Below are 57,671 nucleotides of genomic sequence, written 5' to 3'. Positions count from 1 at the left end.
AGAGCCACTGAACAGGTATCATCGTTACAGCGTACAAGAACAACCATCGTCATCTCCTCCTCTGGAAAACGTGAAAATGTTGCCTATACGGGTTTGAGACAGATTTATTCTATCAGGCAGATGACAGGATCGCGGAAGGACTGCAGTATAACGTAGCCTAAAATATCCATGCAACAGTTTTTTTTAGTTAATAAACATTATTCAATTAAGATCGCACCCTAAAAAAATTAGGAAAACACTGGCGAAGATTCTTGCTCCTCAACCAAGCGTCGGTCCTGGCCGAGATAAATCCCTCCTGAGCCACGTACCGGATCAAGCCCAATGGTGACCCAGCGGTTAGCTCTTTCAAAGCCGATGATACGGTTATCTCTTATCAAATCATCGAGGTGATAATTCATAACCATGTCGTAAGTACCGTCCAAATACCGCACAAGGATCATCATCTCACAATCCCCTTTCTGCAAATTTTCCTGGCTGCTAACAGATATGCACAAACAATGCGAATACGTCTAAGCATTTAAATAACCGAACTTTAAGAGAGCGCATAAAACTCGACACAATCCCCTGTTTATGCAAAATGTAAGAAAAGACGACAAAAATCAAGATTAAAATTATTAAAATATTTCTGCGGGAAGATCATTAATACCGGCGAGAAACAAAAAAGGCCCGCCTGTTCAGCGAGCCTTCTTTGTTTCAATCAATGATCGTTGTCATGCCAAAGCAGCCCGAAGGTCGTCTTCAGCATTGGTGATCGGACCGACATTGAAGTTCTCTACCAGGAAATTGAGTACATTGGGCGTTATGAAAGCCGGCAATGTCGGACCAAGCTTGATGTTCTTGATCCCCAGATGAAACAGGGTCAGCAGAATGACAACTGCCTTCTGCTCATACCAGGAAAGGATGAAAGAAAGCGGCAATTCGTTAACCCCGCAGTTGAAGGCGCCGGCCAAGGCGACAGCAATCTGGATTGCTGAGTAGGCATCATTGCACTGCCCGATGTCGAGCAGGCGAGGGATACCGCCAATGTCGCCAAAATCAAGTTTATTAAACCGATACTTGCCACAGGCAAGAGTCAAAATGACACAGTCGTTGGGCACTTTCTCAGCAAATTCGGTATAATAATTCCGGCCAGGCTTGGCGCCATCACAGCCGCCGATCAAGAAGAATCGCTTGATTGCGCCTGCTTTAACGGCATCGATCACCTTGTCGGCAACCCCAAGCACTGCGTTATGTCCAAATCCGACGAGAATCTCCTGGCCGGGATTTTCCGGGAAACCTGGGAACTCTTGCGCCTTGGCAATTACAGCAGAGAAGTCCCATCCTTCGACATGCTTAACATCAGGCCACTGTACCAGACCCCAGGTAAAGAGTCGGTCTTTGTAAGAATCAGCCGGGCGCTGAATGCAATTAGTATTGAAAATGATGGCCCCAGGGAAATTGACAAATTCCTTGGCCTGATCCTGCCAGGCACCGCCGAAATTGCCGACCAAATTGGAGTATTTCTTGAGCCCAGGATAGGCATGTGCCGGGATCATCTCACCATGGGTATAGATGTTCACCCCTTTCCCCTCGGTCTGTTTCAGCAGCTCCTCAAGCATCTTAAGGTCGTGACCGGAGACGAGAATCGCCTTGCCTGCGCGGGTTCCGAGGTTAACCGGAGTCGGTACCGGGTGGCCATAGGTCTCGACATGCCCTTGGTTCAGGATTTCCATGGTACGCAGGTTATGCTTGCCACATTCCATGGCAAGCCCCACGAAATCCATCAGCCCCAGGCCAGTATCGGTAGTAGCAGCCAGTGCCTTGTGAAAAAAGGCGAGCACCTCTTCATCGGTTCTGCCGAGAATCAGCGCATGGTCCATATAGGCAGCCATCCCCTTCAGACCAAAACTGAGAATTTCAATTACTGAGCGGATGTCTTCGTTGACATGCAGGGAATTAAGACCATGTTCTTCACCTTGGCGAATAAGTCCGGCAAGGTCCGCTGCCGGCGCAAAAACAGCCTGAGCTGCTGTGATCTGTGCCGGAGCAAGCCCTTTCGCGCTGCAGGCACTCTCATAAAGCGTCTTGGCCTGCCCACGCAACTCAATGCCTTTGCGAATAGCTTTCTCTATATGAGCCGGGTCAAAATCAACGTTGGTAACGGTGGTAAAAAGCCCCTCAACAACAAAGCGGTCAATTGCCTCGTCTTTAGCGCCCAATTCACGGGCCTTGGTTGCATATAGCGAGACCCCTTTTAGAGTATACAGTAGTAAATCCTGCAACGCCGCAACATCAGGCTTCTTGCCGCACACCCCCGAAATTGAACACCCTACCCCGTTCGCAGCCTGCTCGCACTGGTTACAAAACATACTCATTGTTAATACCTCCCTCTCTTAAATTCGGTTTCGGTTGGTTACTATAAACTCTACCATCTTTTGCCACTGGCGCATTTTGCTGGTGAGGTCAAGTTACAATAACCAGCTTCTGCTAACCTTGACCTCGGTCAAGAAACGCGATTTTCGGAGATGGCGGTTTGTGATACAGTGCAATTGAGGGGTGTTGCTATGAAGTATCGTGTGCAACTGGTAGCAATCACAGCATTGGTAGTTTTATTCTCTTCCGGGGTCGCGTCTGCAGTAGAGGATGAGCCGCTAAGCCGCACTATTCCGGCACTGTCCGGTTTCAGCAGAAAACTGGAACCAGACAAGCTTCTTACTTCTGGCGGCCTTGCTGTTAAATCCGGACCAGCGCTCACAGTAGAACCTGAGGTAGGGGTCAGCCATACGGCACACCAACGCGAATTGGGCAGCGGCTATGAGGATATCACCCACAAGCTGCATGCCCAGGCCGGAGGCAAGCTCAGACTTTCCGACATGTTTTATCTGGGATTTGCGACGAAGCTGCCGATTTACAATTACGGAACAACCGAGGGACGCACCCCCGGAGGAGCTGCAACGCCAGCCACTCCCGGACGCCACGAAATCCTGCGCCTGTCACCGAACAACCTCACCTGGACCGGTGAATTGGGTCTGCGTCTCGGACGCCAAATAGACCTGAATCTTTACTATGATCAGAACGTTCTCAAAGGGCCACTCCAACCGGGGACAAAGTCCGACGAAGAAGTGATTGGCACCAGGTTTATTTTACGTTTCAAATAAAAAAAGGAGGTAACGCAAGCGTTACCTCCTTTCAGACACTTTTCTGCTCAGATATTATTTGTGGCACTCTTTACAGGAAGTAGGCCCCTTCTTCATGTCAGCGTGACAACCCTTGCAGTTCTTATGCGCCCAATCCTTACCAAATCCGGCGATTTTACCAGGAGCTTGCTCATGGCACTTCTTGCAGTCACCAGCTGCAGCCTGATGGGCTTTGTGATTAAACTTTACCCCCTTCTTCATCTCGATCACATCTGCGGCAAAAGCGGTTCCGGCAAAGGCAACAAGGGCAAACATGGCAATAATAATTCTTTTCATCTGGGTTTCTCCTTTAATGGCGTTGTTTGTACACCTTGAATCATCTTGTCTTGTTCACTAGCCATGCCAAACCATAACCAAAGCAACAACAACCTGATATCGTTACACTTACGATACAACTCTTGTATTTACAATGACCCTTTTCCACCGCAATTGAGGTAACGATTTCTTCTTTTGAGATAGAGTAAATTTTCCGAGATCGATAGTTATGCGCCTTGAAATCAATTGATAACAGCATCACGGTAATCCGCTTGTGCAGGCTTATTACCTGTTTAACTTGCAAACCTCTTCTGTTATGATGCCCAACCATGTCGCAATACTTTTTTCCGGAGGAAGAGTATGAGCAAGAACTGGAAGATCGAAACCCAGGCCATCCAGGGGGGATATGACCCGAAACCTGGCGATCCGCGGGTTGTAACCATCTGTCAAAGCACTACATTCAAGTACGACAGCGCTGATTATGTGGCGAAGCTGTTCGACCTGGAAGTCGCGGGCCATTTTTACACCCGTCTGGGCAACCCGACCACCGACGCCTTTGAAAAGAAGATCGCCATGATGGAGGGAGGGGTTGCAGCCCTTGGCACCTCGTCAGGACAGGCTGCCACAACACTCTCCATCTTCAATATCTGCCAGGCAGGCCAACACTTTATCACGGCAAGCACCCTTTACGGCGGCACCTACAATCTCTTTGCCGCAACACTCCCCAAGATGGGAATCGAGGTGACCTTTGTCGATCCGGAAGCGCCGGCAGATGAAATCCTTAAGGCGTTCCGCCACAATACCCGCGCCGTTTTCGCCGAGACCATCGGCAATCCAGGGCTCAATGTCCTCGACTTTGAAAAATTCAGTGCAATTGCTAAAGAGAAAAAAGTCCCTCTGATCATTGACAGCACCTTTGCCACACCTTATCTCTGCCGCCCGTTCGATTTCGGCGCCAACATCATTGTCCATTCCACCACAAAGTACATTGACGGCCATGCAACAAGCGTAGGCGGCGTTATTGTAGATGGTGGCAACTTCAATTGGGACAACGGAAACTTTCCGGAACTGACAGAGCCGGATACCAGCTATCACGGACTCCAGTATGTAAAAACCTTCGGCCCTGCTGCCTACATCATCAAGGCGCGGGTGCAGCTGATGCGTGACTTGGGGGTTTCGCCTGGACCAATGAATTCTTTCATGTTTAACCAGGGATTGCAGACTTTGCCGTTACGGATGCAACGCCACAGCGACAACGCCCTGGCAGTGGCAAAACACCTGGAGGCACATCCCGCAGTTAGCTGGGTCAGCTATCCGGGCTTGCCGAGCCACCCAAGCTTTGAGCGGGCCAAGAAATACCTGCCGAAAGGGTGCAGTGGCGTACTCACCTTCGGCATCAAGGGTGGCGCCCCTGCCGGCAAAATCTTCATGGAGAGCTGTCAACTTATCGCCCTGGTGGTTCACGTCGGCGATGCCCGGAGTTGTGTTCTGCACCCAGCAAGCACCACCCACCGCCAGCTCAGCGAGGAGCAGCAGATATCGTCAGGCGTTACTCCTGACCTGATCCGGCTTTCCGTTGGCATCGAGCATATTGACGATATTATTGAAGACATTGATCAGGCATTGGCCAAGAGCCAGCAACCATAGCTTCCCACTAGGCCAACCGCTCCAGTTCCTGTTCACACTCCTCAGCCCGCCCTTACCGGCGGGCTTTTTGTTGCATGCTCCCCAACTTCCCGCTCGACAAAATCAGTTTTTTCCAATATTATTCCGCCGGAAACCGTATACAGAATACACAGGCACTGCTTTGTTAATATCCCCATGGAAAGGAGTTAGATGCAATGGCAACAAAACCGTTTGTCTACCAGGACCCTTACCCGCTCGGCAAAGATGAGACCAAGTACCGCAAGATTGAGGGATCAGAGCAGTATGTAACCGTGGAGCAGTTCGCCGGAAAAGATGTTGTCCGGGTGTGCCCCGAGGCATTGACGATCCTCGCCAATGAGGCTATGCGTGATGTTTCGTTCCTGCTACGCCCCACACATAACGAGTCGGTGGCCAAGATCCTCCGCGATCCGGAATCATCACAGAACGACAAAGGGGTTGCACTCGCCTTTCTGCGCAACGCCGAGATTTCTGCCAACTTCGAACTCCCGATCTGCCAGGATACCGGTACAGCTACGATCGTCGCAAAAAAGGGACAGCAGGTCTGGACCGGCGGCAAGGATGAAGAATACCTCTCCAAGGGGGTCTACAAGACCTACACCGAGGAGAACCTCCGCTACTCCCAGACCGTAGCGCTTGATATGTACGAGGAGATCAACACCGGCACCAACCTGCCGGCTCAGATCGACATCCAGGCAGTTGACGGCGACTACTACAAGTTCCTGTTCATGGCCAAAGGGGGCGGCTCGGCCAACAAGACCTCCCTGTTCCAGGAAACCAAGGCACTGCTCAATCCTGACACCCTGGTCAAGTTCCTGGTCGGCAAGATGAAGTACCTCGGCACTGCAGCCTGTCCGCCGTATCATATCGCCGTTGTTGTCGGCGGCACCTCTGCCGACGCCTGCATGAAGGCGGTTAAACTGGCCTCTGCCAAATACCTCGATGAACTCCCAACCAAAGGCAACGAGCACGGCCAGGCGTTCCGCGATCTGGAACTGGAGGAAAAACTCCTGCAGGAGGCCTACAAGCTGGGCATCGGCGCTCAGTTCGGCGGAAAATACTTTGCCCACGACATCCGCGTCATCCGTCTCCCCCGCCACGGCGCCTCCTGCCCAGTGGGAATGGCTGTTTCCTGCTCAGCAGACCGCAACATCAAGGCAAAAATAACCAAAGAGGGCCTGTTCGTCGAAGAGATGGACCGTAATCCCGGCCGTTTCATCCCTGAGCAGTATCGTGGCAAGCATAGCCACGGCGTCAAGATTGACCTCAACCAGCCGATGAAGGATATCCTGGCCGAACTGACCAAGCATCCGGTATCCACCCCGCTGTTGCTGAACGGCACCATCGTAGTCGGCCGGGACATTGCCCACGCCAAGTTCAAAGAGATCCTTGACTCCGGCAAACCGCTCCCAGAATACCTCAAGAACCACCCGATCTACTATGCCGGTCCGGCCAAAACTCCGCCGGGCAAAGCATCCGGCTCGTTCGGCCCGACTACTGCCGGAAGGATGGACTCCTATGTCGATCTGCTCCAGGCCAATGGCGGCTCCATGATCATGATCGCCAAAGGAAACCGGAGCCAGCAGGTTACCGATGCCTGTAAGAAGCATGGTGGCTTCTACCTCGGCTCTATCGGTGGCCCGGCTGCAGTTTTAGCTGAAGAGAACATCAAAAAAGTGGAGTGCATCGACTTCCCTGAACTGGGAATGGAAGCAGTCTGGAAGATTGAAGTGGAAGACTTCCCGGCATTTATTCTGGTTGATGACAAAGGAAACGACTTCTTTAAACAGCTGGGCCTCTGATGGTAACGCCCCTCGGTAAATTGCTACCGGGGGGAAATAATCAGATGGGAGGAATGATATGATAAAAGCAGTTATTGCCTCACTTTTACTTCTTGTGACAGCTGCACCTGCCTTGGCGGTTGACCCAGCTAAAGCAGGTACCAATCTTGGCAATGTTCGGGGTGGCGATTTCAGTAAGGCCCGATCCATAATCGATAAGAACTGTACCACCTGTCACAAGAGCTCCAAAATTGACGAGGCGTTGTCAGCAGGAAAAGATATGTCGGCAATCCAGAGAGAGATGGAGACCCGCGGCGCAAAGCTGAGCGCCAAGGAGCGTGAAGTACTAGGGATTTACTGGAAACAGAGCCCGCTCAAAAAGAAATAACCTTAAATCTCAACGCGACAGGGATTGAGTGCCTGCTTAAAGCTCTCAATCCCTGTCAGATTCCGGTCATTTCCTGAACCTTCAGATCCAGATCATCAACGTTCACCCTCTCGACTTTTCCGTCTATTTCCTCAGCACGAACCAGACCATCTTCGATCCATTTCAGAATCAGCCCCTTTTCCAAACCGAACTTCTCGATAGCCTCGTTGAGGGAATACCAGGTTTTTTCAAATGACATGGCCATCTCCTTCCGCTGCATTGGCTTTTTTATAAGTATACCACCCCACCAGCTTTCCGCATGATTTACCAGAAATGACGCGTATTACTCTTGTTCGCTCGACCTTCTGGCTGGCCTGAAGCTTTTATTTGTTCTCACAATTGGCCGTTCTCGTACAGATTCTTTTACTTGTGCAGGTAAGGCAGGCGGTGGCAGTGTTGCCGCAGCTGCAGGCGCAGAGGCTTGCTGGGACGGAACTGCAACTGGTGAGGCCTGCGGAGGTTGCGGTTGGTCACTCTTTTGCTCAGGGATTCCAAGATCGACCGGTTTCGCCTTGGCACGATACCGGTCTGGAATCTCATAGATGCTGTTGGTAAAATGGGTGGTTCCTTTGGAGTCGGTCCAGCGATAAATCTCACCATATGCCGTAGCGGCTATCAACAAGAGAAAGATTGTAAGTTTTTTCATGAGCATCCCCGCTTACGCTGATTATCTGATCAAATACGGTCGGAATAGAAAAGGCCCCGCCAAACGGAGCCTTTTATTGAAAATCTGCCTGAGAGGCGTTAGATGCGGGTTACATTTGATGCCTGAAGACCTTTTGGCCCTTTAACGATTTCGAACTGCACCGTATCGCCTTCAGCAAGGGACTTGAAGCCATTGCTCTGGATTGCGGAAAAATGAACAAAAACGTCATCGCCATTATCCTGCTCAAGAAAACCGAACCCCTTGCTGTCATTGAACCATTTCACTCTGCCTGTCGTCATTCTTGTTTCTCCTTCTGCTTCTTATGTTTTTAATGCACCGGCAGCTGCCGATGTCCTGCCATCCGGCCTAGAAACTTTAAAATTGACTAACCTTAACATACATCCATGTGAAATCAAGATTTTTTTGTATACGCCTGTTTTTTCTTGATTCAGGCAGAAAATATCCCTATCTTTTGCGGCATAAAGTCTTTTTTTGAAAGAATAAGGTTCTCGTTGATGAGTGAAAATATCAGGGAACAGGTTCGTAAGTCCCAGCTGGATTCTGAGACAACAAACGCTGCCTGGATTAACGGCTACACCTTACTTGGGGGCAAGGTCTTCTGTGCGGACAACTGCAGCAACTGCTGTTCGCTGGCAGTGAACTGCACTTGGCCTGAGACTCTGGGGATTAGCGATGCAATCACCGATGATAGCTTGCAACGGCTAAAGGACCATCTTAAGCAACTGCGGGCAATACTGGCAATGGCAACAGACTTCAAATCGTACTTGAAAATGCACCGGCAGGAGGTTGGCCCCTGCCCCTTTCTCGTGCGAGGCTCTTGCAGCATCTACCAGGCCCGTCCTTTTTCTTGCCGGGCACTCCTTGCAACCAAGGAAAGTTTCTGGTGTGGCGCCGATTTTACTGCGATGTCAAGCGAGGAGAAACGGGCTTTTGTCAATAGCCTCGACACGGAAGTCGTCTTATTCCCCATGCATTACGTAGCTGCCACCCAGGAATACGGCCGTGACCTTGAGAGCCGAATTTCGGCAACCATGGCCCAACATTTCGGTTTCTCTCTATATGGCAACCTGCCACTCATGGTGTTGCTTAATAGTGAATATGACTTGGAAAATACCGTGCGTAAAGGGCATGAAGTCACAGTGGCCCTTCTTGAGCAGGAGGGGCTGCACCACCCCTATCTTGTGACTCTCTCCGGACACTGAAAGAAAGGAGCCCAGGAATGCCTGTCTACGAGTTCTACTGCAGTGCCTGCCACACCATTTTCAATTTTCTCGCAAAGACGGCAGATGCGGAAAGAAAACCGGCCTGCCCCAAATGCCGCAAGCCCGAATTGGAGCGCAAGGTATCACACTTCGCCATATCCAGTGGGAGGAAGGATGAGTCGTCCGGTGGAGAAATCCCCGAAATTGATGAAGCCAAGCTCGAAAAGGCTCTTATGGGAATGGCAAGCGAATTTGATGGGGCGGATGAAAATGACCCGCGGCAAATGGCAAAAATGATGCGCAGACTTTCGGAAGCAACCGGGATGAATCTGGGAGGTGGTTTCGAAGAAGCTATCCGCCGGCTGGAATCAGGAGAAGACCCCGAAGTGGTCGAGGCAGAGATGGGTGATGTGCTTGATGACAGCAACATTGAAAACCTGTTTGCCAAAGATGGGCTCAAAGGGCTGAAGCGCAGATATACCCCTCCCGCTCACGATGAGACTTTGTACCGTTTCGACCTATCAGAGCCCTGATATATTTCGGTGCGGAGCGGTTGCATTGGCTTGTTGATGGTCTATACTTCTCGAAATCAACCCGACTTTGAGAGACCTATGAGTGACATGCAAAAAAATCCCGAGGAACTATTTCCCCAAGCAGGGGCGATAGCGCCACTGCTAGTCAAGGAATCACTGCTAACCAAGGACCAACTCTCTTACGCCATCCGCGTTCGCTCCAAGCTTGCCTCAAAAAAGACTATCATCGACATAATTCAAGAGCTTGGCTATGTTACCGGTGACCAAGTCCGCGATACCTTGCGCAAGAACCGTGTGGCGATCCGCATGGGAGACCTGCTGGTCGAACTCGGCTACATGCGAGAGTCAGACCTGCAAGCAGCCTTGAACCTGCAGAAAGAAGGAGCTTCCGGGATGAAACTGGGAGACCTCCTGGTGGCTCACGGCTTCATTGACGAGCGGAAGCTCCTTGAAGTACTCGCTTACCAACTCGGCTTTCCGCAGGTTGAGCTGGAATTCAGAAAACTGGACAAGAAGCTGTTTACCAAGGCCTCGTTTCAAACTTGTCGTGACCTCCTTTTTGTTCCGGTAGAGAAAACCGGGGATGTTTTTACCATTGCCTTTGCAGACCCACTGGATAAGAAGTCACGGGAAATTGCCGAGTCCATTTTCGGCAAGAACATCAGCCCGGCCATAACCTCTAAACTGGAGATACTGGAAGCTCTCACCAATGCGGAAAAAAATGCACTCCATACGGAAAAAGGTGTTGCCGATGAGAACACGGTTATCGGGATAATCAACACCCTTTTTGATGATGCCATAACCGAAAATGCCAGTGATATCCATATAGAGCCGATGAAAGACCGGATTCGGATCCGCCTCCGAAGGGACGGGGTGATGATGCAACACCGGGATCTCCCCCTTGAGCTGGCGCCTCAGATCTCGAGCCGGATTAAGGTCATGGCACAGGCCGACATTGCGGAAAAACGACGGCATCAGGATGGCAGGATCCTGTTCGAAAGCCGCAAGCACGGCTTCAATCTTGACATGCGAGTCTCCTTCTACATAACGATTTTCGGTGAAAAGATCGTCCTGAGGCTGTTGAACAAGAAAGGCTCTATTCTCGAAATAAACGACATCGGTATGGCGCCTCGCATGCTGGAGCACTTCATCTATGATGCCCTGGACACGCCTACAGGAGTCATGATTGTAACCGGCCCCACCGGATCAGGGAAGACATCGACACTGTACAGCTGTGTCAAGTATCTCAACAACATCAACACCAGCATCATCACAGCCGAAGATCCGGTAGAGTTTGTCATCGACGGTATTTCGCAATGCTCTATCAACCCCAAGATCGGCGTAACTTTTGAAGAGACGCTCCGGCATATTGTCCGGCAAGACCCTGACATAATAGTCCTCGGAGAAATCAGGGACACATTCTCAGCGGAAACGGCAATCCAGGCCGCCTTGACCGGTCACAAGGTCCTCACAACCTTTCATACCGAGGACAGCATTGGCGGGCTTATCCGGCTTATGAATATGGAGATTGAGGCGTTCCTGATATCGTCAACAGTAGTCTGTGTCGTGGCGCAAAGGCTGCTTCGATTAGTATGCAACCACTGTGCAGAACCATATGTGCCGACGCCGCTTGAGATAAGCCGACTCGGCTATATGGCGCCCGAGCTGGCTGGAGCTGAATTCCGAGAAGGAAAAGGCTGCAAGGAATGCCGCTTTACCGGTTTCAAGGGGCGAACCGCCATCTTCGAGCTGCTGGTTTTGAACGAACCGGTAAAAGAGGCAATACTGGGTGATAAAAGTTCTGCGGAAATCCGTAGGCTCAGCATGGAAACCTCCGGACTGGTCACGCTCTTTGAAGACGGTCTGGTAAAGGCTGCCAGGGGGCTGATCTCGATCCACGAAGTGCTGAGGGATCTGCCGAGAATCAGCAAACCGAGACCGTTGCATGAACTGAAGAGAATTTTGGGGATATGAGGTTTTTGTAGTTATGACGAGCAAAAAGTCAATTGTCGAAACAATCAGCGAGCACTTAAGCCGCAACACCCTTGATGTCCCGGTGTTTCATGCCGTGGCGCTCAAGCTCCAGCAAGTCCTCGCTAAACCGGATTACACCCTGGAAGAGATATCCCAACTCATTGTTGCCGACCCTGGGGTAGCGAGCCAGGTGCTTAGAGTCGCCAACTCGGTGTTCTATTCAGGCCTGAGCAAGGCGACAACTATTCGAGATGCCGCAATACGACTCGGAGCAAAAGAAGTCTCCAACATTGCGATGCTTGCCACCCAGCAGGATTTTTACCGATCTTCCAACGAACAGTTCAACCCCATCATGCAAACCCTGTGGAAGCATGCCTTGTGCTGTGCCATCGGCACCAAATGGCTTGCCACCAAAACAGGGTACGGCGCCCTTGCTCAAGAGGGTTTCCTGGCAGGACTGCTCCACGATATCGGCAAATTGTTCCTGCTCAAGGTGCTCGATGAGTTGTGCAAATCTGGAGAACTGGGGATTTCTGTTTCACCGGCCCTGGTCAGCGAAGTCCTGAACAGCATGCATGAAGAGCAGGGCTACATCCTGATGAAAAAATGGAATATGCCTGATATCTACTGTGACGTGGTTCAAGACCACCATAACCCGGAGTGGAATCAGACCAATCCGCTCCTCGCCTTGGTTCGGCTTGTTGATCAGGCATGCAACAAGATGGGGATAGGAATGTGCCCGGCACCGACACTAGTGCTTTTTGCAACGACTGAGGCACAAGTTCTGGGAGCAAAAGAGATTATCCTGGCGGAATTGGAGATTGTGATAGAGGACACCTTGCAAATGGTGTCTCAAGGTACCAAATAACCGGCTGCACCGAGCAGGCTTGACACTGCCACCGACTTTAACGGGTACTCATAAGTTGTTTTTTGGCCCCAATCGAGAGTTTTTTTCGTACAGAAAAAAACAGATGGCCCATGAAATTCATGGGCCTATTTATTTACCATTAAGAAAAATCTATGATTCTAGCGATACAACCCTTTTCTATTTGAGAGGCAACTCCATTTCCATGATCAGTCCTCCCCCAGCGGCATTAAATGCACGTAGACTTCCCCCGTGCAACCGTACCGCTCGGTCTGAGATTGCCAAACCGACGCCGGTTCCACCGCTTTGACGTTCGCGTGAGTCGCTGACCCGGTAGAAGGGTCGGAAAATATCGTACAGCACCGTTTCCGGCACACCCGGGCCGTGATCCCTTACTTCTATGTGGGCCCAGCAACGCCCCCCCGATTCCTTTTTGCGCAGTGAAATCTCAACTTCCGTATTTTCTTCCGTGTAGCGAGCGGCATTCCGTACCAGGTTTTCCAGAGCTTGGCGGAGAAGTTCCCTGTTGCCGCTCAAGGTCATTGTGTCTGTTGTCCTGGCTACAACCCGACGATTTGTGCTTTGAGCCTCAAAGTCCACGTCATGGGCGACATCCCTAATCAGGTCTGCGATATCAATATCCTCGCGCTGGCTCATACTGCTGTCGCTTTCAAGCCGGGTAAGCATCAGCAACTGGCCGATCAATTCGTTGAGGCGTTCTGACTCGCGCTCTATGCGATCAAAAGGGGCAGAATGTTCAGGTCCGGCAGACTGCCTGGCGAGTTCAAGGGCCACATTGAGCCTGGCAAGAGGTGAGCGCAATTCGTGGGATACATCCCTGATCAGCCTTTGATGCGCACCGACCAAACTTTCTATTCTTTCAGCCATACGGTCTACATCCCGGGCGAGATCGGCCACATAATCCTTACGGTGTACCAACCCTTCACCGACTCGCGCCGAGAGGTCACCACCGGCAAGCTGCTGGGTAACCTTGCGCAGGCGCCTGAGAGGAAAAGTAAAATAGCGAAAAAGCATAAACCAAGTGATCGCGGAGCAGAGAAGGGCAATAGCAATATACCCCCAAACGCTGCCGCCAGCTAACTTGTCTTGGATCGTAGCGAATTGTGGTGCAGAGTCTTGCTGTGATGTCGCCGGTTGTGCGGGAGCGGTCACCGGTGCTGTCTCCAGGGAAGGCACCGGTTTTGGTTCTGATTTTTGAGAGCTATTTTCAGAGGCGGTTTTGTTTGGAGTTTCCGCGCCGGTACCCAAACGCGATGGGGCACGCTGAGCAGTTGGCGGTTCGGGAGAATTACTTTCAATAGGTTGTGCAGGCTCTCCGCCGCGAAACGGCCTACAGGCAAAAATCTTCTCTACCCCCGACAGGCATTCGCCGTTTCTTACTCCTTCAGGTGCGTTAAAAGCACAGAGATCTCCTTCCCTTTTCCCAATGCAGGCATCCATAGCAACCTTAGGCGGTACCCTACGCGTTCTTGGGGTGACATCTTCTGTGGCTGCCTGATGCTCAGCTTGTGCAGGGAGGGGTTTCTCCTGCTGCGCAACCGAAAATGTAACAAGAGAGGTATAAATGATCAGACCAATAAAGAATGATCTTATGAGCAAAGAAGGTCTTTGTGTTCGCCTTTTGTTAAGCATGTTCAGTGCCCTACATCGCAGCAGAATATAGGTAGCCAATGTTGCGGATGGTTTTGATCCGCTCCGACTGGCCTGACGACGGCCCCAGTTTTTTCCGTAGACTGCTTACATGCACATCGATACTCCGGTCGTAGGCGGTAAGGGTTCGTCCCAATCCCTGCTTTACCAGATCATCGCGTGATACCACCTTACCGACCTGGCGCAACAGAATTTCGAGAATGGCGAACTCCACCGTGGTCAAATCCACTTTCTCGCCTGAGCGAAGCACGGTACGTGTACCGGCAATAAGTTCAACATCTCCAACGATGATCCTGCCGGTATTTGATTGTGTCTCATGAGTCGCCTCCATCCGTCGCAATACCGCCCGAATCCTTGCTACCAGCTCCCGGGGGTTGAACGGTTTTGGCAGATAGTCGTCAGCACCCATCTCCAGACCGACGATTCGATCCACATCCTCCCCCCGTGCCGTCAGCATGAGCACCGGGATTTTTGAGGCTGCGCGAATTTTTCTCAGTACATCGAAGCCGTTTATCCCGGGGAGCATAACATCGAGTACGACAAGAGTATATGAGCCGGAAATGGCTTGGTCAGCTCCGTCCAGACCATTATAGACCGACTCCACAGAAAAACCTTCCGCAGCGAGATAGTCCCTGAGCAGTTCGCACAGATCCTTGTCATCGTCGATGATTAGAATGGTGCTCATTTGTTACCCCTTGCACAAGAGATTGCCAACATCTTTACTATACTCGCACAGTTAGCGCCCTGTTTGTTAAAAATTGTAAAGAATTCCATCGATCCCCTTTGCAAATCTTAACACAACTTACGAAATGCCTCCGCTATTCTTCAAAGTACCAAAGACGATCTCACCAGACTGGGAGTCTACCAGTGGCTGGAGGGACAAAGGAATGTGCGCGAAGACTCCGTGAAAACGACACTGTTTGTAATTACATGGAGATGGGAGTGTTGCCATGAAAGGGAATTGCTTGATACAAATGCTGCTTAGTTTCGCCATATTGCTGATCCTTCCGAAAATTGCCTTTGCCGGTCCAATGTCGTGGAACATCACCAGCGGGGGGGCTTGGGAAACCACGGCAAACTGGGCCCCTTCAAAACTGCCGGCACGGGGTGACGATGTCGACATTAGAGGAGCAGGCGGCAATTCGATCACGTTTGATTCGACTGTCACGATCGGCTCTCTGAAAATCAGCGGCAACTCTTTGAGCCTCAGATCTGGACAGATCACCATTTCTCCCGAAATGCCTCCGCCACCACCGCAGTTCAGCCTTGCTGTCGTAAAGTCCGGTACGGGAAGCGGAAATGTCACCAGTTCACCAAGCGGCATCAACTGCGGCTCGGTTTGCACGGCAGCTTTTGATCAAAATCGCAGTATTACGCTTACCGCAACAGCAGAATATGGATCACTTTTTACAGGATGGTCTAACGGCAGCTGCAGTGGCACAGGAAACTGCACCATCGCCATAAACGGAAACACCGGAGTCATTGCAACCTTTGCGAGCCAGGCATCCGGACTCACAGCTGCGTTTTCGTCGTCTCATGCCGCTCCTTATGCCGGGCAGAGTATCCAATTCACTGATCAGTCGACCGGAACACCGGTCAGCTGGGAGTGGAATTTCGGTGACGGTACAACCAGTACCGTCCAGAACCCTACCCACACATTCCTAACAGCAAACAGTTATACGGTGACATTGAAAGTCACCAATGCAGGTGGCGCTAGCAACACTACTACAAAAACCGTGACGGTCACCTCGACTGGAAGCACCTTCCTGCTAATGAGCGATGCCGGCTCTAATGGGGGAAACCTGCCAATATATTACACTATTGACGGCAGCGGAGCATCTCCGGCCCTTGCCTGGGTCAACCCTCCACAGGGAACCACCAACTATGCACTGGTAATGACTACCCTGCCTGGTGATGGCACAACCCTCTACAACTGGGTGCTCTACAACATCCCTGACACATCGGTCAGCCTTGCAAGGAACAATACCGCTGTCGGCACAGCCGGCAAGACCAGCCATACAGTTCTGGGTTATGCCCCGCCACAGTCCACAGGTCCCGGCTCCAAGGCCTACACATTAACCCTGTACGCCCTTTCCGGCACGCCCAGCCTCCCGGCCGACCCATCACAGGTCACCGGAGATCTGCTCACAACGGCTATTGCCAATATAACCCTCGGGTCAAGCTCACTGAGCCTCAGCTACGCCCGAACGGCACCTGAGCCCGGATTCAGTTGGCAGGCAGCCGACACCGCCATCATCTTCACCAATACCTCCGGGCTCAGCGCCACCAGTTGGTTGTGGGATTTCGGAGACGGCGCAACTGCTACGAATCAGAGCCCAATCCACACCTATCACAATTACGGTACCTACCAGGTGACGCTCACCGTCGGAAACGAATTTGGCAGCAGCAGTATCACAAAGACCATTACAGTGGCCTCTACGGCGCCGATGGGGATGAACAACGTACAAACCATATCAGACGGAGCGCAGCGGACAACCCTGGCTTTTTCAGCATTTGCAATGATGAACGGCAATCTGAACTCACAGTCGTTCTTCCCTCCCGGCAAGGTGGCCGACTACACCGGCTTCCAGTATCTGCGCGACAACGATCTGGACGGTATGGGACACAACACCAGCTTCCTCACCAGGGTTGCTGAGAACGTCATCTACATTCTGAGTGACGAGCAGTTCCGGCAGTTGACAATTCTGGCGACAGCCCAACAGGCTGACATCAGCAGTTACGGTTATGGTCGATTCAAGCTGATGAAAGCCTTCCGGCATCTGCTCAGTGGCGATATCCCTTCCGGATCGACGGGACTCAGCTTGGACGCAGTGAAGAGTGTTTCGCGCCAGCTGTACCTGATCGACGGAAAAATCAGTTATGACCGGGCTCTCCTGTATGCGAACGTTCTCAATGGGATGAGCAGTTCCCAGAAGGCCTACCTGGAAGCCATGAAAGGGAAAGGATGGGCTTCCTGGCCCGACACCTCCATTGAAGGATCCGCAATGAGAGCTGAGATTCAGAGAAAGATGGGAACCCTCTTGAGGCAGTACGGCGGCGATGCCGTTGCGGTGATGACCTACGCCGGTGACCTGTTCAGCTGGTATGCCGGCTCTATCGAGGCAGACGTCTATTTCTGCCCTGAGCGGCAAGGCACCTATTATGGCGGCTTCTATATGAAGGACGCCCCGGCGATCGGCCACGAGGGGTATGCCATCAGCACCTCGCTCACCGCCGATGTCGGCACAGTCTTAAGCGACAGCACCAAGGGATATGTCACGGAGACGCAGGCTGCGCTGATGTCGGGACTGGTGGATACCCAGCGGAACAACCTCTATGCCGGCAGTACAAGTATAGTCTCTATCCGGTTACAGATTGCAACCCTGTTGCGAAAGCTGCTGATAACAAGTGACACTGACAAGTCGATCTTCAATCAGGTGATGAGCCTGTCAGGAACTTACGGCGACCTTGACGGCGAAAATAACTACAACTACGCGACAGTGTTCGCTAACGTGTACCAGAGCCTCGGCACCATGATTCTCAATGGAGAGACCATCGACCAGAAGGCAAAGATCACAGCGCTCTATTCTTCCATTATGAAGGGAAATTACACCGACACCAACGGCAATATCATTGGAACGTACGACTTTTCCGGGTCATGCCCGGCACCGTTCCTTTATTCCGCTCCGTTGGCCGCAACTGATTCCGGATTTGTCGCCAATACTAGTGATACAGCTGTCTATCCACTCTTCGGGCTGACTGCGCCTTAGAAACTTGATAAGCCTGATTCACGAACGCCCCTGCCATCTCCTTACGTGATGCAGGGGCGTTCCTTTATCACAACCAAAGAAAGTCCATGGAGATCACCGGATCTCTTAACACAACTTAATGCAACTTTACGCAACCATGCGGCACCTTGACGCAACTTTAAGGGGGATCGGTGTAGTCTGAAGCTAACAGAAAAGGCAACTGCACGTAATTCCATTCCAAAGGATCACGTCATGAAAACCACACTGATCGTTGCATCGCTCACCATCGTATCTTTCACCTCCTCATTCGCCGCCGATTCCACAAAATCGCCAAAAGGGCAAGGACAGACACTGGTACAGAAAAAAGCCGAGATTGCCCAGCATATCGAGGAGAGAATCGCGAACTCCCAACTGGAGAAATCATGTGTTCAAGCAGCTCAATCACATGACGAGCTTCAGTCCTGCCGGGAAAAGTACCGGCCACAGCGCCCACAGCAAGACAAGGAACGTCGTGATCGGAACCAGTAAACTATTTCACTGAAAGGAGCGAGTCCATGAAATCCAATCCGGTTAAGATCATAACGTCACTGTTTGCATTGCTGATAGCAGTTCTTATTGCCGGTTGCGGCGGAGGGGGCTCGAGCAGTCAGGGAACGACGTCAAATTCAGCAAGCAGCACCACCGGTTCGATTGCGGTAGTGCTCGACTGGAACGCAATTTCAGTAACGGCAAAATCAGTTGCCGCAGCATTGCCTTCCGGTGTTACTACCTTGCGGGTCATTGTCTCTGCCACTGATATGGCAATGCCAATCCAGCAGGATTTCGGTGTCAGCTCTATTGTCAGTAATACCATAACCATCACCGGGGTACCGGTAGGGACTGGTCGGACAGTCACAATAAAGGGGCTTGACGCTTCCGGAAACGAAACACACCAGGGAACCTGCTTATCGGTTACTGTCCAAGCCGGAAAGACAACCGCTGCCGGAACTGTCACCATGAACTCCAAGGGTGTCTCCATGAACATGGAGCAGACCCTGTCCGACGGCGCCCAGCGTACAACGATCGCCTTCTCTGCCTTGGCAATGGTGACCGGCAACATCGGTGCCCAGTCGTTCTTCCCTCCAGGAAAGGTGGCTGATTACACCGGATTCCAGTACCTGCGCGACAACGACCCGGACAACATGGGGCACAACACCAGCTTTCTCACCCGCGTGGCCGAAAATGTCATTTATGTCCTGAATGATTCGCAGTTCGCTAAGTTATCAGCTCTGGCCACGGCGCAACAGGCAGATATCGAGGACTACGGCGCCCAGCGGTTCCCGCTAATGAAGGCATTCCGTCTCCTGCTGGAAGGCACGTTGCCATCAGGCAAAAGCAGCCTGAGCCTGAGTGCTGTGAAGGCTTCATCCCGGGCGCTCTACCTTATTGATGGGCAGATCAGTTATGACCGCGCTGTTTTGTATGCTGAAGTTCTTAATTCGCTTACCGACAGTCAGAAGGCTTACTTTGCCGCCATGAAGGGCAAAGGGTGGAAATCCTGGCCTGACACCAGCGTCGATCCGATCAAATCTGCTGTCGCAGCAAAGATGAAATCCCTGCCACAGGGATCTTCCGTAGCTGTCATGACCTATGCCGGCGATCTGTTCAGCTGGTATGCCGGATCGATAGAGGCCGACGTCTACTTCTGTCCTGAGCGTCACGGCACTTATTACGGTTCTTTCTTCATCAAGGACGCCCCGGCCATCGGCCACGAGGGGTACAGCATTGACGAGCAGCTCACTGCCACGGCAGGGAGGGCGCTGAGTGACAGCAACTATGGCTATGTGGATGCAACGCAGGCAGCAAAGATGTCTGGTCTGGTGGATATTCAGAGGAACAACCTCTACGCCGGCAGCACCAACATAGTCGGCATCAGGACCCAGATCGCCACGCTGCTAAGGCAGCTACTGACCAAAACCGACAGCAGCAAATCGATCTACAACCAGGTAATGGCGCTTTCAGGCACCTATGGTGATCTGGATGGAGAGAACAACTACAACTACGCCAAAGTGATGGCGGAGGTGTACGTGACCCTTTCAATGGCCCAGAAAGCCAAACTGTTCGATCTCCGCAAACAGATCATGGCCGGCGCCTATAGCGACGGCACTCTCTTCGATTTCTCGACCACAGCCACCTATTACCTTTATTCAACACCGATTCCGGATGCGACAGCAGCGTCGTACATCGGCGATGCTTCCATATTTTTCCAATAGTGCAATATCAACCAGAGGAGGAAAAGGATGAAGAGCGCATTAGCAGCAACAATGACGGCAGTGGCATTCCTTGCATCAATGGCATCAGCGGAAACGAATTTTGATCAGAAAAAAACTGCTCAACTCAAGCGAGTTGAGGAACGGATTATCCACCTTCAGGAAGAACGAGCTTGCATTCAGGCTGCCGGCAATCAGGAAGCGCTGAAAGCGTGTCATGAAAAATTCAGAAACGAAGTAAAGACAGACAAGGCAAACAGGAGAAAATAACGATCTGACCAGTTGATACAGGTGGAGGTTACTTATTACCCGGCTCAGGGAGTTCCTGAAAGGGAATGGCCCGTCTTTTGGGGCTATTCAGCAACTCGGCCGGCGCTATGGGGAGCTTGATGGTCAACTGTCGTACGAGTATGCTAGGGCATTGGCCGATATATATCATAGCATGGATACAACCCAGAAAACGAAACTGACAAAACTCCGCACTCATCATACCCGCGAGGAGGGGACTGCATTCCTCTATTCGGACAGGATAGACATGCCGCAGCTGCCTGACTCGTCCTTTCTGTTTAGGACAGGCAAAGAGCAGCCGTCATGAGGCTAAACATATAGATATGGGCAGCAGAAGCGCTCATATGGATTGTTGCCATATCGCTAATGGCAACAAGACAGAAAGTGGCTTGTCCACTCCGGGGCTGGAAACCAGTTTGTCGCAAGTCTAAATAATGAAGACTTGCCAGTCAGTTGATGGGGGAATAATGCAAGAAAAAAGACCTTCATGCTAGTTGCTACAGGCTTAACACGAGAAATCCCAGTTTATGGAGTCCAACCATGCTATTTCCCTCACAATTTGAACGGCAACGGGGTAATCAATGAGGCTAGCAATCTGAGCTTCCGTATCTAAGATGACCGGTCAGTGCTCCCTCTCCCGACCTCTTCTCCCGGCATCAGGTTGACTGTTCCGCCTCTCGTTCCTGAGATACTGGCGCTCATCAGGGGGGAGTGAATGCCACTTATCGCGGAGCGCCTTACGGTCCTCCGAAGGTAGTTTCTTGTACCATCGGTATCGTTCCTTTACCCGGTCTCGCTCTTGCGGCGGCAAGCTTTGAAACTCTTCAGCCTTTTTTTTCAAAAGTTCCCTGCGGTCAGACGGGAGTTCGCGATACCTTCTGGAGCGCTCTTTGATCTCGGCGCGCTCTTCAGGTGTCATCTTACTCAGCCGTTCGGCACCTCTGAGCAACCGTTCCTGCCGATCAGGCGAAAGCCGGTCCCAACGGTCGGCATATCGTCCCAGCAGTTCCCTGTCTTCACGAGGAAGGCTCCCCCATGGAATCCGATTCCCCTGATCACCGAACGCAATCCCGGCAGCAAAGACGATGAGCACCATAACAAGTGAAAAACTAGCGGCCACGGTCTCGCTCCGCCAGCCAGATGAAGAATTCGAGATCTTCATAAAGCTCCAACTGCTCACCGGAAGCCACAACCTCCAGTTCGTCATCCGGGCTTACCGATGGGGGCGTCCGAAGCGGCGAAAGCCAAAGCGATACCGCCACAACAAGGATGGCAAGGGTAGCCACCCCACTGGCAGTAACCCAGCGCGGCACAAAGCCCAGCAAGCTCCGCTCCCGCTTCTCTGCCAACTCCACCGCCTTGAAGCGGCTGCTGCGCAAAGCAATGACAACTTCTTCAGGCAGGCTTTCAGTTGACTGATTTAGGACAATTCGTACCCTTTGCAAGGCGTCTTCATTGTCGATCCGATCTCCACGCATCACCGATACTCCTCCAGAACGTTGCGCAAAGCATTTACTGCACGAAAATAATGGGTCTTAACACTCCCCTCAGAACATTTCATTGCCACTGCGGTCTGGGCGACGTCGAGCCCTTCCCAAGCCCTCAGGAGAAAAGCCTGCTGCTGACGAAGCGGCAACTGGCGCACACTCTTTTCCAGCTGTTGGCCTAGCTCACGATTCAAAAGCTCGGATGCCGGGGTTTCACCACGTGGATCCGCAAAAGCCTCAACTGGATCAAAGCCATCATCGCCATCGTCATGCCCCATCCCGAACCAACTCCGAAACCGGTTCCGGACTGTTGTCCGTCGGTGCCAGTCAGTGATCCGATTCTGGTTGATGCGATAGAACAGTGGCCGCCATTCTTCAGCAGGTCTTGTTGCGTAGCGCCTGACAAAATCGAGCATTGCGTCCTGCACCACGTCCAATGCATCGTCCTGACACCCGGTCGCAAGATATGCCATCCGGAAGGCCCTTCGCTCTACTTCGGCCAGGAAGCAGTTCAGTTCTTCAGAAGTTCCCAGCGCTCACTCCATGACAGCAGAATTTTCCTCTGCCGATATTTAACCTAACGATCAATAAGTTATTAGGTTGACAAAATAATTCTAAATGAAAATTTACGACGAACTCAGGTAAAGAAAGCCAGTCTATGGCCCTGCCTGAGTAGGCGACATCCTGGCCCCACAGTACTTACACTCGGTAAGCTTCCAGGCTTGCATTTCCTGGCAGGCAGGACACTGACGATAATGTCCTGCCACCTCCCTTAAGGGCCCCTGAAATATGATAACCATAAGAGTCGGGGGGAAAAACCCGCAGAGAAATAACCAGAACAACATGCTCCGGCCCTTGGTCGAAGCGATCCAAGCGCCGACCAGACCAGGAACCCCGAAAAAGACAAAGAGCACAATCACCTGCTTAAGCGCGTCAGACATCTTCCCTCCCCTGTTTCAGAATTCCGCGTGCCTGGGTGTCCTCGGAAACGGCACAACATCGCGAATGTTTTCCATCCCGGCAAGGTACATAACCAGTCGTTCAAAGCCTAGACCAAACCCCGCATGAGGACATGAGCCCCAGCGCCGGCTGTCAAGATACCACCAGAGCCCTTCCGGATTAACTCCGGTTTCCAGCATCCTTTGTTGCAACAGATCCAGACGTTCCTCTCGCTGGCTCCCCCCGATTATTTCTCCGACTTTCGGCACCAGCAGGTCCATGGCAGCCACTGTCTTGCCATCATCGTTCTGTCGCATATAGAATGCCTTGATATCTTTGGGATAGTTGATAATAAAAACCGGTCCCCCAACAATCTGCTCGGTAATATACCGTTCATGCTCGGTCTGCAGGTCCAGCCCCCAGGAAACCGGATACTGGAAGGAAACTGGGGCTTTTTCGAGCCGGCCAATCGCCTCGGAATAATCCATTATTGCAAAGGAACTGTCGGCCACTGCGTCAATCCGCTTCACAATCCCCTTTTCGATATGTTCATCGAAAAAAGCCATGTCTGCGCTACACTCCTCAAGGGCGAAGCGGCATAGGAAGCGGAGGAAGTCCTCGGCCAAAGCCGCATCAGCCATCAGATCGGCAAAAGCTATCTCAGGCTCTATCATCCAGAATTCGGCAGCGTGGCGCGGGGTATTGGAATTCTCGGCCCGAAACGTAGGACCAAAAGTGTATATGTCTGAAAAAGCCAGGGCAAACAGCTCACCCTCCAGCTGACCGCTGACAGTCAGACCGGTGGCCTGGGCAAAGAAATCTTCTGCGAAATCCACCTTGCCATCAACCAACGGTGGCTTTTCGAACGGAAGAGTGGTAACCCGAAACAGCTCACCAGCACCTTCGCAATCGTTGGCTGTTATGATGGGGGTATGGACATAGATGAACCCCCTTTCGGCAAAGAAGCGATGAACCGCTTGGGCAAGAGCGGAGCGAGTCCGAAAAACCGCACCAAAGGTATTTGTCCGTGGCCTAAGGTGAGCGATCTCTCGCAGGAATTCGAAGCTGTGGCGTTTCTTCTGCAGTGGGTAGTCCTGATCAGCAGCGCCGATGATCTTAATCTCGGTGGCGCGGAGCTCGATGCGCTGGCCCGAAGCAGGTGATTCCTGAAGCACCCCTGTCACCCTTACCGAGCTGCCGGTTCCCAAACGGCAAACAGCCTCATAATTATCAAGAGCCGGGTCAGCAACCACCTGCAGACTCTCCAGGCACGAGCCATCATTGACAGCAAGAAATGTTATCTCCTTGCCGGACCTTACTGTCCGGACCCATCCAGCGATATTAGTGTCGTTTCCAGGACAACAATCAGCCAACACCTTACTGATCCTCATTCTTACGGACATGCCCGCTCCTTGACCCAATTTTGACTTCTTTGTAGCATAACACAATCCATTCTTACATTGCACCGTAACCCAAAAATTTCTGCTTTACAGGCAGCGGTCAAGGATACTATGGTTACCACGTTATGATAAGAAAACTCTTTACCGCAGGGATACTCTGCCTCACTGTTATCGGCGTCGGACATGCCGCAGACCTGAAAAACTTTGGTGGCATCGGTATCGACGGCATCCCTTGGGCTGACGGCAGGATCGCGGTTCGCCAGCTTGTAGCCGGCGGCCCAGCCCACCTCGCCGGGATAAAACCAGGAGATATCATTACCCATATTGACGGGAAACAAACTAAAGGGAGTGATTTCAGACAAATGGTGGATTATCGTCTAAGAGGAGAAGCTGGAACCAAAGTACAGATCAATATCCTGAGGCCTGGTGAAAAGAAACCGCGGGTCTTCATTCTGACGCGAAGACAACTGGTACTACCTCATAAATAACAAAAGGGAGCTTTGGAGCTCCCTTTTGTTATTTAAGTACTGTTTTACAGATACTCAGCGGCTTGGGTCTACCTGCTTCAAAGCGACCTGTGCCTGTTGAGCAAGAGCATGGTCTAGCGAGGCAAAAAGAAGCGACAACACCCCGTATCCGGCCAGGATGGCATCAGCGCCGGGAAATGCGTGCAAAGAGGGGATTAATCTGATCATAACGCAGAGTATTGTTGCAGCAATGGCGCAAAAGAGATGACGGGCAATCCAGCACGTCAGGGCTTCCCGCAATTTGTAAAGAGGAGCTGATTCGCCGCTATCTCCGAAAGTCGTTATGGTAATCCAGTCGCCATAAATCCTGAGAGCCATGAGACAGGAAACCACCGCAGCAAACGTGAGAGAGATGAATACAAATTGAGACATCTGAATTCCTCCTGTCCATGGTTTGGGCTGAGCTTCAGCCTTTTACACGGACATTACGAAAACGATGCCCAAAATGCAGGTCACGGCATTATTTCAAACTAATCCAAATAACACAGTCATTTAAACATGTTACAAAATGGAAACCATTCATAAGAATTACCAGCAGAGGATTCCTTCGAGGAATATGTTCATTAGCTGAACAACGACTGTGCTGGCACCGGTTTTGAGGTTAAGAACTACTGCTTTTGGTGATAAGCATCACTCCGACGCAAACAAGGGCTATGCCGGTCCATCTGAGCGGCGAAACATGCTCGCCCAGGTAAAACTGGGCAAGAAATGCAACCAGCACATAGTTCAGGGCCTGCATCGGCAGTGCGACAGAAAGGTCTTCCCAAGATAACACTGCCAGCCAGAGAAAGAAGAAGATCGCGAGCATCGCGGTCCCGACAATCAGTTTCGGATTGGTAAGAGCCTGGTAAGCAGCGTTCAAGATGCCGCGCAGGCTCATGGCCGAAATATCGCCCATCTCCTTCATCCCCTTGGCAAGGAGGATATCTCCAACAGTGCCGGCGGTTACAGCCAGCATCATGATTATAAATGTCTTCAGCATTCTTTCACCTCTCCACGATAATTGCGGAGGACAATTCCAGATGACCTGATCTTGTCCATAACCCGGTGGCTGGTCAGTGCCGCGAGTTCATCTTCATGGCGATAGTCAGGCATCCACTTTGAAAGCTCCTGGTCCGGACAGCAGCCAGGATGAAAATAGATCTCCGTTATCCCGTCCTGCACTATATCGAGTGCCTTCAAAAAATAATCCTCTGTCATCTGCCCGGAGTTAAGCAGACCTTTTACTTCCACGCTGTAATTAATGCCAAGCTGGTCGAGCATCGGTCGGCAACGCCTGGCAAGCCGGTCAAAGATGTAGGCGTCGGCATACTTGCCCAGTCTCCGCCTTGGAGCAAGCTCCAGATCCACTCCCAGCCTCTCGCGCGAAAGACGAAATGTGGTTATCCCATACTTCGGCATCAGCTTGCAGAGAATGTCAAAGACGGTCGGGTGCATATGAATATTCAGATGCCCGTCGATGTGGGTCAAAGGCAGGCCAGTTTCGAGAAAGCGGATTATCTGGGCCTCGATCTCAGAGGCAAGCTGCTTTCTGAGAGATCTGACAAAAAAATACCTCATCCCGGCATAAACCGGGTCATGAGTGAAATTGCCGCCCGAGTCAGCCAGAGGAGGAAAACCGGCTCTAGCACCCACCGACCGGCCCTGAACCAACGTCAGGTGCAGCCCGACCTGTAATCCTGGGTTTTGCCGGGCAAGGGCCACGGCCTCTTCAAACCCGTTAGCGCCAACCATCAGCGAGGTGCTGGTCAGCACCCCTTCTTGCCAGCTCTTGATGATTGCCCGGTTCGCACCGCTGGACAGGCCGAAGTCATCGGCATTGACAATCAGCTCCTTCATTTACACTGCTGCGACTGCTTGCGCTTCTTCATGTAATCAAGGTACTGCTTGCCTTCCTTCAGCAGTTTCTTCCGCTCCTGGCTGTCGGTTATCATCTTCATAACACTCCGGGCAATGTACTTGGGGCGGAAATAGAACTTGTTGTAAAACTCCTCGACCGAAGCGAAGATCTCTGCATTGGAAAGATGCGGGTAGTTGATGACACACTTCTGATGGCCGGTGCTGTCGATGAAATCATCGGAAGCGATCCAACCCTGCTCCTGACAAAGGGTATAAAACTCGGTGCCTGGATACGGTGAGGCCAGCGATGCCTGGATGGAGTTCAGATCAAGCTGCTTGGCATACTCGATGGTCTCGCGGATGGTCTCACGGGTTTCCCCGGGAAGCCCCATGATAAAAGCGCCATGGATGGAGAGCCCCAGCTTTTTGCAGTCTTTGGTGAACTGTATCGCCTGCTCCTTGGTCACACCCTTCTTGATGTTCTTCAGGATCTGTTCGTTACCGCTCTCATAACCAACCACCAGATGACGGAGTCCTGCCTCGCGCATGATCTTCAGCGTCTCGTAATCGCAGTTGGCACGGGCATTGATCGTCCAGGAGATGCCTAAAGGCTTGATCAGTTCGGCAACGGCACGGGCATGTTTCCGGTCAGCACTGAAGGTATCGTCATCAAAGGAGAGCTCACGCATCTCCGGAATATTGTCGACAATCCATTTGATCTCTTCATAGACATTTTGCGGCGAACGGGTACGCATCTTCTGGCCGGAAAAGGTCTGCGGCCAGAGACAATAAATGCATTTGGAGGGACAGCCGCGGCTGGAGTAAATGGAAACATAGGGATTCTTGAAATGCGGGATAACATATTCGCTGATCGGCAGATCGCGCCTGTAGACCGGCGCCACAAAAGGGAGAGCATCCAGATCCTCGATAGGGGGACGGTCGGCGGTATGCACCACTTTCCCCTCTTTCCGGAAGCTGATGCCGTCGATCCGCTCCCATTCCCGCCCTTCACACAGCTCTTTTATGGCGTAATCGAACTCGCCGCGGCAAACGATATCAACCGCATCGCCGGCAAACAGCAGCGAATCCTCGGAAAGAATGGTGACATGGGGACCGGTGAGTACCGTGATAGTCGACGGTTTCTGCGCCTTGACTGCCCGCGCGGTAGCAACATCTATTGCCAGTGTCGGCGTCGATGTGTACATGACGACAACGTCAAAATCCTTGGCAATGGCTAGGCAGGCAGCAAGATCAAGGCGTTGAACCGGGGCATCAACCACCCTGCTCCCTTCAATCATTCCTGCCGGGTAGCAGAGCCAGGTTGGGTACCAGAAAGAGGTGACCTCGCGCGAGGCCTGGTAACGGGCACCAGCACCGCCATCGAAATCCTCGAAGGTGGGGGGGTTTAAAAACAACGGCTTCATAACTGCTCCTGAGAACTATTGGCTTTTCAAGGGAAAAAATAAACTCGTAGATTAAAAGTGGGGAGAAAATTTGTCAAGGTCATTATGGCAAGAACTGGTTAATATGGCGGGAATTACCCGAAGAACTTGCTGAACAGCCCCTTCTTTTCTGACTGCCGATGAACCGATATCTGCTGAACGCCTTTAAGGGCGAGACTGTCCCGTGGATTCAACTTCAGGGCCTTCTGGAACTCGCCTTCCGCCAATCCTTCTCTCCCCTCATCCAGCAGCATCCATCCCCTGAATGAGTACGCTTCCGAATGCTTGCCGTTTTGCAGCGATTTGGCCAACAAGGTTCGTGCCTTGTCGAATGATGCCTTCGAACCTTTGTTTGACGGATTGCTGTATATTGCCCAGGCAAGGAACGCCGAATGCAAAGCAACATCCGGTTCAAGACGATAGGCATCCTGGAACGCCTTCTCGGCATTGGCAAATTCGCTCATCTCCAGGAAAACCTTGCCTGACTGAAACTGCACCTTGGCCTGAAGCTTATCGTCTTGCTTGCCATCTAAGCCAACCTTGTCCGAATGCAGGAGTTCGTCGTAACGCTCCTTAGAAACCACGTTCGACAAGGTATTGTAGGCCGTAGACAACACGGACAACACCTCTTGGGCCATCTCCAGCACCGGCCCGGAAAGCTCCATGAGACGTTCCTGCGAATAAGGTCTTGTCTTGGAAAAATATGAATCCTTCAGGGTGTTGAAGGTAAAAGAACCTGGGGTCATCCCCAACAGCTCATAGTAATTCTTCTCTTTGACATATGAATAATCCCGCTGAACCTGTTGCTCGAAGCTTATTACCGAGCTTAACAGCGGGGCCGCCATCCCTTCATTGCCGACGGCAAGTTCAACCGAACCGGAGATTTCCGCCACCAGATCATCAAAGCGTTCCGATTGCTCCTCAACTCCATTAAGATCTTCCTCGATCGGGCGGTTGTAAAGGGCCTTTATCCGAAAGCCGGCCTCCTCCTCGTCACTCGGGGTCAGATTGAGCGTTACGAAGCGCATCACCTTGAGAAAGTAGCAAAAAGAGGCGGCGGCAGCCCGTTGGGTCCCTTGCCCTACAATCTCATGCAGCAGACGCCGTCCGTTAATCAGATTAAGCGTGGCAATATCATCCTGGCTCATTGATACCAAGTTCGCCTGGCGGTAGAAGTTGGCTGTCCTGGCAGGGAACAGGTGACCAAACCGGGAGAGAAAGCTATCGGCATTAAAACCGAGCGCATGGCCGGCAAAAGCCTCATAGAGAAGCTCCGGCAACTGCAGGGGCACAAGCGGCGGCTCCAGTTCCGGCAGTCCGGGGACAAACTCTGCCGATGTATTTACCATGATGGCATCGAGCAGCGTCCGGACCATAAAGCTGCGGGATTCTTCAACAAGCTCATCATAGGGAAGATATCCGGCCTGGGTAAGAAAGATTCGCCCTTCTCCGCTGACCACAAACAGGTTGCGCTCCTCCAGAGCAAGCTTGCCTCTGGCAACCAGATGCGCCGCAAATTCATCGCGGCTTCTTGACAAGAAAGACACCACCCCGCCCTGCAGGATTGCCAGCGGTGGCCCTTGCCTCAGCTTAAGCGTCCCGTTTTTCCCGGAATAGTAGATATCAACCAGTGTTGAGAGCAAAGTGGCGGATTCGCTGCGGGTCTTGGTCTGCCCGGAAAGGGCTTCGTGAATCGCCTTCAGAAAATGCTGCTGACTGAAGGGCTTTTCCAGGTAATGCGTAACGCCGAGGCGCCTCGCCCCTTCTGCAAACTTCTCGCCCTTGTAGTAACCGGTCATGATTACCACCGGCAAAGTGGCGCCTCTCGGTGTCCTGCGCAACCTCTGCAGCACTTCGATCCCGCTTACTTCGGGCAGTCTCAGATCAAGCACCAGAAGATCGACTTCCCGGGAAGCCAGCATGTTCAGAGCTTCGGCGCCGTTTTTCGCCAAAAGCACTTCATGCCCCTGAGCGACAAGAAACCGCTCCAGCATATGAGCAAGAGCTTCGTTATCTTCCGTCAGTAAAATTCGGGTGGTCATTGCGCAATCCCGGAACATCTCCAGATGAGGAAATATTCCTGCCTTTATTTTTCAGATACTTTGTCACAGCTATGTTGTGTTGGTCAAGCGTCGTTGAAAAAAAATGAGTGCCGTCTCTTTTGGCAACAAAGTAATAATATGGCGAAGTTTGCGGCTTCATGGCAGCCTGAATCGCCCCGGCGCTCGGATTGCCGATTGGTCCCGGAGGAAGCCCCTTTATCCGGTAGGTATTGTACGGAGAGAGCCGATGAACATCATCTCCGGAAACTTTCCCGGCAAACGGCCTGACGCCGTAGACAGCTGTAGGGTCGCTCTGCAGCCGCATCCCCTTCCGGAGACGGTTGTAAAACACCGAGGCAATAAGCGGTCGCTCTTTCGGATCAACAGCCTCCTTTTCAACAATGGAGGCCATGGTCACCAGTCGATGACGAGCGCTGCCCCGCGCAAGCTGGGGAGACAGCTGGCCGCAAGCCTTTTCAAACTGGCGCAACATCATTCGCACAGTATCCACAGGTTTCATGTTCGGCATTATATTGTAGGTTGCCGGGAACAGATACCCTTCAACCGTATTTCCCGGGATACCAAACTCCTGCATCACCCCTTTATCACTGCAAGCTGCTAGAAAATCAACCTTGGGGTGGATCCGGCGGCTCTCCAGAAGCTCGGCCAGTTGGTAGATCGAATACCCCTCAGGCACGGCAAAACGATTGGCATATATTTCTCCGGCAACCATCTTGCGCAGGATTTCGCTAAGGGACATCCCATCGTTCAACTGATAGGTACCGGCCTGCACCTGACCATCAATTCCTTTGATTCTCGCCAGGACAACAAGGAGTGTGGCACTGCGAATTACTCCCTTGCGTTTCATCTCCGCTGCGGCGCGCGCCAAAGGGGCCCCTTTCCCGCAATCAACCAGCTGAACATTTGAGCCATCCCCTGGCGGAAGCATCAGGCAACTTACGGCAACCATCGCAACCAGAGCCGATGCCACAATGGCCGAGACAACAGGCTTACGGTACTGTTGCGGAAAAAGTCTGCCCAAAGCTGGTCTCATCCCTTGAATTTGCTCTCAGTGCCGCTTTTCAAGCGGCTGATATTCTCGCGATGCTTCCAGATAACAATGGTGGCAATGGCGATTGACATGAGGAAGATCAGTCCCCTCCGATCAATAAGAGCCACCAGCAGAGGCATAGCGGCCGCCGCCGTTATCGAACCAAGTGATACATAGCGCCACTTCCAGAGCATCAGCGCAAAGATCACCACGGCACCGGCCACCGATAGCGGAGAAAGCGCCAGGAACACGCCAAGGGCAGTGGCAACCCCTTTCCCCCCCTTGAATCGCAGAAAAACGGTATAGACATGCCCGGCGAATGCGGCAAAGGCAGTCAGGGCGAGCCACCCCTCCGTGACCCCGAAATGCCGCGCGACCAGGACCGGGACAACCCCCTTGAGGCAGTCCCCCAGCAATGTCAAGACGCCCACCTTCCAACCCAGGGTACGACTGACATTGGTTGCCCCAATGTTGCCACTGCCGGTGGTCCGGATATCAACGCCACCCATCAGGCGCGCCAGCAGCAATCCGGTCGGGATGGAGCCCACAAGGTAAGCGGCTATTACAATAATGAGTTCAACTGTCACTTATTGCTCCTGACAACGTGATACAAAAAAAACAGGGCATGGTAATGCATTTATTACCCGACTGCAAGCGAGGTCAATCTGTTGCATTGCGTCGGTCCTGCCAGAGAACCAGTGCCGCCATTGCAATGAACACGAGATCGCGACCGATCGCCAGAAGCGGCGGATCCTTGGCCCCCTGCTTGAAGCAGCCGCAATCAATCTCCAGCCCTCTGGCGATGGCAGAGACCATTGCCGCGATAAAAACCAGATTGAGCAGGATGGTGACTGTCGCACCGAGCTTTGCCCGCCAACCGGTAACCAGCACCAAGCCACAGATGATCTCGATCCACGGAATAATCGAAGCAGCAAGGTAATTGCCGAAGTAGGGCAGGAGTCGATAGGCCTCAATGCTACCAGCAAAGGCTTTGGGGTCAGCGACTTTGAGTGCGCCGGCATAGAGAAAAATCGCGCCGAGGACGATCCGGGCAATGGCTACACCGTGCTTGAGGAGCCCGCTGGTCATTGCTTGCCCCCTGCAGTGGGATAGCGGGCATCGCGCCAGGCCGGGAAACCACCGTCGAAATAATAAACCGTTGCGTAACCGGCAGCAAGGAGCTGCTTGCCCAGTTCCACACTGTCCTCGCAGGCATAGCCATTACAGTAGACAACAAGCATGGCGTTATTGGGGATTCGGCCACTGAATTCGGCCACCAGGGTACCGGCCTCCAGCAGCGGCAGGGATATTGCCCCTTTGATATGACCGGCGGCATAGGTGTTCCGGTCGCGGGAATCAATGAAGATCGCTTCCTTCTTGTCGAACAGTTCCTTCACCTGCATCAATCCAAGCGGCAGAGGGATTGCCAACTGAGAAGACCCGGCTGGCGACTTTGCCACCACCTTGCCGCTCCAGGCATTGGCAAGCAGCTTCCAGTTCAGGCCGATGCCGATCATTGATGCAAGAATCACCACCACAATTATTCCCAACAACGACTGTTTAACCTCTGGTTTCACAGCATTTACCCCTCTGTAGTTTTCCGGCAAGCTTATAGTTTCGCCCGTTTCAACAGCAGCGAGTTGGTCACCACCGAGACCGATGACAGTGCCATGGCCAACCCTGCCAGTTCAGGTCTCAGCGTAATACCGAACTTAAAGTACAGCATCCCGGCTGCAACAGGGATCCCAAGGATATTGTAAAACAGTGCCCAGAAAAGGTTCTGTTTGATCTTGGCCAGGGTTGCCCTACCCAGCTTCACCGCCCGGACCACATCCAGCAGGTCATCCCTGATCAGCACAATGTCGCCCGTCTCCTTAGCCACATCGGTACCGCCGCCGATGGCAATGCCGACATCGGCCTGAGCAAGCGCCGGGGCGTCGTTGATCCCGTCGCCAACCATCCCGACAACCAGCCCCTGCCGCTGGTACTCCTGAACCACCTTCTGCTTGCGCTCCGGCAGGACTTCAGCCTCAAATTTGCCAATCCCTGCCTGCGTGGCGATAGCCGCGGCAACAGAGCTGTGGTCGCCGGTGATCATGGTGCAGGGAATACCCAAAAGCTTCAGGTCGTAAATCGCCCGGGCAGAGGTCTCCTTGATCGGATCGCCGAGGGCCGCCAGACCAACCAGCATGCGACCGGCAGCTATCCAGACCAGCGACTTCCCTTCGCGGGCCAGCCTCTCTGCCTGTTCGGACAGCTGGCTTGTTTCCACACCCTCTTCGCTCATCAAACGGCTGTTACCGGCAATGAGGCGCATGCCGTTGTAACTGCAGGAGATGCCGAATCCCCCCCGCTCCTCATAATTGGTCACTTCGCCAAACGATACCCCTCTTTTAGCAGCACCCTCGACAACTGCCTTGGCCAAAGGATGGTTCGATTGTGATTCGGCAGCGGCAAGACATTCCAGGAGTCGCTCCTCGTCAACACCTTTGACCGCAAGCACAGTGCTTAGGGTTGGTCTGCCAACAGTAATGGTACCGGTCTTGTCCAACAAAAGCAGTTGGATGTGGGAAATCTGCTCCAGCACCGATCCCCTTTTTATCAGGATACCCCGGCTGAGGCCAACCCCGCTCCCCACCATGATTGCCGTAGGAGTGGCAAGCCCCATGGCGCAAGGGCAGGCAATGACAATTACGGCAATGGCGAGTTTGAAGGCAAAGAGAAAGCCGTGGCCGCTGAACAAAAACCAACCGGCAAAGGTCATCATGGCAAGCGAGACCACAACCGGTACAAATACAGCCGAAACCCGGTCGGCAAATCTCTGGATCGGCGCCTTGTCTGCCTGGGCATCCTGCACCAGACGGACAATCTGGGCCAGCAAGGTCTCTTCGCCGATCCTGGTGGCGCGAACCCTTATGGTGCCGCTCTGGTTGATAGTTGCCCCGACAACCGCGTCTCCGGCCCGCCTCTCAACCGGCATCGCTTCACCGGTAACCATCGATTCGTCCACCAGGGTGCGACCATCAACCAGCTCGCCGTCAACCGGTATGGTCTCGCCAGGCCTGACAAGCACCACATCGCCGATCTTCAGCTCCGACGCCGCCACATCCCGCTCCGTGCCGTCCACGACAAGCCTTGCCCGGTCGGCCTGCAGCTTAAGGAGCTTTCTCAAAGCCTCGCCGGCCTTGCCCCGGGCACGGGCTTCAAGATACTTTCCCAGGCGGATAAAAGCGATCAGCATGGCAGAGGTCTCAAAGAAAACCCCTTCATGGCTGGCGGAGAGAAAAGCAAACAGCGAGTAGAAGTAAGCTGCCGAAGTCCCCAACGCTACCAGCACATCCATGTTAGCGCTTCTGCTCTTAAGGGCATACCACGAACCCCGGTAAAAGGTCAGACCGGCAGTAAACTGCACAATCGTGGCCAGCACCAGGTTCATCCAGCCGACGGCGCTATTGCCGTGCACGGACATGGTGAGCATTATCGGCAGGGACAGAGCAAGGCTCAAGACAAACCAGTTGCGCTGACGGACAAAAGATTTTTCGTCAGCCGGACCGCTATCACCGGCAACATGAGTCTTTATCCCGTAGCCAAGTTTTTTGACTAGCGCTTCTATTGCCTGTGGCTTGATAACGCCGCTCTCATACTCAACCAACAACTCTTCCATGGCAAAGTTGATCGAGGCATGAATGATGCCGGTGGTGGCAGAGAGTTCCTTCTCGATCCGGGCAGCGCAGTTGACGCACGACATGCCGGTTACGGAGTATCTAAGGCGCCTTGACATCACTCTTCTCCAGCAGCATTGCATGAATGTCATCGCTGCAGATCTTGATTACCGCTGTCAGCGGCACTGCCAGAACAACTCCCCAGAATCCCATGATCTCACCTAAGGCCATCAGGGCAAAGATCACCGCAAGCGGGTTCAGGTGAAGGGCGCCCCGCATCAGGAGCGGCTTGATCAGGTTCCCTTCGACTACCACATGGATCAGAAAATAGACACCACAGATCTTGGGGATCAGCATCAGATCGCCACTGTTCAGATAACCGATCAGTATCGGGGGGATCACCGAGATGGTGGCCCCGATAAAGGGCACAACGGTCGAGAAGCCGGCGATCATGCCGTTGAGCAGCGCGAAATCGACCCCAAGGAGGTACAGAGCCGCCGAGCAGAGTATCCCCACCAGGATGCAGTCCAGCAGCATGGCATAGAGAAAACGCTCCAGAGTCCGGTTGATCTTGTTGCCGATTTTGATCAGACCGCCACGACTGCTGTCAGGCATCAGGCCGATGAGGAATTTTTTTGCCGACTCCTTGTAGCTCAACAGGAAAAAGACCAGGATCGGCGCCAGCAAAAGATCGAACAGGGCAAAACCGAGCCCTTTGACCCGCTCGTACCCCTTGCCGGAGACCTCGGCAGCCAGGTGATTGAGTATTTCCGTGGCTTGTTGCGTCAGCCAGGCAAGTTCATCAGAGGTGTAGTAGAAAGAGAGTTCCGTCCGCCAGGCATTGACCGCACTCTTGAGATTCTGAATGTACCCCGGCAGGGAAAGGGTTAGCAGATCTATCTGGTTGCCGGTGTAGGGGACCAGCACGAAAGAGGCGAAGAAGCACCCGATCAGCACAATCAAATACAACAGGATCAAGGAGAGCCAGCGAGGAAATCCGGCATGCGCCTCCATATATTTCATCAAAGGGTTTAACAGGTAGGCAATCGCCAGGGAGGTGAGAACGGCTGAAAGCGTATGGCGCAGCAACAGGCTGGCAGCGAGCAAAAGGAGAAAAAAGCCCGCCCACAACCAGTAAATGCGCACATGAGCCGATAGCCGTTCCATCTCAGGGATCCTTGTTGAAATCGCCCTTGCGGAGATGCTCAAGAGTGATTTTTACGGCAGCGGCGATCGGTATCGCCAGGAGAATCCCCCAAAACCCCATCAACTCTCCCAAGGCCATGACAAAGATAATGGTAACCAGCGGGTTGAGGTTCATCGCCTCTTTGAAAACCAGCGGCTTGATCAGGTAACCTTCAACGAAATAGATGATTGAAAAAGCGGCAAGAACCGACAGCAGTGAAGACAGGGTCTGGAACTTGATGTAGGCAAAGAACAACGGGGGGATCATTGCCAGGATCACACCAATGAACGGTAGAATTGAAGCGGCACCGGCAAAAAGCCCGTTGAGCAGGGCGTAATCGACATCCAGGAAATAGAGGGCCATCGTTGACAGTACCGCCACAATCAGCGAAACGATCAGCTGCCCCCGGATATAACCGCCGACGCTGCGGTTGATCTCGCTGCTGATCAGCAGGATCAACTCCTTGCGCTGCGGCGGCAGCCAGCGTACCAGCTCACTGTTTATCTCATTTTTATAGTGGAGCATGAAAAAGACTAGGATCGGCGCCAGCAGGAGATTGAACAGGTTGAAGGCAACCTTTGATGCCGCGGAATAGACTCCGGCCCCTAGTTTGCCGGTCATTTTGTCAAGATTGCCGATCAGGGAATCCAGGAGCCATTGCCATTCGGCAGTGCCGAACGACGGCTCATAGCCGTTGCGGAGATTACTCGACAACTGTTTGATCTTCTGGACGTATCCGGGCAGGTTTCTGACAAGTTCCTGCCAACGGGTTGTCAGCAACGGCACCATGAACACGATGAAAAAGAACACCAGTATCGACAGGATCGCGTACAACAGGGCTATGCCGTAATCGCGCCGGATATTCTTCCGCTCCAGAAGCAGCAGCACCGGGTCCAGCAGATAGGCAAAGATAAAAGAAAGCAAAAAGCAGGAGATGGTGTGCTTCATTGAATAGCCGGCAATCGCAATGATCACCGCGCCGATCAGCAGCGCCACCCATACGGCGGAGGAGCGGTTTGTTCTGCTGTCGCTATGCTCACTCATAAGAATCCATAGTCAAATCGATGGGAGAATAGAGGTCATGCTCTTCCAGCCATTGTTTCACCCGTCTGGTGAGCTGAGAGTCCCGGAGAGACTCCAGTTCATCCATCTCTTCCGGATAAAAGGAAAGGATCTCCTCAACTTTGCCGTAAGGGATCTTCCCGCCATATGCCCTGCCGAGCATCTCCTTGAGATGGGCGTTTTCCACTTTCTGGATGAATTCATACAAGAGCAACCGCTCCTGGCCATAATCATAACCGGGTATCGGCAGGTACTGCTCACTGTTTGCCGCCACATCCTGCCAGAACTGGTCGTCATCATAATCGGAAGGGACCAGATAGATCTCACCGGAAAGCCTGTCCAGAATATATACCACATCAGGGTCGGTATTCTCAAACGCATCCAGAAGTTCGTCCCAGATGATATCTACATCGCGTAACACTCCCAAACGTCACTCCTTTACCATCTGCAGCTTTTCCGCTATAGTGTCCCGATGCGCACCATATTCATTGCCGACGCCCACCTCCAGCACGAGAGCGACGCCAGATACCACGCCATGCTCAGCTTCCTTGACGAACTGTGCGGCACCACCGAAACCCTGTACATCATGGGCGACTTCTTCGAATTCTGGCTAGGTTACCCGGAAATTCCGTTTCCGCACTACCTGCCGGTGCTCGAAGCGCTACGCAAACTCCGGGAAAGCGGAACTGACATCATTTATTTTGAAGGAAATCACGATTTCCACATCGGCCCGTTTTTTTCCGAAACCCTGGGAGCACGGATATTTCCCGGGCCTGCCGCTCTGACCATCGCCGGACAAAAAGCCTATCTCTGCCACGGCGATCAGGCAAACCCGGCAGACATCCCATACCGGCTGTTGCGCTTCGTCTTCCACTCATCATTCACCCGCTGGCTGACGAATGTCGTCCCACCGTGGGTAGCATGCGCGATTGCCGATCATATGGGGCGAAAAGGCCGGGAGTACCTGCACCTGAAGGGCGAAAACCCCGCCTTTCGCAACATCCTGATAACACATGCCGCAAAACAGTTTGCCAAGGGCTATGATCTGGTTGTTGCCGGCCATTTCCACATTCCATTCACCGAAACATTCCCGGAAACACCGGGAAAACGGCTGGTTTCGCTCGGGGCGTGGGCTGCCGGACTGCACTACGGCGAACTAATCGATAACGAGATTATTCTGAAACAATACCGCTGACTTACCCCGACCGCTCCAGCCCAAACAGCTCCAGATAATTCGCCACTCGCTGGTCAAGGGTCGGTGCCGCCACCATCTTGCAGATTTCATCCGGGCGGTAGCCGCGACAGACAGTGGGCCGGGCGTCATAGATTGAACAGGTTCCATCACTGCGCAGCTTGAGACAGCGCACCCCCAGAGGTTTTTCCAGGGCGGCAATATCCGGCGCCACGCAACATGTCCCGCAACGCATGCATTCCATAAAGCAACTCAGAAAAACTTATATTTCGGCACGGCAAAAAGCTCCAGATGCAAGGCTTGCGAGGTCTGCGAAGTGAGTCGTAGCCGTAGGCTACGTCGCAGCGACAAAGACCGAGCGCAACACCGCAGATGGACTTTTCCCCGTGCCGTCATTGGAAAAATGCTTCGAGGGCCTGTTCGCCCAGCAAAGAAGCCTTGATCCGCCACTTGGCACCGTTGATAACCAGTGCTGCCACGGCAATCTGCGGATCATTGATCGGCGCATAGGCGGCAAACCAGCTGTAGTGACCAGGTGGATCAGTGCCGCTGATAGAACCGGTCTTGGCAGCGATATCAACGGCTGCCAGCTTTGGCCGGCCCCGCCGGTCGCGGAACACCTTGCGCGAGGTCCCCTGACTGACCGTGGTGGACATCATTCGCGACAACTGATCGGCAGTCTCAGGCGACACGACCCGCCGGACCTGCCGGGACTCGCCGGAAAAAAGCACTTTCCCCTGGCTGCTACGAATCTCGCTGGCAAGAAGTGGCTGGAGCATTACCCCTTTGTTGGCTACTGCGGCCATCATCACCGCGGCATAGAGTGGCGAGATCTTTACGTCCTTGCAGAGCCCCGCGCCCATCAGCATCAAAGCCGACCCATCCTGCGGCTCCGAACTGCAGCTGGATAATACCGGCTCTCCCGGGAGCAGGGTCTGGTTGAACCCGAACCGCTCAATACCGGACATGATGCCGTCCTTGCCAACGACGTCATTCGCCAACCGGCCAAAAACCGGATTCACCGATTTGCCCATCGCGGTGGTCAGGTCCATCTCCTGGTTGCCGCGCTTTGCCCCGGTTTCCCAATAGCGGGGGTTTTCCGAGGTGAGTCGCCCTCGAAACGGCACGACCGTCTGGGGAGTGACCTTGCGTTGTTCCAGAGCAGCGGCAGCAGTGATTATCTTGAACAGCGAGGCCATGGGATACAGATTATAAGGCGCTTGGGCCTCCCAGCCGGCATCCGCCTCTGAGTGGGACGCAAGGGCAAGAATCCGACCGGTTTTCGGCTCTATGGCGACAAAAACGCCGTATGGAACTCGATACTCTGCCATGACCTTGCGTACCCGGTCCTGCAGTTCAGGGTTTATCGCGTAATAGACGGTTAAACCGTCGGTACGGTCAGCCCGGTACCGGCTGCCATCGAAGGATGCAGACGCTAGCGCCTCTCGGGCAAGCCGGAACGAGTTTTCAGAATCTGCTTTCTTTGGCAGAGGTTCCTTGGCCGCCGGCGTTCGACTGACACTGGACAGTGCATTTCCAGCAGAAACCAGGAGATGAAACAGCGGATAGGCGGCCAGAAGACAGGCAATGACAGGCAACAGCAGCTTCAAGCGGCGTTTGCGCTGTGGTGGCTCAGAATCAATACGTTTGAAACTGTTTCGCGGAGGCTCACTGCTCCACGGCACCAGCCTTTTGATTCCACTTTTTTTCTTTATGGTTATATTTTTAATGTCCTGCATAGGCCTGGGAGTATTAGTTAGTTTCGCTTTCAAACGTCAGGAGGGATGAACGTCAGGAACCGGAATAGATGTGGCACTATATGCTATTCTTCGGCGTTTTGTCAATGACAGGCGGCATCATTGCCAGGTCCCTGACGGTCATGCCGGCCAGAGCCTCTGCTCTGCCATGTTCAATCCGGCGCACCACCGCGTCAATACCGGCTGAATCAGCAACCATAGAAGTAAAACCGCTCCCGCCATACCCTCGTAAGGCGGTTAAGATTTCATGCACTGTCAGAGTAGCAATATCACGGGCAGGGAGACAACCGGAGGCATCGGCTCCCCCTTCAAGCAGAAATCCGCGATCGACAAAATAGTGAAACAGGTCCTGGATGATGCGCGTCGGCACATCCAGCTCTTCGGCAATCTCCTCAACGCTCCGTGCCGGGCTCCCCGCTACAAACGCAGCAGCGATTATCCTGAAAAGCGAAAGAGCAAGGTATTCCTGCATGGCATGGTCCGGAGCCATCCGCAACCCCCTGCGGCAACTCCTGAGGGTCTGATGCGCCCAGGCGACTTCCCCGCCAAACAGCACCACTACCCAACTGGTGTAGATCCACACCATTACCAGTGGAACCAGCGACAAAGCGCCATAAATGGCATTGTACCTGGTGACCCCCATCTGGAAGTGGATGTAGCACCACTGGGCCAGTTGCCAGAGAGTGCCTGCCAGCACCCCGCCGATCAGCGCCGAGCTAAAGCGCACCTTGGTGTTGGGGATGAAAACATAAAAGAATATCAGGGCCAGCCAGATACTCAGATACGGGATGAACCCCAAACCATGGAAAACAAAGGCGCCAAGATAGGGAACATGCAGCAGCCACAGGACAACGGCCTGACTCTTCAGGCTCGTGGTAATGCTGGCGGCAGCCAGCATCAACAGCGGCGCAGCAAGGGCAACACTGAGGTAGTCGGTAAACTTGCGATAGAGGGAGCGGGTTTCAGATACCCCCCAGATATCGTTGAAGGCTTCCTCGATGGAATCGAACAGCGAAACCGCAGTAATAACCAGCGCCAACAGGCCGACAATCCCCAGCGAGGCCACGTTCGTATTGTTTATATACTGAATGATCTTTGCTACCGCTTTTTCGGAACCGGCAGCCACCTGTTGCACAATCAAAGGTTCCAAGCGATTCTGGATGCTGAATCCCTTAAGAACGGCAAATACCAGGGCGAGAAACGGCACAAGCGACAGTATGGTCGTATAACTGAGGGCTGAAGCCTTCAACGGGCAACGGTCAGCCAGGAAATCCTTGGCGGCAACCACCAGAATCTGAGCTATTTTAATACCATGGCCGAGTGCCCCCGGATACTTTTCCGGGTGGAGACCGAGAAGCTCTGAGATCGCTTTTTCTATTTTCGAGTCAAGAGCCATATCTGAAACCTGCGACCTGTTTACAAAAAAAGGGCGCCAGCAACGCGCCCCTTTCCAGTGCCGTAATGAGCAGCTATTACACTCCCCGGTACTTTTCTTTTTCCCGCTCGATCGCCTCTTTGCCGGCTTCGATTGCCGAAGAGAGGATCGAAGTCTTCTCTTTCAGCACTTCCTTACCATCGTCAAGGGTGGTCTTGATCTTGTCCTGAGCCTCGACCACATACTCCTTGATCTTGCCCACGGCATCCTCAGTAAGACCGGCAATTTTCTCCCTGATCTCCTTGCCGGTTTTCGGAGACGCCAGAAGCGCCACCCCGGCGCCAACTGCTGCGCCTGCCAGAAAAGAGAGCAGCACGGTCCCCGCGCTTATTCCATTATCATTGTTCGCCATCAGATTTCCTCCTTTTGCGTAGGAATTTTTCAACAGCATATTTTCCAGCCACTTTTGCGCCGGTAACCCAGAGCGATGAGGTTGAAAGCACCCCAGCAACAGAACCCACAACCCCGTTAATGGTACGCAATCCCCTACCGGTATCTCCGATGGCCTCCATGAAGGCAACGACATCCTCCCGCTTCTCAGCGGTTTCATGGACAATCAGATTCAGGTCGGTCAATGTTTCGTGCAACTCCTTGAGCACCGGACGCAGATCAGCCTCAATCCGCTCCAGGGTTTCCCGTGAGGCAACCGCTGACTTTCTGATTTCGAGAAAGGCCGGCACAATTGCAGCTGCAAGCACTACCAATGTCACCGCCATGATCATGACGGCGATGCTTACGATACCCATGTATCCTCCTTATGCAAGATCACATTGCTTCCAAGTATAGAGCAAAATCGGCATATTTCAACAAGACTCTTTCATGTTGGATCACCACTCCTCAATCTCTGCAGCCATCACCTCCACGTCGGGGCGTTCGGCAACGATCCATTCTTCGAGTTTTTCAAGCAGTTGCCGGCTATAGAGCCGGCTGGAGCTGACCGTGACAAAACCGAGCACTGCCGCTGCAGGATCATCCTGGAGATCGACCTCGGCGCTTGCAACGTTGAACCTATTGCGAGCCCTTGCCAGCAGGCTCTTCACAATACCGCGCTTACCCTTCAACGAATGACTGGGGAGAGCAAGAGAAACCTGCAGCACATAGACATGCATTTACGCCATCCTCTCCACTGACTCTAAGGAAGCCTGTGTTGTTTTTGCAATTAACTGCGGCTCTAATGCGTTGCCAGTTGACTTTTCGCTTAAGAATTATATAATTCATCCCATCAAATTGGGTAGCACTAAAAAGGCAAACACCATGTCGATCAACGTAATGATCAATCTGAGCAATCTTGTCCTGAGTAATGCCCTCGCCGAACTCCTAACCAGGGCTCCTGACGGCTACCAGGCATCGGTCAGCAACGGGAAGGTCCACGACAACAGCTTCGAGCCGGAGTTGATGCTTGTCGATGCCGGGTCCCTGAAGCCCGAGGTCTTCACCCGCTGGCCCGCAGCCAAGGTGATCCTGTTCGATACCGGCCTCCAGGAGAACGAGATCATCAGCATCCTCCTGTCGCACAAACTTGACGGAGTTATTGCCACCGACACCGACACCTCCCTGTTTCTCAAAGCGCTGTCGGTAATCCATGCCGGACAGGTCTGGATCGATAATACCAAACTGAAAGCGCTGCTCAACTATGCAGAATCATCGGCACGGGCAAAAAATACCGACAAGATCAGCCGCAAGGAGCAGGAAGTCATCATCCTGGTTTCGCAGGGGTTCAAGAACAAGGAGATCGCCGACAAGCTCAACATCAGCGAACAGACCGTAAAGGCCCATATCAGCCATATCTTCCGCAAGGTAAAGGTCACCAATCGCTCCCAACTCGTGCCGCTGGCCATGAAATACCGACTCCCCCCTCTGTCCTGAAGAAACAACTCAAGCGACCATAAAATGCCGACAGCCAAGTCGGCATTTTCATTTCTCCGCAAAAAATACTACTTTAGATATACCTCTTTTCGCCAGACAACCCCTTTCATGAGAATTACCCCCTAAAGCGCCCAAATAAATAACCACTAGGGCAATTGTTTAATCATTTAACCATGTTAATACATTGGCAAGCCAAGGTGTAATTGTGCACCCCTTCCCATAAGGATCTGACTATGTTTGGCAACAACTCTGATAAGGATCACAGGCCGCTGACCTTCGAGGAGGTAATCGAACAGGAACGGCAGGTTATCGATCCTCATAACGGCCGCGACAAAGGGGGCCATCCCAGTTACACGGCCCTGTGTCTGTCGGGAGGGGGAATCCGCAGCGCCACCTTCAATCTGGGAATCATCCAGGGACTTGCCAAGGCCGGGCTGCTCAAGCAGTTCGACTACCTGTCCACGGTCTCCGGCGGCGGCTATATCGGTGGCTGGCTCAGCGCCTGGATTGCCCGTAGCTGTTTCCCGTATGTCAACCAACAGCTGGCAGCCACGCAAGATATAGAGAAGCCGGGCGAAGAGCCGGAACCGATCCAACAACTGCGGAACTTCAGCAACTATCTCTCGCCCAAACTGGGGCTGATGGATGCCGATACCTGGACCCTGGCAGCCACCTTCATCCGGAACATGCTGCTCAATTGGTCGGTCATCATCCCCCTGATGGCGATACTCCTGATATTGCCCAGATTCATGATCGCCGTGATTGCTGCGGAGCAGGACTTAAAGACCATGTTATATCTCCTGTCCATCGGCGGCATCCTGGTCTTTTTTTCTGTGCTCTATGAGGCAATCGATCTGCCAAGCCTCGGTGATGCCCGGTGGCCGGTGCGCCGTTTCCAGACAGTGTTCCTGGCCCCATTCATCGGCTACGCTGTGGTCTTTGCCATAGTATGGGGATGGTACGTGCAGCTCGGCCCCGATGCCGTGATCAACTCTGCCGGGTTCACTCTTACATCATGCCAGAAAGAGTATCTGCGCGATCTAAAGTGGCCATTTGCGGCATTCGGCGCCATATTTCACGTCGTCGCCTGGCTAACCGGGCTCAGCATCGCCGCCATCCAACGCAAAAAGATGCCAGCTATCGGGCGCATCGTCTGCTTTCTCGTCTCGGCAGCGCTGTCGGGAGCAGTGGGCGGCTATCTCCTCATCCGCTCCGCCGAGAGCATCAGCCATCTCATCCCCGATGATATCCCGGCTTACGCCTGCTTTGCCGCACCGCTTTTCATTGGGGCCTTCCTCACTGCCGGACTGCTGCAGGTTGCAATTGTCAACGCCGTGACTGAAGAAACCGACCGCGAGTGGTGGGCCAGTTCAGCTGCCAGACCGCTCATCATAACCTGCATCTGGCTTGTCGGTTCGGCGCTGGTCTACTACGGCCCGCAACTACTTTTCACCAAGATTACTACCCTGCAGAGCACCGCCGTCAGCCTGTTCGGCATCCTGTCCGGCGCAGTCACCGCATTCTGCGGCCACAGTGACAGCACCTCGGCAACTGCGGAAAAGAGCCGCAGCTGGCAAAAACTGGGCATCGACATGCTGATGTCGCTGGCAGCAGTGCTGTTCATAGCAATCTTTCTCATTCTGCTCACCCTGGGCACCAGCTGGTTGCTCGAAAAGCACCCGGTCAACTTTTCCGTCGATCATCACATCCTGCAGCTGCATTACGGCAATCGGGACCAGATGCTGTTTCCCACCTTCCTGGGTTTACTCTTCTTCGGAGGGTTCATGGGCTTCTTCGTGCATATCAACCGTTTTTCGCTGCACTGCATGTATCGCAACCGGCTGATCAGGGCTTATCTGGGCGCATCACGAAGGCAGCCGGAAGCGCAGGACCCGGGAGAGCAGCGGGATTTCAAAAAAGAGAGGGAAATCCGGGAAAGAGAAAACCAGCGTGACCCCAACAAACTGACCGGCTTTGACCAAAAGGACAACATCAAGATGACCGGTCTTGAGGCACGACCGTTTCACATCGTCAATATCGCCCTTAATCTTGCCGGCGATGAAAAACTCTCCTGGCAGCAACGCAAGGCAGAGTCGTTTACCATCAGTCCGCTGCATGCCGGGGGCAAAGGGGTCAAATACCGGCCGATCAAGGAATACTCTGCCAGAAAATCGATCTGTCTCAGTCCGGATGAAGGCTTGAGCCTGGGAACCGCCATAGCCATCTCCGGAGCGGCGGCCAGCCCGAACATGGGCTACCACTCTTCTCCTCTGGTCACCTTTATCATGGCGCTGTTCAACCTGCGGCTCGGCTGGTGGCTTGGCAATCCAGGCCCCTGCGGGAGCCGGACCTGGCGCAGCTCAGGCCCGAAATGGTCGGCCGGGATCATGTTCCGCGAGATGTTCGGCCGCACCTCAGATCATTACAAGTACGTCTACCTCTCAGACGGCGGCCATTTTGAAAACCTCGGACTCTATGAAATGGCGCTGCGTCGCTGTCGACAAATTGTCGTCATCGACGCCGGTTGCGACGAAAAAAAACATTTTGAAGACCTGGGCAACGCCATCCGCAAAATACGGATCGACCTATTCGCCACAGTAACGCTGGACCTGAAACCGATCATCAAATGGGGCAGGCGGTATGTCACCGGCACCATCGACTATCCGGCAATACCCGGGCAAGCGGCCATGCAAGGAAGGATCGTCTACATCAAACCGGTCGTCAACGGTAACGAACCGCCAGATATCCTCAATTACCGCAAGCAAAACACGGTATTCCCCCACGAACCGACATCGGACCAGTGGTTCAGCGAGTCGCAGTTCGAGAGTTACCGGATGCTCGGTTTCCATACGATCAAAGAGATTCTGCGAGACAACTGGCAGTGCCCGTCAATCGACCGCTTTGGCTGAAATTCTCTGGAATCAGGCAAGGTACATCATGCAATGCAAGGAGACAAATCATGGGGGTATTCGATCTGGTATTCGAAGGCGGCGGCGCCAAGGGGACGGCATTTGTCGGCGCCATTGAGGAGTTTGAGCAACGCGGCCACACAGCGCGCCGCTTTGTCGGCACTTCTGCCGGGGCCATCACCGCCACGCTCATGGCCGCCGGTTACAATGCCAAAGCGATGAAAGCAGCTACTACCGAGACCTTGCCTAACGGCAAGCCGCGCTTCTCTTCGTTCATGGACATCGCAGCGAAATTCGCTCCCGAAGACATCAAGAACAGCCTTACCTACACCATCTTTCGCAACGTGGACCTGCCGCTTATCCCGGACTCGGTTGAGAACAGAATCGACAGTTGGCTCATCGACCGGATGATGAAGATCGATGCCTACCGGGAGATCTTCTCTTTTGTCGAACGGGGCGGCCTCTACGCCGGTGACGCCTTCCTCGCCTGGCTCCGGGAAAAGCTCAATAACCGCATCTCAGGCCTCGGCAACCTCAACTTCAAGGAGTTTAGCGAGCAGACCAACTCCGACCTGTCTGTAGTCGCCTCGGACACAAGCTCCCACGACATGCTGATCCTCAACAGCCGTACCGCTCCACAATGCCCAGTTGCCTGGGGGGTACGGATGTCGATGAGCATCCCGTTCCTCTGGCAGGAAGTGCGCTGGCAGAAGGATTGGGGGACGTATCGCGGCAGGGATATCACCGGCCACATCATTGTCGACGGCGGTGTCCTCTCCAACTTCCCGATCTACTACCTCACCTCCGATGATGACGAGGTGCAGGCGGTCATGGGTTCTATCGATCCCAACGCCTGCCCGAACCTGGGGTTGCTGATCGACGAAACGGTCACCGTACCTGGAGCTCTGGCAAAGGAGGACAGACCCGATTCAGCTGATACCGACGACGGGTTGCTGAATCATATCACCCGTCTCAAGACCATCCAGCGTGTCACCAAGATTCTCGACACACTCACCGACGCCCACGACCGCGCCGCCATTGCCGCCCACCAGGACGAAGTCTGCCGGCTCCCGGCCAAAGGGTATGGCACCACCGAGTTCGACATGAGCGCCAAGCGGCTGGATGCCCTAATCGCAGCAGGGAAAGATGCCATGAAAAACCACCTCAGCGCCAGGGGCTTCTGATGCACGACGTTATTCTCCATGCCTTTGACTGGCCCTACCGGGAGATCAGCAGCAATGCGGCAAAGATTGCCGAGATCGGCTACGGAGGCGTGCTGATTCCGCCGCCGCTCTACAGCGACCCTAATGGTCCGGAATGGTGGCAGCGATATCAGCCGAAAGACTACCGGGTGCTCCGCTCGCACCTTGGCCGCAAAACCGGGCTCAGGAATGTGATCAAGGCGTTGCACAAAAACGGGGTAATGGTCTACGCCGACATCGTTTTCAACCACATGGCCAACGAGAGCCGGCCCGACCGGCTCAATTTCCCTGGCAGAGCGGAACTGGAGCGATATCGGAAAGAACGGCGCCAATTCAGCCGTGACCGACTCTACGGCAACCTGGACGAAGGGCTCTTTTCGCCATGGGATTTCCATGCCAGCGGCAATATCGAGAACTGGCTGGACGAGTACCAGTCAACGGAGTACTCACTCTCCGGCCTGCCCGACCTGGAACTGAACGAATGGGTGATCGGCCAGCAGCAGGCCTGCCTTCGGGCGCTGAACGGGCTGGGGTTCGACGGCTACCGGGTCGACGCGGTCAAGCATCTCCCTGACGAACATATCCGCAGAGTATTCGGCACCAGCGACCTGGCGGGGAAATACCTGTTCGGCGAAGCGCTCACTGCCAACGACAATGAAGAGAGGGTTTTTCTCTGGCCCTTGCTGAACGAAACCGGGATGTCATTCTATGATTTCCCGCTGCACGAGACCTTGCGCCGGGTATTCTCTCCCAGCGGCAGCATGCGGGAGCTGATCGACCCCGCTGCCTACGGCCAGGCCCTCCCCTGGCAGCGTAGCGTGACCGTTGCCGTAACCCACGATATCCCAAACAATGACGGTTTCCGCGGCCAGTTGCTGGACCGGCAAGACGAATTCCTGGCCAAGGTCTATATCATGGGTCGGGACGGCGGAGTACCGCTGGTCTATTCCGACCACAACGAGAGTGCGGGCAAATACCCGGAAGACCGTGACCGCTGGGCCAATGCCTGGCAGCGCTCAGACCTGAAGGCGATGGTCGCCTTCCACAACGCCGTTCATGGCCAGCCACAACGGACACTCTTCGAGGATGACGGTTTCCTGGTGTTTGCCCGCGGCTACCGGGGCATTGTTGCCATCAACAAGACCGGCATCTGGCAACACCCCAACATCAGCACCTTCGGCCTTCGCCATGGCCCATACCGATGCATGCTCCATGGCCATCTCATGGAACTGGGCGGCGAAATCTTCACCTTCGGCATCCCACCCCGCCAGGCGCAGCTGTGGCTGGCTGAATAGCACTGGGGGAGAGGTAGATCTACTGGCAATGCTTGAATTCCAGCTTTGAGCAGTTCGGAGACAGTCCAGAGGATTGATTGAATATCCGGAAATATTTCTAAACATCTTTAAGGAGGGCTCACCATGACAATCTGCAATGTCATTATTCTTTCCACCGGCATAATCTTAATGGCTGCTTCATCAGGGCAGTGCGGGATCAATGTCACTCCAAACATAGTTGAAAGGGGAGATACGTTGACTATAACTGCCACCGCTGGAACTCAACTCAGTGAAACGCCAAAAATCACTTGTAGTGGTACGGATGTCGGAAATATTGAATTCAAGCACGACAAAAAGAACTCAAGAATTACTTTCGATGCGCCAACATTGGAAACAAGTGGGGAATGCACTATTACCTTCGGTCAGTTTACCGGAAATTTTACTGTGTATTCAAGAAGTAGCCCATACATAAAGGAAGCTGTGCTCTGGAAACAGAAAGGAATGTCGGACACAGCCATCTTGGGACATATATCCAAAATGGCCACACGTGATTTGGAAGAAAATAAAAAATCTCCTTCAGTGTTTGACGGTGTGTCAATCGAGGGTGATGAGGTAAAGCAACTGAGGGATGCAAGTTTTAGCGAGGACTTCATCACTAAGCTAGAAGGGCAACCGCAATGGGTGACTATTGGGATGGCAGCGATCTTTTTGCCGGATGGCGGCAAAATTACTACAGCGCCGCTGTTGCGAATCATGCTCGAACCCAAGAGCTACTACAAGCCTCGCTATAAATTTGGTCACATTTTTTCTAAAGATTTTTTCTCCGTTGCACGCCAGAAATTCGACGTAAACATCGGCTATACGGTCAGTGCTACTAAGATCGATAGTGAGAATGTCAATTTCCTGCTGACCGGGTTTTCGTATGAGATCAACCCCTCAGCCCTGCTGAATTTCGGTGCTGCGATACCTACGGGGGGTGTCAAGGACAAGAGCGTCACCTCTTATGTCGGCGTTACCGTGGACCAGAACTTTCTCAAGGCAATTGGGCTGATGGAATAGCGAGGTCAACTTTGCCCAGGAGGTTAATCTATGAGCATTCGTCCAGAACTGGAAGACGAAATTAAATCAATGAAAGCGCGTGGAATTTTTAACTATTCTATTCACTATTCATTATCAGTAGTGGCAATCTTTGCAAGTTTTATAGCAAGTCTATCTGCTGCACTAGGTGTAAAAGAACCGTTATTTCTCTCAATAATAAGTGCAGTTCCGGCAGCAGTGTTAATTGCATAAGAAAGGCTTAACTTAGGTGCAAAAACGAGATGGTATTACAAAAAGCTTTTTGCTCTGAAAGGCATTTTATCGGCATTGGAATATGAGGGGTTAACAGAAGAAGCGGCTAGTAAGCGTAGAACAGCCATTTACAAAGAATTCGAAGAAAATTGGCCGGGGATCATTGATCCGTCAAAGTAACATCAGGCCACTCTGTACCGAGCAGAAGAATGCTTTAGAGCATAGTGATCTATCCTGTTGTTTAACTTATTTGATCATAACCAGGAGGAAAATATGAGTAAATTGCTATATTCCCTTTTAGTAACTATACCAATAATTGTTATCACTGTTGGAATGTCGGGTTGTGTCTCACATAAAGAATATCGGACTGCTCATAAAACGTGCATTGTTAAGCAACAAGAAACCTTATGCGAGTCGTCTTCCCAAGAACAACACGATGGGTACCTCCTGAATTTCGTCGAGTTCGATGACCAAGGGTTGTTATGGGACAGAGAGCAATTGACAAATGTAGTTAACACCTTACGCAGTCAAGAATACCTCGATTCAGGTGTTATCATGATTGTGTTTGTGCATGGTTGGCAGCACAACGCATCATTCGATGATCCAAACGTTATCGAATTTCGCAAGATGCTCCGCCGGGTGCACAAGCTCGAATACTTGGCCGCAAAGCAGGAGAAGCGATCGACTCGAAAGGTCGCTGGTATATTTGCTTCTTGGAGGGGACGCTCTGTCCCTGGGGACGTTATATCCAATTTAACCTTTTGGGATCGCAAGAATGTAGCCAACACAGTTGGGCATGGAGCTGTGACAGAACTCCTCCTCCAACTCGAAAACGTTCAGATTGCTCACTTTGACGCAGACAAGAAAAAAGGAAAGCATAATGGGCAAACCCGCCTTATCCTCGTTGGTCACAGCTTTGGGGGACAGATTGTATATTCAGCTCTGTCACAGGTACTCCTGGACCGCTTTCTAGACCTGGAAGGAGAGCCTCCGCAAACCTTCGGTGACTTGGTGATTCTCGTCAATCCAGCTTTTGAGGCCGGGCGCTATGCGCCTCTTCGGGATGCCTCCTTACAGCGGAAGTACCCTGCGGGGCAGCTTCCCCTGGTAACCATTTTCACCTCTAAAAACGATGGCGCAACTGGAACGGCCTTCCCTATTGGAAGGTGGTTTTCGACAATGTTCGAGCAGACCCGAGATGACGTTGAAGAAAAGGCCAACCGCACTGCTATCGGCCATTTTAAGCCTTTCGTCTCTCACTCCCTGACATGGGAAAAGGAGGCATCGGCGCTTACTGTGCCAATTGCAGAGGATAAGAAGCGTTCCTTAGAGGATGAAAGCATAGAACTCAAACACATAGAGAACGATTTATCTGCTCTTCCAGCACTGCAAAAGGAGTGGAGTCAGAAATCTAGCCAGAACGGTTGGGCTCTCGATTTCGGTAATGTAAAACTGACACACCTAAAGACGACAGATCCTCTCAATCCCTTCTATAACGTGGAAGTGGATAGTGCTATCATTGACGGACACAGCGGTATCTGGAAACCAGAATTTGCTAATTTTTTGCGACAGTTCATAGTTTTTTCGGTACTGGTGACAGAAAATAGCAGTGAAACTGGGAACACTGGCTTGCATAAAGAGTAGTTGTTTAGTGCTTCGACATCATGGACACTCAGTCTTCAGAAGAGGGCAAAGGATCAGGCCTTCAAGTTTACAAGATAGAGGCCAATCTATAACATCTCGGGGGGGGAGTTTTGAGGACAGGGCAATAATTACGGATAGTTTCGAATGATGTCCCCCGGAACTCCCCGCCTCAACAACTGGAGGCTCCATGTCAAAAGCAATCAACAAAAAAAGCGACCCAATACAGGCAATCCTGAATTGCCTAGCCGGCGCAGCATTCATCGGTGCAGTTCTCAGGGTAACCGCTTCGGGCAAAGACCTTTTTGACAGGCTGGACACCACCACCCTGCTCTACCTGGCTGTTGCAGGCGCGTTGCTGATGATGCGTCAGGTAAAATCTCTGGCTTTTGGCGATTTTAAAGTAGAGCTGGATCAGGTCAAGAAGGTGGCTGAGGAGGCGCGCAGCATCGCCCAGATAGCTGACAATGCGGCTCAGTATCAGGTAACCCAACAACCGACACCCTTGCCGAAAATTGCCCCGCCGCCGGCTGCTGCAGCCTCCCCTCAGAGTGGCGCGCCTCAGACAACTCCGGCCAGCACCCCGCAGCTGCCACCCATTGCTCCGGGCACGCATGACGATGATCCCTGGAAAGGTGTTTTCGGCGAAAAGCCTGAGATGAACAATCGCCGCCTTAGTGCTGTCGTCACGCCGATGGCGGACGACTCTGACTGGTACAAAATCCATCTGGTCGTCGAGTCAACTTCGCCGAAAAATGCTCCATTGAAAGGCACAGTACAGTTCTTCCTGCATGACTCCTTTAATAACGACCGGCCCCAGGTACCGGTAAGGCAGGATGGCATTGCCGAGCTCTACCTGAAAGCATGGGGGGCCTTTACGGTTGGCGTCCTTGCAGATGAAGGAGCGACCCGTTTGGAATTGGACCTTGCGGAACTACCTGATGCGCCATACAAATTCAGAATAAATTAAGACTGCACCTCCTAGCAATCCAAGTTGTGACCTTTTTTAGTTACACGGAGCCATACCATGATCACCATCGGCACTTTTAACCTGAACAACCTCTTCTCCCGCTTCAATTTCCAGGGGGAGCTCCCTGCCGAAGCGGGGGCCGGAAGCAACATCAGCTACAGTTTCGCCCCGGGCAGCTACCGGGTTCGTACCTACCAGGGTGCACTGGTGAAGGGGAAAGAACTGAAAGACACGCAGACCGTAGCCAGCCGGATTAAGGAGATGAACCTTGACATCCTCGCCCTGCAGGAGGTGGAAGATATAGACACCCTGCAGCAGTTCAACCGTGAGCACCTTGGTAGGATGTACCCTTACCAGGTATTGATCGAAGGAAACGACACGCGGTTTATTGACGTTGCCCTTCTATCGAGGCTACCGGTCGGGCCGGTCACCTCCTGGCGCCATGCCGTACACCCGGACGAACCGTCGCGGCCGGTGTTCAGCAGGGATCTGCTTGAAGTGGAGATATGGGACCAGAGCCGCAGCAGAAAGCTGCTGAGACTCTTCAACACCCACCTGAAGAGCAAGTTCGAAACTGCCAGCGCGGATGGCCAGGCCGACAACGACCTGAGAAGGACCCGACAAGCGGAGGTCATTGCCCAGATCGTGAAGAAGAGAATGGGAGATGGTACGCCGTTTGTTATCTGCGGCGACATGAACGATTCCCCCGGTTCCCCTTGCCTGGCGCCGTTCGTGAAAAACGGCGGGTTCAGACTCGTCAATGCCATGGCAAACCCGAACGAAACCCACCCCCCCAAGAAGTACACCCCACCGCCTCCCTCGAAAGCATGGACCCACCGCTACAAGGAAACCGGCAAAGACGCTGAATACACGCTATACGACCAGATCTGGCTGAGCTATAGCCTTCGCACCAAACACAAAGAATCATGGATCCACCGGCGAAACAGTCTTGGCGGAGACGGCAGCGACCACGACCCGGCCTGGGTGGTGCTGGACCTGTAACCGACTCACACAGAAAAGGAGCTCACCATGAACTATCCCGGACGACTCATCAAGATGGGCGAAACTGACGCCGCAACCGTCAAGGCGATTAAAATCAGGTTGAATGAAGCGCTGGCAACAGAGAACGATCCGAAATTACGGCTGGACCCTACAGATCCCAATTTCGGCCCGAAAATGAAACAGGCGGTCAAGCTATTCCAGTCCAGGAATGTCGATAGCAACGGCAACCCATTGAACTCGGATGGTAAAATAGGCTCGATCACCTGGGCTGTCCTCTTTGGAGCCGCTGCGGTTCCGGTCAGCGAAGCGCCGGCCAGCGGACTGCTGGCGGAACTGCTGAAAATCGCTGCTGCGGAAGAAGCCAAACAGGTGCGCGAGGTGCCGAAAGATTCCAACCGCGGCCCGGAGGTGGATCAATACCTGCTCCGTGCCGGGGTAACTCCCGGTCTCTCTTGGTGCTGCGCCTTTGTCTATTGGTGCTTCGACGAAGCAGCCAATGTATTGGGGCAGGACAACCCGATGGTCAAGACCGCCGGCTGCCTGGACCACTGGCGCCGCGCCCCGGCCAAGGGGGCAAAACAGATTCTGAAACAGCTGGCCATTGACAACCCCGGCCTGGTCAAGCCGGGCATGGTATTCATCATGGACCACGGCGGCGGGCTAGGGCATACCGGACTGGTGGAGAAGGTGACCGGTGGCATGCTCACTACCATTGAGGGGAATACCGATGCCAGCCGTACCAGGGAGGGTGGCGGGGTCTACCGCCTCACCCGAAAGATCGGCGAGATCAACAAAGGGTTTATCGATTACTCGGGAGTGGTCTGAATCAAGCTGGAATAATCCGGCCCTGCTGGAAACCCTGCCATGACAATCGGCGTTCATCTGCGGCCAACTGCGGGTGAACGCTTTTTTCCCTACCGTTTTTTCGAGATCGCACGGCAAAGCTTACCCTAACGCATTATAATTGACGGCTCTTCATTTAAACGCTATTATTTTTGCCCAAAATACAACCCCCTAGCCACCCTTCCCATTCTACGAGCCCTTGTCAGCCTGAATCGGCAACGGCATCTGTGGTCGTATTTGTTTCATGCTCCGACAACCGACAATTTTGATGTTTATGCAATTAAGTTTAAAGGAGGCGAAGATGAACAGTTTGCAGAGAATTTGCCGTAACCTGCTGTTGGCGGCCACACAACTCTTGTTGCTGCTGCTTACGGCGCACGGTGCCATGGCCGGTCAGCTGAGCTGGTCGGACAAGACCCCGCTGTCGGTAGCGACATCAAGGGCCGCATCGGTCGTGGTCAACGGCGCGATCTATGTTCTTGGCGGAGCCATCAACAACGGAACCACCGCAGCAGTAGAGGAATACAGCCCGCTTACGAACAGTTGGCTGGCAAGGCCCGCCCTTAGCGAGGCGAAATTTGCCGGAGCTGAAGCAGTTAAGGACGGAATCGTCTATATTGCCGGAGGTAGTGCGCTAGGGCCGGCTCCGACAGCGGCCATCATTTCCTACGACACTGCCTCCGGTTCGGGTGGCACTGTCGGCACCCTGGTCACCCCGCGCATCAGGTGTTCCGCAGCCATCCTGAACAACAAGATGTACGTGGTAGGTGGCAGCAACAATAGCGGCACAGTATTCGATTCGATTGAGGAGTTCGACCTTACCAGCCATGAGAGCATCAGCAAAGCCACAATGCCGATGGCACTGGATTACGCTGCCGTGGCCGAATCGCAGGGGAAGATTTATATAATCGGGGGGCTGGGGAGTAACGGTTTGCCGGTGAGCAATACCTGGCAGTACGATCCGGATACCAACCTGTTCACCCCCAGGAGGGCGCTGCCGGTGCCGGTCGCAGCCAGAGCCGCGGTAGCTGATGATGGAAAAATCTACCTGGCCGGCGGCTTTACCGACTACAATACCATGGCCTGGACAGCAGAGGTACAGGTGTATGATCCGCAAACCGACAGCTGGCAAAGTATGGGCAACTTCCCCACAAGCCGTTATGCCCAGGCAGTCGGGATCGTCAATAACAGACTGTATATAATCGGCGGCAGCAACAGCAATATGGGGCCTGCCACCGGTAACCTGAGTGTCAATGAGAGCGCGGACCTCACTTCAGCCATCGGACCGGTCGTCACCGCTTCACCCGTTGGCGGGAGCTATGCAACGCCACAGACTGTGACTCTCACCACCAACGAACCTGCGACCATTTACTACACCATAGACGGCTCGACCCCGACAACGGCTTCCGGGATATTTACCAGCCCTATCGGCATTTACGCCAACACCACGCTGAAGTTTTTTGCCAGAAACAGCGCCGGCAGTGACGGGGCAGTACAAACAGAGAGCTACACCATACTTCCCCCAGCTCTGGCCACCACCGCCTCGCCAGCGGGCGGCACCTTCACCGCACAGCAAACAGTCACCCTCACCGCCAATTACGGCTCGGCCACTATCTATTACACCCTGGACGGATCAACGCCGACAACCTCTTCCTATATTTACAGCGGAGCGATTAATATCGCATACACCACGACCGTGAAATTTTTTGCGGTTAACGGGACAGAACAGGAAAGCGTCAAATCCTTCACTTACGAGATCATAGTCCCGCCCGGCGGCAGCTCGATAGGGTTCGTTCCGCTACAGATCACCCTCCCCTACAAGGCCTGGAGCGTTGCTACCGTCGACTTCAACCTGGACGGCAAGGCCGACCTGGCTGTGGCCAATTACGAACGGAATACCGTTACCGCATACCGTGGCAATGGCGACGGCACCTTTAGCGCCACCCAGGAGATCGGCACCGGAGTCAAGCCGACGGGAGTCGCATTCGGCACCGTGAATGGCTACGATAATTATCTCGATATCGTCTCTGCCAACAGCGACAGCAATTCGGTTTCGTTCCTGCTCGGCAACGGCGCCGGTTCTTTTTCCAATGTCGGCTCCTATGCGACCGGCGCGGGTACCACTTCCGTTGCCACCGGCCACTTCAGACCCTACGCCGGCCCGCCAGACCTGGCCGTGACTAACTCCGCAACCGGTTATCTGAACATCTATTATGGCCTGGGCAGTGCCGCATTTACGCCGGGCCCCAGCTATTATGTAGGTTCCGGGGCAATAGCGGTGACCAAGGGCGATTTCAACAATGACAACAAGGAAGACCTGGCCGTAGTGAATGACAACGGCCAGTTGACCATTATGACCGGAGACGGGGCAGGTTATTTCTATTCGGTGTTCCCCGGAAATTATACCGCTCTCCAGTACTCCAGGTCTGTTGCTGCCGGAGATATCAACGGCGACGGCAAGACCGACCTGGCGATCGTAAGCGACGGCGGCGATGTCCCCGGGGGAACAGCCATGGTCACCATCCTCCTGGGCAACGGCACCGGTTCATTTCAACAATACAGCCAATTCCAGCAGCCCCAATACACCTCCGGAGCGGCAATTGCCGACTTCAACAGCGACGGCAAGGCTGACCTCGTGCTGGTAAACCGCTCAAGCAACACCATGTCGGTACTGCTCCAGGGGTTCCAGTTCGGCACCCCGGTTCTGCTCAACCCGGCCAATCCGGTTTATTTTGCCACCATGCAGGCGGCTCTGGATAACGCCAGTAATGGCGACGTCATGCAGGCCATTGCCGGCGATCTTTACGAAAGCCTTACTATAAACCGTGGCGTAGAAATCACCTTCAAGGGGGGAGTCAGCGCCAGCGGCGCAGCCACCGGCTACACCATACTGCACGGCACGCTGACCATCAGCACCGGCTCACTGGTAGCAGAGAATCTGGTAATCGTCTGAGGATGAAAAAAGAGGTAACAATGGGGCAGGCAATCCGATCCCGCGATTGCCTGCCCCACTTTTTCGGTTACGCCAGGATCCCGCGGTTCTTGAAAATCCTGGTCAGCCCTTTGGTCTTCTTGCCGCCGTAGAGGTTCTTCTCCGCCATGATGATCGCCTCGGCGCCGTCCTTGAAATCCGCATACTGGGAAAGGTAGA

Annotated in this window: 59 protein-coding genes (2 of these 59 running past the window's edge); 25 read left to right on the top strand and 34 right to left on the bottom strand. The window is 53.2% G+C overall.

The genetic code is table 11. The features are described from left to right. The 3 genes from KI809_RS17285 to hcp form a co-directional block, all read right to left on the bottom strand. A protein-coding gene (locus KI809_RS17285) for a GSU3473 family protein (RefSeq protein WP_214172843.1) crosses the window boundary here: on the bottom strand, positions 1-47 show its 5' portion. 154 nt of this gene lie to the left of the window's left edge; only the first 47 of its 201 coding nucleotides appear in the window; the start codon lies at positions 45-47; the stop codon falls past the left edge of the window. 180 nt (positions 48-227) lie between these two features. Next, on the bottom strand, positions 228-443 hold the full coding sequence (locus KI809_RS17280) for a GSU3473 family protein (RefSeq protein WP_214172842.1): 216 nt from the start codon (positions 441-443) through the stop codon (positions 228-230). A gap of 267 nt (positions 444-710) precedes the next feature. Next, positions 711-2,354 (bottom strand): hydroxylamine reductase, encoded by a 1,644-nt coding sequence (gene hcp / locus KI809_RS17275; RefSeq protein WP_281416929.1) that lies wholly within the window; start codon positions 2,352-2,354, stop codon positions 711-713. A gap of 189 nt (positions 2,355-2,543) precedes the next feature. Between hcp and KI809_RS17270 the strand changes: the two genes are divergently transcribed. Further along, the gene (locus KI809_RS17270; RefSeq protein WP_214172841.1) at positions 2,544-3,137 is read left to right on the top strand and encodes a hypothetical protein; all 594 of its coding nucleotides are present in this window, start codon (positions 2,544-2,546) and stop codon (positions 3,135-3,137) included. Positions 3,138-3,191: 54 nt separating this feature from the next. Here KI809_RS17270 and KI809_RS17265 read toward each other — a convergent pair whose 3' ends face one another. Then, complete coding sequence (locus tag KI809_RS17265; protein WP_214172840.1) at positions 3,192-3,452, bottom strand: cytochrome c7; 261 nt, start codon at positions 3,450-3,452, stop codon at positions 3,192-3,194. Between the two features lie 339 nt (positions 3,453-3,791). Between KI809_RS17265 and KI809_RS17260 the strand changes: the two genes are divergently transcribed. The 3 genes from KI809_RS17260 (at position 3,792) to KI809_RS17250 (ending at position 7,265) form a co-directional block, all read left to right on the top strand. Continuing rightward, positions 3,792-5,078, top strand: a complete 1,287-nt coding sequence (locus tag KI809_RS17260) for an O-acetylhomoserine aminocarboxypropyltransferase/cysteine synthase family protein (protein ID WP_214172839.1) — start codon at positions 3,792-3,794, stop codon at positions 5,076-5,078. A 194-nt stretch (positions 5,079-5,272) separates the two neighbouring features. Then, on the top strand, positions 5,273-6,898 hold the full coding sequence (locus KI809_RS17255) for a fumarate hydratase (RefSeq protein ID WP_214172838.1): 1,626 nt from the start codon (positions 5,273-5,275) through the stop codon (positions 6,896-6,898). A gap of 58 nt (positions 6,899-6,956) precedes the next feature. Then, positions 6,957-7,265 (top strand): cytochrome C, encoded by a 309-nt coding sequence (locus KI809_RS17250; protein ID WP_246559481.1) that lies wholly within the window; start codon positions 6,957-6,959, stop codon positions 7,263-7,265. A gap of 55 nt (positions 7,266-7,320) precedes the next feature. Here KI809_RS17250 and KI809_RS17245 read toward each other — a convergent pair whose 3' ends face one another. The 3 genes from KI809_RS17245 to KI809_RS17235 form a co-directional block, all read right to left on the bottom strand. Continuing rightward, entirely contained in the window at positions 7,321-7,503 is a 183-nt protein-coding gene (locus tag KI809_RS17245; protein WP_214172837.1) for a MerR family transcriptional regulator, read from the bottom strand. 84 nt (positions 7,504-7,587) lie between these two features. Continuing rightward, the gene (locus KI809_RS17240) at positions 7,588-7,950 is read right to left on the bottom strand and encodes a DUF4124 domain-containing protein (RefSeq protein ID WP_214172836.1); all 363 of its coding nucleotides are present in this window, start codon (positions 7,948-7,950) and stop codon (positions 7,588-7,590) included. 98 nt (positions 7,951-8,048) lie between these two features. Next, on the bottom strand, positions 8,049-8,249 hold the full coding sequence (locus KI809_RS17235) for a cold-shock protein (RefSeq protein WP_214172835.1): 201 nt from the start codon (positions 8,247-8,249) through the stop codon (positions 8,049-8,051). A 216-nt stretch (positions 8,250-8,465) separates the two neighbouring features. On the opposite strand from KI809_RS17235, the gene KI809_RS17230 reads away from it, so the two are divergent. The 4 genes from KI809_RS17230 (at position 8,466) to KI809_RS17215 (ending at position 12,548) form a co-directional block, all read left to right on the top strand. Then, positions 8,466-9,173 (top strand): YkgJ family cysteine cluster protein, encoded by a 708-nt coding sequence (locus tag KI809_RS17230; RefSeq protein ID WP_214172834.1) that lies wholly within the window; start codon positions 8,466-8,468, stop codon positions 9,171-9,173. Positions 9,174-9,190: 17 nt separating this feature from the next. After that, positions 9,191-9,706: an FmdB family zinc ribbon protein gene (locus KI809_RS17225; protein ID WP_214172833.1), complete on the top strand. Its 516-nt coding sequence runs from the start codon at positions 9,191-9,193 to the stop codon at positions 9,704-9,706. 78 nt (positions 9,707-9,784) lie between these two features. Continuing rightward, entirely contained in the window at positions 9,785-11,680 is a 1,896-nt protein-coding gene (locus KI809_RS17220; RefSeq protein ID WP_246559480.1) for a GspE/PulE family protein, read from the top strand. Between the two features lie 13 nt (positions 11,681-11,693). After that, positions 11,694-12,548 (top strand): HDOD domain-containing protein, encoded by an 855-nt coding sequence (locus tag KI809_RS17215; protein WP_214172832.1) that lies wholly within the window; start codon positions 11,694-11,696, stop codon positions 12,546-12,548. A 177-nt stretch (positions 12,549-12,725) separates the two neighbouring features. On the opposite strand, the gene KI809_RS17210 is transcribed toward KI809_RS17215, so the two are convergent. Both KI809_RS17210 and KI809_RS17205 read right to left on the bottom strand, forming a co-directional pair. Then, positions 12,726-13,718, bottom strand: a complete 993-nt coding sequence (locus tag KI809_RS17210; RefSeq protein ID WP_214172831.1) for a sensor histidine kinase — start codon at positions 13,716-13,718, stop codon at positions 12,726-12,728. Between the two features lie 490 nt (positions 13,719-14,208). Next, a complete protein-coding gene (locus KI809_RS17205; protein WP_214172830.1) occupies positions 14,209-14,901 on the bottom strand; it encodes a response regulator transcription factor in 693 nt (230 codons plus the stop codon). Between the two features lie 265 nt (positions 14,902-15,166). Here KI809_RS17205 and KI809_RS17200 point away from each other — a divergent pair, with 265 nt between their 5' ends. The 4 genes from KI809_RS17200 to KI809_RS17185 all read left to right on the top strand — a co-directional run bounded on the left by KI809_RS17200 (position 15,167) and on the right by KI809_RS17185 (position 20,484). Further along, complete coding sequence (locus KI809_RS17200; RefSeq protein WP_214172829.1) at positions 15,167-17,986, top strand: PKD domain-containing protein; 2,820 nt, start codon at positions 15,167-15,169, stop codon at positions 17,984-17,986. Positions 17,987-18,217: 231 nt separating this feature from the next. After that, entirely contained in the window at positions 18,218-18,493 is a 276-nt protein-coding gene (locus tag KI809_RS17195) for a hypothetical protein (protein ID WP_214172828.1), read from the top strand. Positions 18,494-18,519: 26 nt separating this feature from the next. After that, complete coding sequence (locus KI809_RS17190; RefSeq protein ID WP_214172827.1) at positions 18,520-20,217, top strand: hypothetical protein; 1,698 nt, start codon at positions 18,520-18,522, stop codon at positions 20,215-20,217. A gap of 27 nt (positions 20,218-20,244) precedes the next feature. After that, the gene (locus tag KI809_RS17185) at positions 20,245-20,484 is read left to right on the top strand and encodes a hypothetical protein (protein ID WP_214172826.1); all 240 of its coding nucleotides are present in this window, start codon (positions 20,245-20,247) and stop codon (positions 20,482-20,484) included. A 640-nt stretch (positions 20,485-21,124) separates the two neighbouring features. Here the strand turns inward: KI809_RS17185 and KI809_RS17180 are convergent. From KI809_RS17180 to asnS, 5 genes are all read right to left on the bottom strand, one after another. Further along, positions 21,125-21,664: a DUF3106 domain-containing protein gene (locus KI809_RS17180; protein ID WP_214172825.1), complete on the bottom strand. Its 540-nt coding sequence runs from the start codon at positions 21,662-21,664 to the stop codon at positions 21,125-21,127. Beyond that, complete coding sequence (locus KI809_RS17175; protein WP_214172824.1) at positions 21,612-21,983, bottom strand: hypothetical protein; 372 nt, start codon at positions 21,981-21,983, stop codon at positions 21,612-21,614. The genes KI809_RS17180 and KI809_RS17175 overlap by 53 nt, the downstream gene beginning before the upstream one ends. Further along, positions 21,980-22,504, bottom strand: coding sequence for an RNA polymerase sigma factor (locus tag KI809_RS17170; protein ID WP_281416930.1), 525 nt, complete (start codon positions 22,502-22,504; stop codon positions 21,980-21,982). Before KI809_RS17170 ends, KI809_RS17175 begins: the two co-directional genes overlap by 4 nt. A 141-nt stretch (positions 22,505-22,645) precedes the next feature. After that, a complete protein-coding gene (locus KI809_RS17165) occupies positions 22,646-22,930 on the bottom strand; it encodes a hypothetical protein (RefSeq protein ID WP_214172823.1) in 285 nt (94 codons plus the stop codon). 15 nt (positions 22,931-22,945) lie between these two features. Beyond that, positions 22,946-24,331, bottom strand: coding sequence for an asparagine--tRNA ligase (gene asnS, locus KI809_RS17160; RefSeq protein WP_214172822.1), 1,386 nt, complete (start codon positions 24,329-24,331; stop codon positions 22,946-22,948). Positions 24,332-24,453: 122 nt separating this feature from the next. Between asnS and KI809_RS17155 the strand changes: the two genes are divergently transcribed. Beyond that, positions 24,454-24,816, top strand: a complete 363-nt coding sequence (locus KI809_RS17155; protein WP_214172821.1) for a S41 family peptidase — start codon at positions 24,454-24,456, stop codon at positions 24,814-24,816. A gap of 54 nt (positions 24,817-24,870) precedes the next feature. Here the strand turns inward: KI809_RS17155 and KI809_RS17150 are convergent, their stop codons facing one another. The 13 genes from KI809_RS17150 to KI809_RS17090 all read right to left on the bottom strand — a co-directional run bounded on the left by KI809_RS17150 (position 24,871) and on the right by KI809_RS17090 (position 37,560). Beyond that, positions 24,871-25,227, bottom strand: a complete 357-nt coding sequence (locus KI809_RS17150; RefSeq protein ID WP_214172820.1) for a hypothetical protein — start codon at positions 25,225-25,227, stop codon at positions 24,871-24,873. A 229-nt stretch (positions 25,228-25,456) separates the two neighbouring features. Then, positions 25,457-25,837 (bottom strand): EamA family transporter, encoded by a 381-nt coding sequence (locus KI809_RS17145; RefSeq protein WP_214172819.1) that lies wholly within the window; start codon positions 25,835-25,837, stop codon positions 25,457-25,459. Next, positions 25,831-26,694 (bottom strand): hopanoid biosynthesis-associated protein HpnK, encoded by an 864-nt coding sequence (gene hpnK / locus KI809_RS17140; protein ID WP_214172818.1) that lies wholly within the window; start codon positions 26,692-26,694, stop codon positions 25,831-25,833. The genes KI809_RS17145 and hpnK overlap by 7 nt, the downstream gene beginning before the upstream one ends. Then, positions 26,691-28,118 carry a hopanoid biosynthesis associated radical SAM protein HpnJ gene (gene hpnJ / locus KI809_RS17135; protein WP_214172817.1) on the bottom strand — a complete coding sequence of 476 codons (1,428 nt, stop codon included), beginning with the start codon at positions 28,116-28,118 and terminating at the stop codon, positions 26,691-26,693. The genes hpnK and hpnJ overlap by 4 nt, the downstream gene beginning before the upstream one ends. 113 nt (positions 28,119-28,231) lie before the next feature. After that, a complete protein-coding gene (locus tag KI809_RS17130; RefSeq protein ID WP_214172816.1) occupies positions 28,232-30,178 on the bottom strand; it encodes a response regulator in 1,947 nt (648 codons plus the stop codon). Further along, positions 30,147-31,220 carry an endolytic transglycosylase MltG gene (gene mltG / locus KI809_RS17125; protein ID WP_246559478.1) on the bottom strand — a complete coding sequence of 358 codons (1,074 nt, stop codon included), beginning with the start codon at positions 31,218-31,220 and terminating at the stop codon, positions 30,147-30,149. Before mltG ends, KI809_RS17130 begins: the two co-directional genes overlap by 32 nt. 8 nt (positions 31,221-31,228) lie before the next feature. After that, positions 31,229-31,816, bottom strand: a complete 588-nt coding sequence (gene plsY, locus KI809_RS17120; protein WP_214172814.1) for a glycerol-3-phosphate 1-O-acyltransferase PlsY — start codon at positions 31,814-31,816, stop codon at positions 31,229-31,231. 73 nt (positions 31,817-31,889) lie between these two features. Then, the gene (locus KI809_RS17115; protein ID WP_214172813.1) at positions 31,890-32,318 is read right to left on the bottom strand and encodes a MauE/DoxX family redox-associated membrane protein; all 429 of its coding nucleotides are present in this window, start codon (positions 32,316-32,318) and stop codon (positions 31,890-31,892) included. Then, positions 32,315-32,806: a rhodanese-like domain-containing protein gene (locus KI809_RS17110; protein ID WP_337833333.1), complete on the bottom strand. Its 492-nt coding sequence runs from the start codon at positions 32,804-32,806 to the stop codon at positions 32,315-32,317. The genes KI809_RS17115 and KI809_RS17110 overlap by 4 nt, the downstream gene beginning before the upstream one ends. Before the next feature lie 32 nt (positions 32,807-32,838). Next, positions 32,839-35,010 carry a heavy metal translocating P-type ATPase gene (locus tag KI809_RS17105; RefSeq protein ID WP_214172812.1) on the bottom strand — a complete coding sequence of 724 codons (2,172 nt, stop codon included), beginning with the start codon at positions 35,008-35,010 and terminating at the stop codon, positions 32,839-32,841. Then, on the bottom strand, positions 34,994-36,058 hold the full coding sequence (locus KI809_RS17100) for an AI-2E family transporter (RefSeq protein WP_214172811.1): 1,065 nt from the start codon (positions 36,056-36,058) through the stop codon (positions 34,994-34,996). Before KI809_RS17100 ends, KI809_RS17105 begins: the two co-directional genes overlap by 17 nt. Before the next feature lies 1 nt (position 36,059). After that, complete coding sequence (locus KI809_RS17095) at positions 36,060-37,121, bottom strand: AI-2E family transporter (protein WP_214172810.1); 1,062 nt, start codon at positions 37,119-37,121, stop codon at positions 36,060-36,062. Continuing rightward, positions 37,114-37,560, bottom strand: coding sequence for a UPF0158 family protein (locus KI809_RS17090; RefSeq protein ID WP_337833334.1), 447 nt, complete (start codon positions 37,558-37,560; stop codon positions 37,114-37,116). The genes KI809_RS17095 and KI809_RS17090 overlap by 8 nt, the downstream gene beginning before the upstream one ends. A 51-nt stretch (positions 37,561-37,611) precedes the next feature. Between KI809_RS17090 and KI809_RS17085 the strand changes: the two genes are divergently transcribed. After that, positions 37,612-38,334, top strand: a complete 723-nt coding sequence (locus KI809_RS17085) for a UDP-2,3-diacylglucosamine diphosphatase (protein ID WP_214172808.1) — start codon at positions 37,612-37,614, stop codon at positions 38,332-38,334. Between the two features lies 1 nt (position 38,335). On the opposite strand, the gene KI809_RS17080 is transcribed toward KI809_RS17085, so the two are convergent. From KI809_RS17080 to KI809_RS17055, 6 genes are all read right to left on the bottom strand, one after another. Continuing rightward, complete coding sequence (locus tag KI809_RS17080) at positions 38,336-38,575, bottom strand: YkgJ family cysteine cluster protein (RefSeq protein WP_214172807.1); 240 nt, start codon at positions 38,573-38,575, stop codon at positions 38,336-38,338. Between the two features lie 148 nt (positions 38,576-38,723). Continuing rightward, positions 38,724-40,016 (bottom strand): penicillin-binding transpeptidase domain-containing protein, encoded by a 1,293-nt coding sequence (locus KI809_RS17075; RefSeq protein ID WP_337833332.1) that lies wholly within the window; start codon positions 40,014-40,016, stop codon positions 38,724-38,726. 130 nt (positions 40,017-40,146) lie between these two features. After that, positions 40,147-41,484, bottom strand: coding sequence for a YihY/virulence factor BrkB family protein (locus KI809_RS17070; RefSeq protein WP_214172805.1), 1,338 nt, complete (start codon positions 41,482-41,484; stop codon positions 40,147-40,149). Positions 41,485-41,560: 76 nt separating this feature from the next. Next, positions 41,561-41,875: a YtxH domain-containing protein gene (locus KI809_RS17065; RefSeq protein WP_214172804.1), complete on the bottom strand. Its 315-nt coding sequence runs from the start codon at positions 41,873-41,875 to the stop codon at positions 41,561-41,563. After that, positions 41,862-42,269: a DUF948 domain-containing protein gene (locus KI809_RS17060; protein WP_214172803.1), complete on the bottom strand. Its 408-nt coding sequence runs from the start codon at positions 42,267-42,269 to the stop codon at positions 41,862-41,864. The genes KI809_RS17065 and KI809_RS17060 overlap by 14 nt, the downstream gene beginning before the upstream one ends. Positions 42,270-42,350: 81 nt before the next feature. After that, positions 42,351-42,632, bottom strand: coding sequence for a DUF503 domain-containing protein (locus KI809_RS17055; RefSeq protein WP_214172802.1), 282 nt, complete (start codon positions 42,630-42,632; stop codon positions 42,351-42,353). A gap of 145 nt (positions 42,633-42,777) precedes the next feature. On the opposite strand from KI809_RS17055, the gene KI809_RS17050 reads away from it, so the two are divergent. The 11 genes from KI809_RS17050 (at position 42,778) to KI809_RS17000 (ending at position 57,473) form a co-directional block, all read left to right on the top strand. After that, entirely contained in the window at positions 42,778-43,389 is a 612-nt protein-coding gene (locus tag KI809_RS17050) for a helix-turn-helix transcriptional regulator (protein ID WP_214172801.1), read from the top strand. Positions 43,390-43,622: 233 nt separating this feature from the next. Then, complete coding sequence (locus tag KI809_RS17045; protein WP_214172800.1) at positions 43,623-46,298, top strand: patatin-like phospholipase family protein; 2,676 nt, start codon at positions 43,623-43,625, stop codon at positions 46,296-46,298. 50 nt (positions 46,299-46,348) lie between these two features. Next, a complete protein-coding gene (locus KI809_RS17040) occupies positions 46,349-47,482 on the top strand; it encodes a patatin-like phospholipase family protein (RefSeq protein WP_214172799.1) in 1,134 nt (377 codons plus the stop codon). After that, positions 47,482-48,795: an alpha-amylase family protein gene (locus KI809_RS17035; RefSeq protein ID WP_214172798.1), complete on the top strand. Its 1,314-nt coding sequence runs from the start codon at positions 47,482-47,484 to the stop codon at positions 48,793-48,795. The genes KI809_RS17040 and KI809_RS17035 overlap by 1 nt, the downstream gene beginning before the upstream one ends. A gap of 123 nt (positions 48,796-48,918) precedes the next feature. Next, positions 48,919-49,833: a hypothetical protein gene (locus KI809_RS17030; protein WP_214172797.1), complete on the top strand. Its 915-nt coding sequence runs from the start codon at positions 48,919-48,921 to the stop codon at positions 49,831-49,833. A gap of 30 nt (positions 49,834-49,863) precedes the next feature. Beyond that, entirely contained in the window at positions 49,864-50,064 is a 201-nt protein-coding gene (locus KI809_RS17025) for a hypothetical protein (RefSeq protein ID WP_214172796.1), read from the top strand. 273 nt (positions 50,065-50,337) lie between these two features. Continuing rightward, a complete protein-coding gene (locus tag KI809_RS17020; RefSeq protein WP_246559477.1) occupies positions 50,338-51,708 on the top strand; it encodes an alpha/beta fold hydrolase in 1,371 nt (456 codons plus the stop codon). Between the two features lie 187 nt (positions 51,709-51,895). Continuing rightward, positions 51,896-52,675, top strand: a complete 780-nt coding sequence (locus KI809_RS17015; protein ID WP_214172795.1) for a pYEATS domain-containing protein — start codon at positions 51,896-51,898, stop codon at positions 52,673-52,675. A 57-nt stretch (positions 52,676-52,732) separates the two neighbouring features. Next, complete coding sequence (locus KI809_RS17010; RefSeq protein ID WP_214172794.1) at positions 52,733-53,677, top strand: endonuclease/exonuclease/phosphatase family protein; 945 nt, start codon at positions 52,733-52,735, stop codon at positions 53,675-53,677. A gap of 27 nt (positions 53,678-53,704) precedes the next feature. Continuing rightward, a complete protein-coding gene (locus KI809_RS17005) occupies positions 53,705-54,502 on the top strand; it encodes a CHAP domain-containing protein (protein ID WP_214172793.1) in 798 nt (265 codons plus the stop codon). 319 nt (positions 54,503-54,821) lie between these two features. After that, the gene (locus KI809_RS17000) at positions 54,822-57,473 is read left to right on the top strand and encodes a chitobiase/beta-hexosaminidase C-terminal domain-containing protein (protein ID WP_214172792.1); all 2,652 of its coding nucleotides are present in this window, start codon (positions 54,822-54,824) and stop codon (positions 57,471-57,473) included. A gap of 67 nt (positions 57,474-57,540) precedes the next feature. Here the strand turns inward: KI809_RS17000 and KI809_RS16995 are convergent, their stop codons facing one another. Beyond that, on the bottom strand, positions 57,541-57,671 hold the final stretch of the coding sequence (locus KI809_RS16995; RefSeq protein ID WP_214172791.1) for a M36 family metallopeptidase. It continues 1,384 nt past the right edge of the window; only the last 131 of its 1,515 coding nucleotides appear in the window; its start codon lies beyond the right edge, outside the window; its stop codon occupies positions 57,541-57,543.

Origin of the sequence: Geoanaerobacter pelophilus (assembly GCF_018476885.1) — a bacterium.
GTDB classification, from domain to species: domain Bacteria; phylum Desulfobacterota; class Desulfuromonadia; order Geobacterales; family DSM-12255; genus Geoanaerobacter; species Geoanaerobacter pelophilus.
This window is presented reverse-complemented; position numbering and strand designations above follow the sequence as displayed.

Coding starts and splice junctions, on each gene's coding strand:
- KI809_RS17280 (WP_214172842.1), bottom strand. CDS start 443: ATGATGATCCTTGTGCGGTATTTGGACGGTACTTACGACATGGTTATG.
- hcp (WP_281416929.1), bottom strand. CDS start 2,354: ATGAGTATGTTTTGTAACCAGTGCGAGCAGGCTGCGAACGGGGTAGGG.
- KI809_RS17270 (WP_214172841.1), top strand. CDS start 2,544: ATGAAGTATCGTGTGCAACTGGTAGCAATCACAGCATTGGTAGTTTTA.
- KI809_RS17265 (WP_214172840.1), bottom strand. CDS start 3,452: ATGAAAAGAATTATTATTGCCATGTTTGCCCTTGTTGCCTTTGCCGGA.
- KI809_RS17260 (WP_214172839.1), top strand. CDS start 3,792: ATGAGCAAGAACTGGAAGATCGAAACCCAGGCCATCCAGGGGGGATAT.
- KI809_RS17255 (WP_214172838.1), top strand. CDS start 5,273: ATGGCAACAAAACCGTTTGTCTACCAGGACCCTTACCCGCTCGGCAAA.
- KI809_RS17250 (WP_246559481.1), top strand. CDS start 6,957: ATGATAAAAGCAGTTATTGCCTCACTTTTACTTCTTGTGACAGCTGCA.
- KI809_RS17245 (WP_214172837.1), bottom strand. CDS start 7,503: ATGTCATTTGAAAAAACCTGGTATTCCCTCAACGAGGCTATCGAGAAG.
- KI809_RS17240 (WP_214172836.1), bottom strand. CDS start 7,950: ATGAAAAAACTTACAATCTTTCTCTTGTTGATAGCCGCTACGGCATAT.
- KI809_RS17235 (WP_214172835.1), bottom strand. CDS start 8,249: ATGACGACAGGCAGAGTGAAATGGTTCAATGACAGCAAGGGGTTCGGT.
- KI809_RS17230 (WP_214172834.1), top strand. CDS start 8,466: ATGAGTGAAAATATCAGGGAACAGGTTCGTAAGTCCCAGCTGGATTCT.
- KI809_RS17225 (WP_214172833.1), top strand. CDS start 9,191: ATGCCTGTCTACGAGTTCTACTGCAGTGCCTGCCACACCATTTTCAAT.
- KI809_RS17220 (WP_246559480.1), top strand. CDS start 9,785: ATGAGTGACATGCAAAAAAATCCCGAGGAACTATTTCCCCAAGCAGGG.
- KI809_RS17215 (WP_214172832.1), top strand. CDS start 11,694: ATGACGAGCAAAAAGTCAATTGTCGAAACAATCAGCGAGCACTTAAGC.
- KI809_RS17205 (WP_214172830.1), bottom strand. CDS start 14,901: ATGAGCACCATTCTAATCATCGACGATGACAAGGATCTGTGCGAACTG.
- KI809_RS17200 (WP_214172829.1), top strand. CDS start 15,167: ATGAAAGGGAATTGCTTGATACAAATGCTGCTTAGTTTCGCCATATTG.
- KI809_RS17195 (WP_214172828.1), top strand. CDS start 18,218: ATGAAAACCACACTGATCGTTGCATCGCTCACCATCGTATCTTTCACC.
- KI809_RS17190 (WP_214172827.1), top strand. CDS start 18,520: ATGAAATCCAATCCGGTTAAGATCATAACGTCACTGTTTGCATTGCTG.
- KI809_RS17185 (WP_214172826.1), top strand. CDS start 20,245: ATGAAGAGCGCATTAGCAGCAACAATGACGGCAGTGGCATTCCTTGCA.
- KI809_RS17180 (WP_214172825.1), bottom strand. CDS start 21,664: ATGAAGATCTCGAATTCTTCATCTGGCTGGCGGAGCGAGACCGTGGCC.
- KI809_RS17165 (WP_214172823.1), bottom strand. CDS start 22,930: ATGTCTGACGCGCTTAAGCAGGTGATTGTGCTCTTTGTCTTTTTCGGG.
- asnS (WP_214172822.1), bottom strand. CDS start 24,331: ATGTCCGTAAGAATGAGGATCAGTAAGGTGTTGGCTGATTGTTGTCCT.
- KI809_RS17155 (WP_214172821.1), top strand. CDS start 24,454: ATGATAAGAAAACTCTTTACCGCAGGGATACTCTGCCTCACTGTTATC.
- KI809_RS17150 (WP_214172820.1), bottom strand. CDS start 25,227: ATGTCTCAATTTGTATTCATCTCTCTCACGTTTGCTGCGGTGGTTTCC.
- KI809_RS17145 (WP_214172819.1), bottom strand. CDS start 25,837: ATGCTGAAGACATTTATAATCATGATGCTGGCTGTAACCGCCGGCACT.
- hpnK (WP_214172818.1), bottom strand. CDS start 26,694: ATGAAGGAGCTGATTGTCAATGCCGATGACTTCGGCCTGTCCAGCGGT.
- hpnJ (WP_214172817.1), bottom strand. CDS start 28,118: ATGAAGCCGTTGTTTTTAAACCCCCCCACCTTCGAGGATTTCGATGGC.
- KI809_RS17130 (WP_214172816.1), bottom strand. CDS start 30,178: ATGACCACCCGAATTTTACTGACGGAAGATAACGAAGCTCTTGCTCAT.
- KI809_RS17115 (WP_214172813.1), bottom strand. CDS start 32,318: ATGACCAGCGGGCTCCTCAAGCACGGTGTAGCCATTGCCCGGATCGTC.
- KI809_RS17105 (WP_214172812.1), bottom strand. CDS start 35,010: ATGTCAAGGCGCCTTAGATACTCCGTAACCGGCATGTCGTGCGTCAAC.
- KI809_RS17100 (WP_214172811.1), bottom strand. CDS start 36,058: ATGGAACGGCTATCGGCTCATGTGCGCATTTACTGGTTGTGGGCGGGC.
- KI809_RS17095 (WP_214172810.1), bottom strand. CDS start 37,121: ATGAGTGAGCATAGCGACAGCAGAACAAACCGCTCCTCCGCCGTATGG.
- KI809_RS17085 (WP_214172808.1), top strand. CDS start 37,612: ATGCGCACCATATTCATTGCCGACGCCCACCTCCAGCACGAGAGCGAC.
- KI809_RS17080 (WP_214172807.1), bottom strand. CDS start 38,575: ATGGAATGCATGCGTTGCGGGACATGTTGCGTGGCGCCGGATATTGCC.
- KI809_RS17070 (WP_214172805.1), bottom strand. CDS start 41,484: ATGGCTCTTGACTCGAAAATAGAAAAAGCGATCTCAGAGCTTCTCGGT.
- KI809_RS17065 (WP_214172804.1), bottom strand. CDS start 41,875: ATGGCGAACAATGATAATGGAATAAGCGCGGGGACCGTGCTGCTCTCT.
- KI809_RS17060 (WP_214172803.1), bottom strand. CDS start 42,269: ATGGGTATCGTAAGCATCGCCGTCATGATCATGGCGGTGACATTGGTA.
- KI809_RS17055 (WP_214172802.1), bottom strand. CDS start 42,632: ATGCATGTCTATGTGCTGCAGGTTTCTCTTGCTCTCCCCAGTCATTCG.
- KI809_RS17050 (WP_214172801.1), top strand. CDS start 42,778: ATGTCGATCAACGTAATGATCAATCTGAGCAATCTTGTCCTGAGTAAT.
- KI809_RS17045 (WP_214172800.1), top strand. CDS start 43,623: ATGTTTGGCAACAACTCTGATAAGGATCACAGGCCGCTGACCTTCGAG.
- KI809_RS17040 (WP_214172799.1), top strand. CDS start 46,349: ATGGGGGTATTCGATCTGGTATTCGAAGGCGGCGGCGCCAAGGGGACG.
- KI809_RS17035 (WP_214172798.1), top strand. CDS start 47,482: ATGCACGACGTTATTCTCCATGCCTTTGACTGGCCCTACCGGGAGATC.
- KI809_RS17030 (WP_214172797.1), top strand. CDS start 48,919: ATGACAATCTGCAATGTCATTATTCTTTCCACCGGCATAATCTTAATG.
- KI809_RS17025 (WP_214172796.1), top strand. CDS start 49,864: ATGAGCATTCGTCCAGAACTGGAAGACGAAATTAAATCAATGAAAGCG.
- KI809_RS17020 (WP_246559477.1), top strand. CDS start 50,338: ATGAGTAAATTGCTATATTCCCTTTTAGTAACTATACCAATAATTGTT.
- KI809_RS17015 (WP_214172795.1), top strand. CDS start 51,896: ATGTCAAAAGCAATCAACAAAAAAAGCGACCCAATACAGGCAATCCTG.
- KI809_RS17010 (WP_214172794.1), top strand. CDS start 52,733: ATGATCACCATCGGCACTTTTAACCTGAACAACCTCTTCTCCCGCTTC.
- KI809_RS17005 (WP_214172793.1), top strand. CDS start 53,705: ATGAACTATCCCGGACGACTCATCAAGATGGGCGAAACTGACGCCGCA.
- KI809_RS17000 (WP_214172792.1), top strand. CDS start 54,822: ATGAACAGTTTGCAGAGAATTTGCCGTAACCTGCTGTTGGCGGCCACA.